This is a genomic window from Nesterenkonia aethiopica (assembly GCF_039534665.1).
Lineage (GTDB): Bacteria > Actinomycetota > Actinomycetes > Actinomycetales > Micrococcaceae > Nesterenkonia > Nesterenkonia aethiopica.
On the sequence record NZ_BAAAVT010000001.1, the window covers coordinates 253,911 to 306,752 of the forward strand.

General features: G+C 69.7%; 45 protein-coding genes, 4 tRNA genes and 1 riboswitch (1 of these 50 cut by a window edge). Of the genes, 41 read left to right on the forward strand and 8 right to left on the reverse strand.

Going from position 1 to position 52,842, the window contains the following annotated elements; genetic code table 11:
* The 16 genes from mraY to nrdR form a co-directional block, all read left to right on the forward strand.
* Positions 1–236 carry the 3' portion of a phospho-N-acetylmuramoyl-pentapeptide-transferase gene (gene mraY, locus ABD658_RS01100; protein WP_311023921.1) on the forward strand. It extends 871 nt beyond the left edge of the window, so the window shows 236 of its 1,107 coding nt (coding positions 872–1,107); its start codon lies off the left edge, out of view; the stop codon is at positions 234–236.
* 74 nt (positions 237–310) lie between these two features.
* Positions 311–1,939: a UDP-N-acetylmuramoyl-L-alanine--D-glutamate ligase gene (gene murD, locus ABD658_RS01105; protein WP_344743661.1), complete on the forward strand. Its 1,629-nt coding sequence runs from the start codon at positions 311–313 to the stop codon at positions 1,937–1,939.
* Positions 1,940–1,967: 28 nt separating this feature from the next.
* Positions 1,968–3,701, forward strand: coding sequence for a putative lipid II flippase FtsW (gene ftsW, locus ABD658_RS01110; RefSeq protein WP_344683443.1), 1,734 nt, complete (start codon positions 1,968–1,970; stop codon positions 3,699–3,701).
* Entirely contained in the window at positions 3,698–4,804 is a 1,107-nt protein-coding gene (gene murG, locus ABD658_RS01115) for an undecaprenyldiphospho-muramoylpentapeptide beta-N-acetylglucosaminyltransferase (RefSeq protein ID WP_311023924.1), read from the forward strand. The genes ftsW and murG overlap by 4 nt, the downstream gene beginning before the upstream one ends.
* The gene (gene murC, locus ABD658_RS01120) at positions 4,801–6,342 is read left to right on the forward strand and encodes a UDP-N-acetylmuramate--L-alanine ligase (protein ID WP_344683440.1); all 1,542 of its coding nucleotides are present in this window, start codon (positions 4,801–4,803) and stop codon (positions 6,340–6,342) included. Before murG ends, murC begins: the two co-directional genes overlap by 4 nt.
* Positions 6,339–7,442, forward strand: coding sequence for a cell division protein FtsQ/DivIB (locus ABD658_RS01125; RefSeq protein WP_344743628.1), 1,104 nt, complete (start codon positions 6,339–6,341; stop codon positions 7,440–7,442). The genes murC and ABD658_RS01125 overlap by 4 nt, the downstream gene beginning before the upstream one ends.
* A 407-nt stretch (positions 7,443–7,849) precedes the next feature.
* Entirely contained in the window at positions 7,850–9,121 is a 1,272-nt protein-coding gene (ftsZ, locus tag ABD658_RS01130) for a cell division protein FtsZ (protein WP_344683436.1), read from the forward strand.
* A 28-nt stretch (positions 9,122–9,149) separates the two neighbouring features.
* Complete coding sequence (locus tag ABD658_RS01135) at positions 9,150–9,902, forward strand: purine nucleoside phosphorylase YfiH/LACC1 family protein (protein WP_344683434.1); 753 nt, start codon at positions 9,150–9,152, stop codon at positions 9,900–9,902.
* Positions 9,903–9,943: 41 nt separating this feature from the next.
* A complete protein-coding gene (locus ABD658_RS01140) occupies positions 9,944–10,759 on the forward strand; it encodes a YggS family pyridoxal phosphate enzyme (RefSeq protein WP_344743630.1) in 816 nt (271 codons plus the stop codon).
* Between the two features lie 105 nt (positions 10,760–10,864).
* Positions 10,865–11,569, forward strand: a complete 705-nt coding sequence (locus ABD658_RS01145) for a cell division protein SepF (RefSeq protein ID WP_344683432.1) — start codon at positions 10,865–10,867, stop codon at positions 11,567–11,569.
* 87 nt (positions 11,570–11,656) lie between these two features.
* The gene (locus ABD658_RS01150; protein ID WP_070162384.1) at positions 11,657–11,950 is read left to right on the forward strand and encodes a YggT family protein; all 294 of its coding nucleotides are present in this window, start codon (positions 11,657–11,659) and stop codon (positions 11,948–11,950) included.
* A 178-nt stretch (positions 11,951–12,128) separates the two neighbouring features.
* Positions 12,129–13,199 (forward strand): DivIVA domain-containing protein, encoded by a 1,071-nt coding sequence (locus tag ABD658_RS01155; protein ID WP_344683430.1) that lies wholly within the window; start codon positions 12,129–12,131, stop codon positions 13,197–13,199.
* A 20-nt stretch (positions 13,200–13,219) separates the two neighbouring features.
* A complete protein-coding gene (gene lspA / locus ABD658_RS01160; RefSeq protein ID WP_083277781.1) occupies positions 13,220–13,795 on the forward strand; it encodes a signal peptidase II in 576 nt (191 codons plus the stop codon).
* Complete coding sequence (locus tag ABD658_RS01165; RefSeq protein ID WP_344683427.1) at positions 13,792–14,748, forward strand: RluA family pseudouridine synthase; 957 nt, start codon at positions 13,792–13,794, stop codon at positions 14,746–14,748. The genes lspA and ABD658_RS01165 overlap by 4 nt, the downstream gene beginning before the upstream one ends.
* Positions 14,749–14,750: 2 nt before the next feature.
* A complete protein-coding gene (dnaE, locus tag ABD658_RS01170) occupies positions 14,751–18,281 on the forward strand; it encodes a DNA polymerase III subunit alpha (protein WP_344683425.1) in 3,531 nt (1,176 codons plus the stop codon).
* A 114-nt stretch (positions 18,282–18,395) separates the two neighbouring features.
* Positions 18,396–18,899, forward strand: a complete 504-nt coding sequence (nrdR, locus tag ABD658_RS01175) for a transcriptional regulator NrdR (RefSeq protein WP_070162374.1) — start codon at positions 18,396–18,398, stop codon at positions 18,897–18,899.
* A 112-nt stretch (positions 18,900–19,011) separates the two neighbouring features.
* Here the strand turns inward: nrdR and rpe are convergent, their stop codons facing one another.
* From rpe to ABD658_RS01200, 5 genes are all read right to left on the reverse strand, one after another.
* On the reverse strand, positions 19,012–19,689 hold the full coding sequence (gene rpe, locus ABD658_RS01180) for a ribulose-phosphate 3-epimerase (protein ID WP_311024429.1): 678 nt from the start codon (positions 19,687–19,689) through the stop codon (positions 19,012–19,014).
* 71 nt (positions 19,690–19,760) lie between these two features.
* Positions 19,761–21,413 carry an RsmB/NOP family class I SAM-dependent RNA methyltransferase gene (locus ABD658_RS01185; RefSeq protein WP_344683422.1) on the reverse strand — a complete coding sequence of 551 codons (1,653 nt, stop codon included), beginning with the start codon at positions 21,411–21,413 and terminating at the stop codon, positions 19,761–19,763.
* Complete coding sequence (gene fmt, locus ABD658_RS01190; protein WP_344683420.1) at positions 21,410–22,528, reverse strand: methionyl-tRNA formyltransferase; 1,119 nt, start codon at positions 22,526–22,528, stop codon at positions 21,410–21,412. Before fmt ends, ABD658_RS01185 begins: the two co-directional genes overlap by 4 nt.
* Positions 22,529–22,542: 14 nt before the next feature.
* Positions 22,543–23,166 (reverse strand): peptide deformylase, encoded by a 624-nt coding sequence (gene def, locus ABD658_RS01195; protein WP_344683418.1) that lies wholly within the window; start codon positions 23,164–23,166, stop codon positions 22,543–22,545.
* A 50-nt stretch (positions 23,167–23,216) separates the two neighbouring features.
* A complete protein-coding gene (locus ABD658_RS01200) occupies positions 23,217–24,137 on the reverse strand; it encodes a PD-(D/E)XK nuclease family protein (RefSeq protein WP_070162193.1) in 921 nt (306 codons plus the stop codon).
* A 281-nt stretch (positions 24,138–24,418) separates the two neighbouring features.
* Between ABD658_RS01200 and ABD658_RS01205 the strand changes: the two genes are divergently transcribed.
* From ABD658_RS01205 to ABD658_RS01270, 14 genes are all read left to right on the forward strand, one after another.
* Positions 24,419–24,492 (forward strand) — tRNA-Gly (locus tag ABD658_RS01205).
* A 44-nt stretch (positions 24,493–24,536) separates the two neighbouring features.
* Positions 24,537–24,607, forward strand: a tRNA-Cys gene (locus ABD658_RS01210).
* A 35-nt stretch (positions 24,608–24,642) separates the two neighbouring features.
* Positions 24,643–24,714, forward strand: a tRNA-Val gene (locus ABD658_RS01215).
* A gap of 26 nt (positions 24,715–24,740) precedes the next feature.
* Positions 24,741–24,814: transfer RNA gene (locus ABD658_RS01220), tRNA-Gly, on the forward strand.
* 72 nt (positions 24,815–24,886) lie between these two features.
* Positions 24,887–25,018: riboswitch (FMN riboswitch) on the forward strand.
* A 114-nt stretch (positions 25,019–25,132) separates the two neighbouring features.
* Positions 25,133–25,903, forward strand: coding sequence for a nicotinamide riboside transporter PnuC (pnuC, locus tag ABD658_RS01225; RefSeq protein WP_311023946.1), 771 nt, complete (start codon positions 25,133–25,135; stop codon positions 25,901–25,903).
* Complete coding sequence (gene ribD, locus ABD658_RS01230; protein ID WP_344683415.1) at positions 25,896–27,152, forward strand: bifunctional diaminohydroxyphosphoribosylaminopyrimidine deaminase/5-amino-6-(5-phosphoribosylamino)uracil reductase RibD; 1,257 nt, start codon at positions 25,896–25,898, stop codon at positions 27,150–27,152. The genes pnuC and ribD overlap by 8 nt, the downstream gene beginning before the upstream one ends.
* The gene (gene ribB, locus ABD658_RS01235; protein ID WP_344683413.1) at positions 27,134–29,260 is read left to right on the forward strand and encodes a 3,4-dihydroxy-2-butanone-4-phosphate synthase; all 2,127 of its coding nucleotides are present in this window, start codon (positions 27,134–27,136) and stop codon (positions 29,258–29,260) included. The genes ribD and ribB overlap by 19 nt, the downstream gene beginning before the upstream one ends.
* Positions 29,257–29,757: a 6,7-dimethyl-8-ribityllumazine synthase gene (gene ribH / locus ABD658_RS01240; protein WP_070162199.1), complete on the forward strand. Its 501-nt coding sequence runs from the start codon at positions 29,257–29,259 to the stop codon at positions 29,755–29,757. The genes ribB and ribH overlap by 4 nt, the downstream gene beginning before the upstream one ends.
* 65 nt (positions 29,758–29,822) lie before the next feature.
* On the forward strand, positions 29,823–30,086 hold the full coding sequence (locus tag ABD658_RS01245; RefSeq protein WP_070162201.1) for a phosphoribosyl-ATP diphosphatase: 264 nt from the start codon (positions 29,823–29,825) through the stop codon (positions 30,084–30,086).
* A gap of 69 nt (positions 30,087–30,155) precedes the next feature.
* A complete protein-coding gene (gene hisG, locus ABD658_RS01250; RefSeq protein WP_344683409.1) occupies positions 30,156–31,007 on the forward strand; it encodes an ATP phosphoribosyltransferase in 852 nt (283 codons plus the stop codon).
* Positions 31,008–31,025: 18 nt separating this feature from the next.
* The gene (gene hisF / locus ABD658_RS01255; protein WP_311023954.1) at positions 31,026–31,796 is read left to right on the forward strand and encodes an imidazole glycerol phosphate synthase subunit HisF; all 771 of its coding nucleotides are present in this window, start codon (positions 31,026–31,028) and stop codon (positions 31,794–31,796) included.
* 49 nt (positions 31,797–31,845) lie between these two features.
* Complete coding sequence (gene hisI, locus ABD658_RS01260) at positions 31,846–32,217, forward strand: phosphoribosyl-AMP cyclohydrolase (protein ID WP_070162209.1); 372 nt, start codon at positions 31,846–31,848, stop codon at positions 32,215–32,217.
* On the forward strand, positions 32,204–33,775 hold the full coding sequence (locus ABD658_RS01265) for an anthranilate synthase component I (protein WP_344683405.1): 1,572 nt from the start codon (positions 32,204–32,206) through the stop codon (positions 33,773–33,775). The genes hisI and ABD658_RS01265 overlap by 14 nt, the downstream gene beginning before the upstream one ends.
* A complete protein-coding gene (locus ABD658_RS01270; protein WP_344683403.1) occupies positions 33,772–34,350 on the forward strand; it encodes a Trp biosynthesis-associated membrane protein in 579 nt (192 codons plus the stop codon). The genes ABD658_RS01265 and ABD658_RS01270 overlap by 4 nt, the downstream gene beginning before the upstream one ends.
* A gap of 147 nt (positions 34,351–34,497) precedes the next feature.
* On the opposite strand, the gene ABD658_RS01275 is transcribed toward ABD658_RS01270, so the two are convergent.
* The gene (locus tag ABD658_RS01275) at positions 34,498–35,379 is read right to left on the reverse strand and encodes a sulfurtransferase (RefSeq protein ID WP_344743638.1); all 882 of its coding nucleotides are present in this window, start codon (positions 35,377–35,379) and stop codon (positions 34,498–34,500) included.
* A gap of 153 nt (positions 35,380–35,532) precedes the next feature.
* Between ABD658_RS01275 and ABD658_RS01280 the strand changes: the two genes are divergently transcribed.
* The 8 genes from ABD658_RS01280 to pyk all read left to right on the forward strand — a co-directional run bounded on the left by ABD658_RS01280 (position 35,533) and on the right by pyk (position 48,380).
* On the forward strand, positions 35,533–35,922 hold the full coding sequence (locus ABD658_RS01280; RefSeq protein WP_311023962.1) for an HGxxPAAW family protein: 390 nt from the start codon (positions 35,533–35,535) through the stop codon (positions 35,920–35,922).
* 7 nt (positions 35,923–35,929) lie between these two features.
* Positions 35,930–36,766, forward strand: coding sequence for an indole-3-glycerol phosphate synthase TrpC (trpC, locus tag ABD658_RS01285; protein WP_344683396.1), 837 nt, complete (start codon positions 35,930–35,932; stop codon positions 36,764–36,766).
* A gap of 60 nt (positions 36,767–36,826) precedes the next feature.
* Positions 36,827–38,137: a tryptophan synthase subunit beta gene (trpB, locus tag ABD658_RS01290; RefSeq protein ID WP_344683394.1), complete on the forward strand. Its 1,311-nt coding sequence runs from the start codon at positions 36,827–36,829 to the stop codon at positions 38,135–38,137.
* A complete protein-coding gene (gene trpA / locus ABD658_RS01295; protein WP_344683392.1) occupies positions 38,134–38,952 on the forward strand; it encodes a tryptophan synthase subunit alpha in 819 nt (272 codons plus the stop codon). Before trpB ends, trpA begins: the two co-directional genes overlap by 4 nt.
* Positions 38,953–39,092: 140 nt before the next feature.
* A complete protein-coding gene (gene lgt, locus ABD658_RS01300) occupies positions 39,093–40,268 on the forward strand; it encodes a prolipoprotein diacylglyceryl transferase (protein ID WP_085437542.1) in 1,176 nt (391 codons plus the stop codon).
* A gap of 357 nt (positions 40,269–40,625) precedes the next feature.
* On the forward strand, positions 40,626–45,284 hold the full coding sequence (gene gltB, locus ABD658_RS01305) for a glutamate synthase large subunit (protein ID WP_344683389.1): 4,659 nt from the start codon (positions 40,626–40,628) through the stop codon (positions 45,282–45,284).
* A complete protein-coding gene (locus ABD658_RS01310; protein WP_311023972.1) occupies positions 45,277–46,743 on the forward strand; it encodes a glutamate synthase subunit beta in 1,467 nt (488 codons plus the stop codon). Before gltB ends, ABD658_RS01310 begins: the two co-directional genes overlap by 8 nt.
* Positions 46,744–46,868: 125 nt before the next feature.
* Positions 46,869–48,380 (forward strand): pyruvate kinase, encoded by a 1,512-nt coding sequence (gene pyk, locus ABD658_RS01315; RefSeq protein WP_344683385.1) that lies wholly within the window; start codon positions 46,869–46,871, stop codon positions 48,378–48,380.
* 172 nt (positions 48,381–48,552) lie between these two features.
* On the opposite strand, the gene ABD658_RS01320 is transcribed toward pyk, so the two are convergent.
* Positions 48,553–49,152 carry a phosphatase PAP2 family protein gene (locus ABD658_RS01320; RefSeq protein WP_344683383.1) on the reverse strand — a complete coding sequence of 200 codons (600 nt, stop codon included), beginning with the start codon at positions 49,150–49,152 and terminating at the stop codon, positions 48,553–48,555.
* Between the two features lie 24 nt (positions 49,153–49,176).
* Positions 49,177–49,419, reverse strand: coding sequence for a hypothetical protein (locus ABD658_RS01325; protein ID WP_344683382.1), 243 nt, complete (start codon positions 49,417–49,419; stop codon positions 49,177–49,179).
* Between the two features lie 222 nt (positions 49,420–49,641).
* Between ABD658_RS01325 and ABD658_RS01330 the strand changes: the two genes are divergently transcribed.
* From ABD658_RS01330 to ABD658_RS01340, 3 genes are all read left to right on the forward strand, one after another.
* Positions 49,642–50,049: a four-helix bundle copper-binding protein gene (locus tag ABD658_RS01330; RefSeq protein WP_344683381.1), complete on the forward strand. Its 408-nt coding sequence runs from the start codon at positions 49,642–49,644 to the stop codon at positions 50,047–50,049.
* A 710-nt stretch (positions 50,050–50,759) separates the two neighbouring features.
* Complete coding sequence (locus tag ABD658_RS01335) at positions 50,760–50,930, forward strand: hypothetical protein (RefSeq protein WP_344683380.1); 171 nt, start codon at positions 50,760–50,762, stop codon at positions 50,928–50,930.
* Positions 50,931–51,680: 750 nt separating this feature from the next.
* Positions 51,681–51,872: a hypothetical protein gene (locus tag ABD658_RS01340; protein WP_344683379.1), complete on the forward strand. Its 192-nt coding sequence runs from the start codon at positions 51,681–51,683 to the stop codon at positions 51,870–51,872.
* The last annotated feature ends 970 nt before the right edge of the window (positions 51,873–52,842 follow it).

Here is a 52,842-nt window from a genome sequence, read left to right on the forward strand (position 1 = left end):
TCTTCATCATCCTGGGCGGGCTGTTCGTGCTCATCACCCTGTCGGTGATCATCCAGGTGGGCTACTTCAAGATCTCCGGCGGGCGACGGGTGTTCCTGATGGCGCCGCTGCAGCACCACTTCGAGCTCAAGGGCTGGGCGGAGGTGACCGTGGTGGTCCGCTTCTGGATCGTCGGGGCACTGGCGGTCGGTCTGGGCCTGGCAGTGTTCTACGGAGAGTGGGTGCTCACCCAGTGAGCGTCGGGCAGGACAGCGCGCACGGCGCCCCGGACGGCGACGACCGCCGACGCCCGACGGTGCGACCGGACCTCATGGGCTGGGACGCTCCGTGGGAGGGTCTGCGGGTCGTGGTCACCGGCCTGGGCGTCTCCGGGTTCGCCGCGGCGGACACCCTCGTCGAGCTGGGCGCACAGGTCGTCGTCGTCGACGGCGGCACGGCGGAGAAGCAGCGGCGCGATGCGCAGACCCTCGAGATCGTCGGGGTCGGCGAGGTGCTGCTCGGCCCGGAGCACACCGCGGCGCTGCCGACGGTGGCCGGTGAGCCTGCCCAGCTGGTGGTGACCTCTCCGGGCTGGCGCCCTGATGCGTCGATCATCGTGGAGGCCTCCACGGCTGGGATCCCGGTCTGGTCCGAGGTCGAGCTCGCCTGGCGCCTGGGTCCGCGGCCCGGTGCGCGTACGCCGGAGTGGCTGGTCCTGACCGGCACCAACGGCAAGACCACCACTGTCGGGCTCCTCGAGTCCATGCTGCGGGCGGACGGTCGCCGGGCGGTCGCCTGTGGCAATGTGGGCATGCCGGTGCTGGATGCGATCCGCGATCCTGAGGGCTTCGACGCTCTGGCCGTGGAGCTCTCCAGCTTCCAGCTCCACTACACCGAGCTTCTGGACCCGGCGGCCTCCGCCGTGCTGAACCTCGCTCCTGACCATGTCGACTGGCATGGGGGATTCGAGGACTACCGCGCGGACAAGGCTCGGATCTACGAGAACACGCGCGTGGCGTGCGTCTACAACGTCGATGATCCAGTCACGGAGGAGATGGTCGCCGACGCGGACGTCCAGGAGGGGTGCCGCGCGGTCGGCTTCACGACGGGCACCCCGGGGCTCTCGATGCTGGGGATGGTTGAGGACGTGCTGGTGGACCGTGCCTTCCTGGTCGAACGTCGTCACCAGGCTCTGGAGATCGGCCAGCTCGCCGACTTCGGCCCGGTGGCCCCGCAGCACCTGGTGGCCAATGCGTTGGCCGCTGCGGCCTTGGCGCGTGCCGTAGGCGTCTCGCCGGATGCGGTCCGGGAGGGCATCCGGGCCTATGAGCCCGGCCAGCACCGCATCCAGCCGGTGGCGAAATCCCAGGACGTGCTGTGGATCAATGACACCAAGGCGACGAACCCGCATGCTGCGGCAGCCTCCCTGCTCAGCTTCCAGGACGTCGTCTGGATCGCTGGGGGACTGCCCAAGGGAGTCGTCTACGACGACCTCGTGGCACAGGCGGCCTCCCGCCTCCGACACGTCATCCTGGTGGGTACAGACTCCTCCCAGCTGAGGTCCAGCCTGGCACGACACGCGCCGGGCGTGCCGGTGGTCGGTGGCCGTGTGGGTGATGATGGAGGCGCACCGCTGAGCCTGCTGGAGCGCCGCCTGGCGGGTGCCGACGGCGCCGAGGCGATGCGTGCGGCGGTGGAGACGGCCGCGGACGTCGCCGAACCCGAGCAGACGGTCCTCCTCGCCCCGGCCGCGGCGTCGATGGACCAGTTCGACTCCTACGGCGACCGGGGGGATGCCTTCATCGCCGCGGTGGCCGAGCTGATGGAGCGGCGATCCGCGCAGGGGACCTCGGAGCCCGGCCACGGACCGGCCGATCCCGGGCCCGCAGACATGGAGCCCGCAGACACGGAGCCTGCAGAGGGCGAGGAGCAGCCGCTGCGGCGGGCAGAAGACCGCTGAGCACAGCACCACCGATCAGGAGGACGGAATGGACGACCGACGACCGCGTCTCCCATCCGTCAGACGGTTCGCGCCGGAGGAAGGGTCGCATGGCTCATCCTCCGCGCCGGGGGCGCCCCGTGAGGCGGACGAGAGCGGTGTCGAGGAGTCGGGAGCACAGGCCCCGGCCCTGGGCACCCCGGCACGTGATGAGGCCGATACGACGACGGGGGCGGGCGAGACGCCCAGCCCCGAGGAGCTGCGCAGTCGGCTGCGGCTCGTCGAGGCCGGCCCGCCGGATCCGGCGGGTACGGCCGACCCTGCCGACCCTGCCGACCCTGCAGGGTCTGTCGGCTCGGCAGCGTCCAGCGATGCCGCCGGCCAGGCATCCGGAGAGCCTGGCAGCTGGAAGGCCGAGCGCGCCTCCCGCTGGTCTGCTCGGATCAGTCGCTTCTGGGGCTTCATGGAGGGTGGCAGCGCCCACACCAACTTCTGGCTCGTTCTGGGATCCACGCTGGCCCTGACCGCCATCGGACTGACGATGGTGCTGTCCTCCTCGTCGGTCGACGCCTTCGGCGAGTCCGGCAGTTCGTTCACCCTGTTCACTCGGCAGGCGATGTGGGCCGTCGGTGGGCTGTTGGGAATGCTGGTGATCTCCCGGCTCCCGGACCGATCCCTCGGTCTGCTGGGATGGGTGCTGATGATCCTCTCCGGCATCCTGCTGGCGCTGGTGGTCTTCACTCCGTTGGGCCACGAGGTCAACGGGTCGCGGAACTGGATCCGCATCGGCTCGATCGGCGGTCAGCCCTCCGAGCTGGCGAAGCTGGCGCTCGTCCTGTGGGGCGCGGCCGTGCTGACCCGCAAGGGCCGACTGGTCCGCCGGTTCGTCCATTGGGCGATGCCTCTGGTGCTGCCCGGCACCCTGTCGATCCTGCTGCTCGTGCTGCTCGGCGGAGATCTCGGCACCAGCCTGATCATCCTGCTGATGGTCGGCACGCTGCTGTTCACCGTGGGCGTGTCCTGGCGCTACTTCGTCGTGACCGCGGCCTCGGCGGTCATCGCCGTGCTGCTGCTGGCCTGGACCAGCGCCAACCGACTGTTCCGCATCCAGGCGTGGTTGGGGATGAACTGCGACCATGCGTCCGACCCCTGCCATCAGTCGCAGCAGGGGATCTACGCGCTCGCCACCGGCGGCTTCTGGGGTGTGGGGCTCGGCCAGTCCCGGCAGAAGTGGCACTACATCCCCGAGGTGGAGAACGACTTCATCCTCACGGTGCTCGGCGAGGAGCTGGGACTGTTGGGCACGCTGGTCGTGCTGCTGCTCTTCGGCGCGCTGATCGTCGGGATCTTCCGCATCGCCGCCAACAGCGACGACCGTTTCGCTCGCCTGGCCTGCATGGGCATCGCTGCCTGGCTGGTGGGCCAGGCCTTCATCAACATCGGCATGGTCACGGGGCTGCTTCCCGTCATCGGTGTGCCGCTGCCGTTCATCTCCTATGGCGGGTCGGCGCTGACCTGTGCCCTGCTGGCGGTCGGCGTGGTGCTGAACTTCGCCCACCGGCGTCGGCGGCAGGAACGTGCCCAGGATCCTGCCGATCCGAGGGAGGCCGCCCCTGCGGACGTCGCGACGTCCGCGGAGGGACCCGCCCCGGCGCCTTCGGCACCGGCCCGCGCGCCCCGCGGCGCTCCCCCTTCCGTGAGTCTCCCCACCGCACACCGTCAGCGCCCGGCGAGGATCCGCCTCGGCGCCGGCGACGACAGGAAGAAGGCCGACACACCATGAGCACTCTGTCCGTGGTCCTGGCCGGCGGCGGCACCGCCGGCCACGTCTCACCGATGATCGCGATCGCCCACGCCGTCGGGCGCCTCGCTCCCGAGGCGGAGGTGTCGATGATCGGCACCGAGACCGGGCTGGAGACCCGCCTGGTCCCGGAGGCGGGCTTCTCGCTGGACACGATCGAGAAGGTCCCCATGCCGCGTCGACCGTCGCGGGACATGCTGCGCTTCCCCGGGCGCTTCCGGGCAGCGATCGACGACGCCGCAGAGATCCTCACCCGGCGCGGGGCCGACGTCGTGATCGGCGTCGGCGGCTACGTCTGCACCCCCGTCTATCTGGCCGCGCGCCGGATCGGCGTGCCGATCATCGTGCATGAGGCCAATGCCAGGCCTGGGCTGGCCAACCGCCTGGGCTCTCGGGTGGCGGCGTTCATCGGCGTGGCCTTCGAGGGCACTCCCTTGAAGGGGGCGCAGTGGGTGGGGATGCCCATGTCCCGGGGGATCTCTCAGTTGGACCGCACCGCCGCCCGCGCCTCGGCCCGTGAGGATCTGGGCTTGGAGCCGGATCGGACGACGCTGGTGGTGACCGGGGGGTCCTCCGGGGCTGCCTCGGTCAACCGGGCCGTGGCGGAGTCGCTGGATGACCTGCTGGCCACGGGAGCACAGGTGCTGCACCTGACCGGCCGGGACAAGGCTGTGCTCGGCGACGACGGTTCCCCGGTCCGCCGGGAGGGGTACCATCAGCGCGAGTACCTGGACGGCATGCAGCGGGCCTATGCCGCCGCCGACCTCATCATCGCCCGGTCCGGTGCCGCGAGCGTGTGCGAGATCGCCGCCGTGCGGCTGCCCGCTGTGTTCGTGCCGCTGCCGATCGGCAACGGGGAGCAGGAGCTCAACGCGAGGGAGCTGGTCGACGCCGGCGGCGCCCTGCTGGTCAAGGACGAGCACCTGACCAGGGAGTGGCTCGGCCGCAATGTGGTGCCTCTGCTGGAGGATCCGCGACTGCTGCGGACCATGGAGGGCCACGCCGCAGAACGCGGCATCACTGACGCCGACGATCGTATGGCGCAGGCGGCGCTCAACGCCGCCCGCCGGGAGGGACAGGCATGACCACCGCCACCGGCTCCGAGCCGAGCCCCGCCGGGGAGCCCGGCCGCGACCCGCTGACCCCGGCCCAGCTGGGGCGGGTGCATCTGCTGGGACTCGCCGGGGTGGGGGTCTCTGCCGTGGCACGCCTGCTGCAGGCGGCAGGAGTGCCCATCTCCGGCACTGACGGCAAGGAGCTGCCGGTCCTGGACGAGTTCCGTGCTGCCGGAGCGCCTGTCCGGGTCGGCTACCGGGCTGAGAACCTGTCCTCGGTGGAGGAGGAGACGGGGGAGCCGATCACCACGATCATCGCCTCCTCCATCGCGACGGCCGGAAACCCGGAACATGACGAGGCGGTGCGCCGCGGTCTGCGGGTCCTTCACCGTTCCGAGGGGCTTGCCGCCGTCATGTCGGGCCGCCGTTCCGTCGCGGTGGCGGGCACGCACGGCAAGACCACCACCTCCTCCATGACGACGGTGCTGCTCGAACAGGCCGGTCTCGAGCCCAGCTTCGCCGTGGGGGCGACGGTCGCCGGCCTCGGTGTCAACGCCGCCGCCGGCGGCGGGGAGTGGTTCGTGGCCGAAGCCGACGAATCGGACGGCTCGTTGCTGAACTATCGGCCCGAGGTGGCGGTCATCACCAATGTGGAGGCTGATCACCTCGATCACCACGGCACAGCCGAGGCGGTGCACCAGGTCTTCGTCGACTTCACCGAGCGCATCCTCGACGGCGGCGAGCTCATCATCTGCCAGGACGACGACGGGGCACGGCGCCTGCTGGCAGAGGTCTGCCCGGCACTGGCCAGGCGTGGCGTCACGGTCACCACCTACGGCTCCTCCGCGGAGGCGGACCTGCGCCTGGGGGAGCACATCGAAGCGGCCGTCGGCGCCCTGGGCCAGCGGTTCGTCGTCACGCGGGCCGGGAACGGTGAGGACTCCGGGGTGACCGCGGGCACGTCGGGGGTGCCGGAGCACCGGGAGAGCGCCGAGGTGCAGCTGGCCGTCCCAGGCCGTCACAATGCGCTGAACGCCCTCGCGGCCCTGGCCGTCGGCCTGCGGGCGGGCCTGGATCTGCACGAGGGCGCCCAGGCGCTCGAGCACTTCCAAGGGGCGGCCCGCCGTTTCGACCACCGGGGCGAGCACCGGGGTGTGCGCGTCTATGACGACTATGCCCACCATCCCACCGAGGTGGCCGCCGTGCTCGCCGCCGCCCGTTCCGCGGTGGGGGAGCACGGGCAGGTCCACGCGGTCTTCCAGCCGCACCTGTTCAGCCGGACGAGTCTCTTCGCCGAGGAGTTCGCCGAGGCCCTGGCCGCGGCCGACACGGTCGCCGTGCTGGAGATCTATCCTGCCCGGGAGGAGCCGCTGCCGGGAGTCACCTCGGGGCTCATCGCTGACCCGCTCTTCGCTCGGGACGACGCTCCACGGGGTGCCCGGATGGGCCGGGAGGACGCGGTGCGGGCGGTGGCCGACGCGGCCCGTTCCGGCGACATCGTCCTCACGCTCGGGGCGGGGGACGTGACCGCCCTGGGGCCGGACCTCGTGGAGGCTCTGCGCGGATGAGCCCCCGCCCACCGCGCCCACCGCGCCGACCTCGTCGACCGACGGGGGCCGCGGCGAGGCCCCCGTCGGTCGACGGGGACGCCGCCGCCGAGCCGCCACAGGACGACGTCTCCCAGGAGGCCCCTGCGCAGGAGACCGCCTCACGGGTCGCCGAGAGCGGCCCGGCAGGGGCCGGGCCCACCGAGGGGGACGTCGTCGTGCCTCTCGAGACCGAGATGCCGCGCCGATCACGGCGCACTGCCGAGGAGGTCTTCGAGGACCCCGGTGACGCGCCTCCGCAACGATCGAGCAGTCGCCCGGTCGCGGGGCCTCCCTCCGAGTCACAGGACTGGCACCTGGACGAGGACGACGACGCCGAGCCGCTGCCCTTCCCCGAGCCCGAGGTGGTCAGCACCCGTCGTCGCCGACGTCGTCGCCTCGGGTTGACGATAGGACTGGTCGGGGTCCTCGTCGCCGTGGTCGGGGTGCTGTACTTCTCGCCGCTGCTGACGATCCATCACATCCAGGTGGAGCGCAACGATCTGCTCACCGAGTCCCGCGCCCAGGACCTTCTCCAGCCGCTGTACGGCAGACCGCTGCCACAGGTGGGCAACGCCCAGGTCCAGGAGCTGCTCGCCGAGGAACCGGTGGTGGACGACGTCGTGGTCCAAGGGGAGCTCCCGGACACGCTGACGGTGGAGATCATCGAGCATCCGCCGGTGGCGGAGGTCCTCGACGGCGACGAGCTGCAGTTCTACAACGAGCACGGCGAGGTGATCCGCACCTTCGCGGATCCGGAGGACCCCGAGGCGGACGACCACGCGACGCCGCGGATCAGCGAGGAGGCCGCCCTGCGGGACGACGCCGTGTTCAGCACCATCGTGGCCGTGCTGGGGGAGCTGCCGGCCAGCGCGCGCGAGGCCATGGACTCCGCGACGGCGGACTCGATCGACTCGGTCCGGCTGATCCTGGACGACGGCAGGACCGTCGTCTGGGGAGGAGCCGAGCGCGGCGCTGAGAAGGCCGTCGTCCTGGAAGCCATCCTGGCCTCCGAGGCCGAGGACTTCACGGAGGTCGACACGATCGACATCTCCACTCCGGACACGCCCGTGACGCGGTGAACTCGCCCGTCAGGGCTCCGTGGCGCGCCGCCGCGCCGGATGGTCGGGCGGTGTCCAGGCGGCGCCGGTAGAGTGGCGGGCAGAACAACCTTCGAGCCAGGTCGAACGTTCGCGGGAGACCTAAGGTTCAAGTGCAACTTGAACGTTGCCGAGGGTTGTGGACCAGCAGAAGAATGTCATGAGCACGGAGGCTCCCGTCTGCTCGACGAGCGCAGCGACGTCAGGGCTTCCCGAGCACCGGCCCGGTGTGACCGCGAACCATACCGGTCCGGCCGGGAAGTCCGACGGGTCAGCCGGAACAGCCCAGGCGGTTTCGGTGGATGGACAGTGAGGAGTCGCGCAGCGACTCAGCGGGCGACGGGGGTCTCCGTGCCCATGACGTGAGAGACGAGCAAGGGACACACAACGTGGCAACACCGAACAACTACCTGGCCGTGATCAAGGTCGTCGGCATCGGTGGAGGCGGAGTCAACGCCGTCAACCGGATGATCGAGGTGGGCCTGCGGGGCGTCGAGTTCATCGCCATCAACACCGACGCCCAGGCACTGCTGATGAGCGACGCCGATGTGAAGCTCGACGTCGGCCGCGAGCTGACGCGAGGTCTCGGCGCCGGCGCCAACCCGGAGGTCGGCCGACAGGCCGCCGAGGACCACGCCCAGGAGATCGAAGAGGTGCTCACGGGTGCTGACATGGTCTTCGTGACCGCCGGCGAGGGCGGTGGGACCGGCACCGGCGGTGCGCCCGTCGTCGCGCGCATCGCGCGCTCCCTGGGTGCGCTGACCATCGGTGTGGTGACCCGTCCGTTCACGTTCGAAGGCCGCCGCCGGGCGTCCTCGGCCGAGACCGGCATCGAGGCGCTGCGCGACGAGGTCGACACCCTCATCGTCATCCCCAACGATCGTCTCCTCTCGATCTCCGACAAGAACGTCTCGGTCCTCGACGCCTTCCGCTCGGCGGACCAGGTGCTGCTCTCCGGTGTCCAGGGCATCACCGACCTGATCACCACCCCGGGTCTGATCAACCTCGACTTCGCCGACGTCAAGTCCGTGATGCAGGGCGCCGGATCGGCACTGATGGGCATCGGCTCGGCCAACGGCGAGGACCGTGCGGTCAAGGCCGCTGAGCTGGCGATTGCCTCGCCGCTGCTCGAGGCCTCCATCGACGGCGCCCACGGCGTGCTCCTGTCCATCCAGGGCGGCAGCGACCTGGGTCTGTTCGAGATCAACGAGGCCGCCCGTCTCGTGCAGGAGGTCGCCCATCCCGAGGCGAACATCATCTTCGGCGCGGTCATCGACGATGCGCTCGGCGACGAGGCTCGCGTCACGGTGATCGCCGCAGGCTTCGACCAGGTCGACGCCACCTCGGCTCCTGCTCAGGCGGCGCCGCAGGCGTCCGCTCCGCAGGCGCCGCGGGCCGCGTCCCCGGCACCCGCGCAGCGTCCCGCCCCGGCGACCGTTCCGGGGACGGTCCCCGTCTCCGGAAACTCCGTGCCCGGGACCGTGCCCGTCCAGCAGCCCTCCCACGCCGCTCCGCAGCACCACGGCGGCGAGCACGACACCGCGCCGGTCCAGCGCCAGGCGCATCAGGGCCAGGAGGAGCAGGACATCCCGGACATCGTGGAGTCGGACTACACCGGCAGCCGCAGCGATGACCTGGACGTGCCCGACTTCCTGAAGTGACGACCCGTCGATGACGGAGGCTGGCGGCGTGGACTCGCTGTACTGGTGGCATGACACAGCCGCCGGAGGCGACGTCCACGTCGCCTTCACGTCTGTCAGGGCCGGCAATCTGGCCCGACACGTGGGCGATGAGGACGTCGAACAGATCGAGGTCCGCCGTCGCGCGCTGCAGCAGCGCATGGGTGTGGAGCCGGGGACCCTCCGGTTCCTGGATCAGGTGCACTCGGCCACGGTGCTCGACGCCGCGGCACATCCTGCCTCTCCGGGCGCCGCACCGACCGGCGACGCCTGGTTCTCCCGGGCCGGCGCCGAGCCCCTGGCCATCATGGTCGCCGACTGCCTGCCGGTGCTGATGGTCGGCCGCACGGCGTCGGGCGGGACGTCCAGGGCCCCTGGCGGCGAGGCCCTGGTGACGGCCGCGGCGCATGCGGGCCGTGCCGGGCTCCTGGACGGAGTGCTGGAGAACACGGTGGCGGCGCTGCACGAGTATGGCGCCGAACGGATCCAGGCCTGGATCGGTCCGGGAGCCTGCGGCTCCTGCTACGAGGTGCCTGCCGCCATGCGGGACGAGCTGGCCGTGCGCAGGCCCGCGATCGCCTCCGAGACGACCTGGGGGACACCTGCTCTGGATCTTCGCTCCGAGGCGGAGGAAGTGCTGCGCGGCCGCGGCGTGGAGGTCCGCCAGCTGGCCGGCTGCACCATCGAGGACGACACGCTGTTCTCCCATCGGCGTGCACCGGGCGAGGGTCGGTTCGCGGGCCTCGTCTGGCGCGCACGCTGAGCCACCGGGCATCCGCACCGTCCCTGACCTAGAGTGGAGGGGTGGAACTGCACAGCACCTCATCGCCCGAGCTGGAGGACGACCGCACCGAGGAGCTCCGGGAACGGCTCGACGCCGTCCGGGCGCGCATCGATCGGGCCGTGGCGCTGGTCGGCCGGCGTGAACGCCCGGAGCTGATCGTGGTCACCAAGTTCTTCCCCGCCGAGGATGTCCTGCGGCTGCTGCATCTGGGCGTCACGGATGTGGGGGAGAACCGGGACCAGGAGGCCTCGGCCAAGGCGGACGCGGTGGATCGGCTCATCGCCGCCCACACCGCGGCCCATCCAGACCTGCCGCTCGCCCCACCGCGCTGGCACTTCATCGGGCAGCTGCAGTCCAACAAGGCCCGATCGGTCCTGCGCTACGCCTCCAGCGTCCACTCTGTGGATCGCTCCTCGCTGCTCAAGGCGCTGCGACGTGCCGCGGCCGGCAGTGCCGAGTCTCAGGAGGCGGGGGCGCCCGCAGCAGGGCGGGCCCGTGAGGTCGACTGTCTCATCCAGGTGGATCTGCGCACCGAGATCCCCTCGGACGCTCGAGGCGGAGCACGGCCGGAGCAGATCGCGCAGCTCGCCGATTCGGTGCAGGCGGCGGAGGGCCTGCGGCTGGCGGGGCTCATGGCCGTGGCGCCGCTGGACGAGCCGCCCGGCCCGGCGTTCGCCAGACTCGCCGAACTGTCCGCGGAGCTGCGCACGGTGCATCCGGAGGCAGTCATGGTCTCAGCGGGGATGAGCAATGACCTGGAGGAGGCCGTGGCGCACGGCGCGACACACCTGCGCATCGGACGGGATGTCCTCGGGAACCGCCCGGCGCCGCGATAGTGTCGGAGACGCGCAGTGACAACCCCAGGACCTCCCGCCCTGCGTGCGATTCCTGCTCGAATCCAGCGGGGCGACGGAGGTCCCGACCTTCCCAGGAGTGACCTCATGGCCGGTGCATTCAAGAAGACCATGATCTACCTCGGCCTGGCCGACGGAGACGAGTACGAAGACGAGCGCGCACGCGCCGAGGAGCGTCCCGCGGCGCGTGCTGAGGCCCCCGCTCCGCGCCAGGGATCCGCCGCGTCGCGGGCTCCCGAGCCCAGTGCCTCATCGCTCCGCACCGGGCCTGTGGCGGCCGTCCCGGCCTCGAGCACCTCGCGCGGGTCCGAGGTCGTCTCGATCGATGCGGCGGCACACGGTGCAGGTGCGGCGAGCAGCGCACGGAACGTCGAGGCGTGGGGAGCCGCCGATCAGGGGGACTCCTCCGCCTACAACAGCTCCAGCCTCGCGGTGGATCCCGAGTACCGTGCTCCGGTGACCCCCATCAAGCGTGCCCCCTCCTCCCGGGATGAGAGTTCCGCCATGCGTCGAATCACCACCGTCCACCCGCGCTCCTACAACGATGCTAAGGTCATCGGTGAGTCCTTCCGCGACAGCATCCCGGTGATCATGAACGTCACCGATATGGGGGAGGCGGAGGCCAAGCGACTGGTCGACTTCTCTGCAGGCCTCGTCTTCGGCCTGGGCGGGTCGATCGAGCGTGTGACGAACAAGGTCTTTCTGCTGACCCCCAAGAACGTGGAGGTCCTCGCCGAGGAGCGCGCGGCCGGCGATTCGCCGTCGTCCGCGCAGTTCTTCAACCAGAGCTGAGCCTCCGGGGCTGACACGAGGTCCTGCGGGGCATCTGCCCGAGCCCTGACATGACACCAACACTGATCAGAGGAACGACGCCGAACCGTGGACCTCATCGCCGCTCCGATCTATCTGCTGCTGACCGTCTACCAGCTGGCCCTGGTGATTCGGATCATCTTCGACATCACCCAGCAGTATGCGCGCCAGTGGCGCCCCAAGGGCCTGGCACTGGCAGTGGCCATGGCGGTCTATGCGGTCACCGACCCGCCGATCCGCTGGCTCCAGAAGCGCATCCCGCCGCTGAATCTCGGCGGAATCGCCCTGGACATGGGATTCATCATCGTCTTCCTGGGGGTCGTCATCGCCAAGATGGTGGTGCGCGGCATCGGCATGGCCTGATCAGGTCCTTCTGCGGTCCAGCTCCAAGCCTCGCTTGAAGGTTGAGGTCGAACCCCAGGCCGCGGACCGGGTATTCTGTCCGGTGACCGCTCGACATCCCCAGGACGCTGTAGGTCTGCGGGCCGACGATGGGCACCGCGCCTTCACGCTGAACCGCTTCTCGACGAGGTGACACTGCATGGCCCTGACTCCCGACGACCTCCTGAACAAGGAGTTCCCGGAGACCAAGTTCCGTCCCGGCTACGAAAAGGACGCTGTCGACGACTTCCTCGATGACGTGGTCGTCGAGTTCCGTCGCCTGATCCAGGAGAACGAGGATCTCAAGGCCCAGGTCGCGGCCCTCGAGGAGCAGCTCGAGGAGCACCCCGCGAACCTCGAGCCCGACGAGCTCAAGGACGCCGGCCTGTCCGGCTACGCCGGCACCGCCGCCGAGGTCACCGGGACGTTCGCACCGATCACCGAGGACTCTGAGGCGGAGGCGGAGGTCGAGCCGGAGGCATCCGAGGAGACCGACGCGCCGGAGTCGGAGGAGCAGCCTGAGGCTCCGTCCGCCCAGGACAGCGCCGTCACGGCGTACCCGGAGTACCCGCTGGGCACCCGGCCGGCCCAGCCGGCGCCTGAGGTGCAGACCGTCGACGAGTCCGGCGCTGACGCCGACGGTGTGGCCTCCACCGCCACCGGCGTGCTCGCGATGGCTCAGAAGCTGCACGATCAGTACGTCGCTGAGGGTGAGCAGACCCGCGCGGCCTACATCGCGGAGGGTGAGCAGACCCGGGCGGCCTACATCGCCGAGGGCGAACAGACTCGCGCGGCGTACATCTCTGAGGGCGAGGAGACCCGGGCGGCGTACATCTCCGAGGGAGAGACCACCCGCGAGCAGTACATCACTGAGGGTGAGCAGACGCGGGCGGCGTACATCGCCGAGGGTGAGACCACCCGGGACCAGTACATCGCCGAGGGTGAGAAGACCCGGGCCGAGTACATCGCCGAGGCTGAGCGCAAGCGTGCGGAGATCGTGACCGAGGCGGAGACCCGCGCGGAGAACATGATCGAAGAGGCGGAGCTCACCTCATCCCGGACCCTGGCTGTTCTGGAGCGCAAGAAGGCCGACCTGGAGACCAAGGTCAGCGAGCTCACCAGCTTCGAGCGCGACTACCGAGCACGTCTGAAGGACTACATCGAGGGCCAGCTCGCGGATCTCAACAGCCGCGGCTCCATCGAGAAGGAAGCCACCGGCGCCGAGCTGTGAGCACCGGTCAGCTCCCTCCTGTGTCGACGCCCTCCTCGGCAGAAGGCCCGTCCCGCCGGGCGGCGGTCCTGACGGCCGCCGCCGTGGCCGTCCTGGCCTGGTCCACCGATCAGCTCACCAAATGGTGGGTCGAGTCGACCATGACACTGGGCGAGCAGATCGACGTGCTTCCGCCGGTGCTCTACTGGCGGTACCATCTCAATCCCGGCGCCGCCTTCTCCCTGGGCACCGACCACACCTGGTTCTTCACCCTGGTGATGTCCGGCGTGCTGCTGTTCGTCCTCTGGCACTCCCGCAGGCTTGGGGGATCGTGGCTGTGGGCGCTCGGCCTGGGAGGCCTCGCCGGAGGAGTGGCGGGGAACCTCACGGACCGACTCTTCCGGCCGCCCGGCTTCGGACACGGTGAGGTCGTCGACTTCATCGCGGTGCCGAACTTCGCGATCTTCAACGTCGCGGATTCGTTCATCGTCTGCTCCATGATCGGCATCTGCGCGATGCTGGTCTTCGGCCTCGACATCGACGGGACGCGCGAGGGGAAGGCCCGCGACGCTGAGGAGCAGGCCGACGGCGGCGAGCCGGAGGAGGATCCCCGATGACCGGCCTCGAGGAGGCGTCGACGGTGCTCGTCGAGGTCTCTTCGGACCGTGACGGATCCCGTGCGGACGCCGTGCTCGCCGAACGTTTCGGCATCTCCCGCACGGAGGCGGCCGGCTGGCTCGCGTCCGGGGCGGCGGTCCACGCGGACGGGCGGCGCATGGGCCGTCCGGTGAAGAAGTCCGAGAAGCTCCCGGCGGGCACGTCGCTCCAGGTGACGGTGCCCGTGCGGAACGACCCCCTGGAGGTGGTGGAGGACGTCGTGGAGGATCTTCACGTGCTGCACCAGGACGATGACATCGTCGTCGTCGACAAGCCCGTGGGCGTGGCTGCTCACCCGTCGCCCGGCTGGACCGGACCCACCGTGATCGGCGGCCTGCTCGCCCTGGGGGTCGAGATCTCCACCTCAGGCGCCCAGGAGCGCCGGGGCATCGTGCACCGGCTCGACGTCGGGACCTCCGGGATCATGGTCGTGGCGAAGACCGAACGGGCCTACAGCATGCTCAAGGAGGCCTTCCGCACCCGGACCCCCAGCAAGACCTATCACGCCCTCGTGCAGGGGCTGCCCGACCCGGTCGACGGCACCATCGACGCGCCCATCGGTCGGCATCCCGGGCACGAGTGGCGCTTCGCCGTCATCGAGGACGGGCGAGACTCCCGCACGCACTACCGGCTGCTCGAGGCCTATGGCCGGGCCAGCCTGGTGGAGGTCTCACTGGAGACGGGGAGGACGCATCAGATCCGTGTGCACTTCTCCGCCCTGGGGCACCCCTGCGCGGGTGACCTGACCTATGGCGCGGATCCGACCCTGGCGGCCCGACTGGGGCTGACCCGTCAGTGGCTGCACGCCTATGAGCTCGGCTTCACCCATCCCGCGTCGGGCGACTGGGTGAGCTTCCGCTCCGAGTATCCGCAGGACCTCGTGGAGGCCCTGCGCATCATCGAGGAGGTCTGACGATGTCCGGAGATTTCGTCCATCTGCACAACCACACCGAGTACTCGATGCTCGACGGCGCCGCGAAGATCGGAGAGCTCTTCGAGGAGACCCAGCGTCTGGGCATGCCGGCGGTGGCCACCACGGACCATGGGTTCCTCTTCGGGGCCTATGAGTTCTGGAAGACCGCGCAGCAGTACGATGTCAAACCCATCATCGGTCTGGAGGCGTATCTGACGCCGGGTACGCACCGGTCCGAGCGTCGTCGGGTGAAGTGGGGCGACGGTGTGGCAGGGGAGAAGGACGTCTCCGGCGGCGGTGCCTATACCCACATGACCATGTGGGCCGAGGACACCCGGGGAATGCACAACCTCTTCCGGATGGGCTCCCTGGCCTCCATCGAGGGCTACTACTTCAAGCCGCGCATGGACCGGGAGATCCTCGAGACCTACGGCAAGGGCATCATCGCCACCACCGGCTGTCCGTCCGGGGAGATCCAGACCCGTCTGCACCTGGGGCAGTACGAGGAGGCCAAGCGGGCCGCCGGTGACTTCCAGGACATCTTCGGCAAGGAGAACTTCTACTGCGAGCTGATGGACCACGGGCTCGAGATCGAGCGAAGGGTCAAGGCGGATCTGCTCAAGCTGGCCAAGGAGATGAACCTCCCGCTGGTGGCCACCAACGACCTCCACTACACCCACCAGCATGACCACAAGGCCCACGGCGCGCTGCTGTGCGTGCAGTCGAACTCGACCCTGGACGATCCGAACCGGTTCAAGTTCGACTCCGAGGAGTTCTACCTGAAATCGGCGGCGGAGATGCGGCATCTCTTCCGCGACTTCCCGGAGGCCTGCGACAACACGTTGGCGATCGCGGAGCGTTGCCAGGTGGAGTTCAACGAGTCGGCCTCCTACATGCCCCGCTTCCCCGTCCCGGAGGGTGAGACCGAGGAGTCCTGGTTCATCCAAGAGGTCGAGCGGGGGCTGGCCTACCGGTACCCCTCCGGGGTGCCCGACGACGTCAGGAAGCAGGCCGAGTATGAGATCGGCGTCATCACCCAGATGGGCTTCCCGGGCTACTTCCTGGTGGTCGCCGACTTCATCAAGTGGGCCAAGGACAACGGCATCCGCGTGGGGCCGGGCCGCGGCTCCGGCGCGGGATCGATGGTCGCCTACGCGATGCGCATCACCGACCTGGACCCGCTGCAGCACGGACTGATCTTCGAGCGCTTCCTCAACCCGGACCGTGTGTCCATGCCTGACTTCGACGTCGACTTCGACGACCGTCGTCGAGGCGAAGTCATCGACTACGTGGTGCGCAAGTACGGCGACGAGCGCGTCGCTATGATCGTCACCTACGGCACCATCAAGTCCAAGCAGGCGCTGAAGGACTCGGCCCGCGTGATGGGTGAGCCGTTCTCCACCGGCGACCAGCTCACGAAGAAGATGCCGCCGGACGCCATGGGCAAGCCCATGCCGCTGTCGCAGATCTATGACGAGAACTCGCCCCGCTACTCCGAGGCTGTGGAGATGCGGGAGTTCCTGGATTCCGATCCGCGGATGAAGGAGATCTTCGACCTCGCGTCGGGCCTGGAGGGTCTGAAGCGCCAGTGGGGCGTCCACGCGGCCGGGGTGATCATGTCCTCGGATCCGCTGATCGACATCATCCCGCTGATGAAGCGTGAGCAGGACGGCGCGATCATCACCCAGTTCGACTATCCGATCTGCGAGTCGCTGGGTCTGATCAAGATGGACTTCCTGGGTCTGCGGAACCTGACGATCATCTCTGACGCCCTGGAGAACATCAGGAACAACAAGGGCGTGGACGTCGACCTGGAGACCCTCGACCTGGACGACCGGCCGGCCTATGACCTGCTGGCCCGGGGGGACACGCTGGGCGTGTTCCAGCTCGACGGCGGAGGCATGCGCTCCCTGCTGCGGCTGATGCGGCCGGACAACTTTGAGGACATCTCCGCGGCGCTGGCGCTGTATCGTCCGGGGCCCATGGGCGCGAACTCGCATACGAACTACGCGCTGCGCAAGAACGGCCAGCAGGAGGTCAGCCCGATCCATGCGGAGCTCGAGGAGCCGCTGGAGGACATCCTCGACACCACCTACGGCCTGATCATCTACCAGGAGCAGGTCATGGCCATCGCCCAGCGGGTGGCGGGCTATTCGCTGGGACAGGCCGACATCCTGCGTCGCGTGATGGGCAAGAAGAAGAAGGCCGAGCTGGACAAGCAGCAGGTCGGCTTCTTCGAAGGGATGAAGGAGAGCGGCTATTCGGAGGCGGCGGCCCAGGCCCTGTGGGACATCCTGCTGCCCTTCTCCGACTATGCGTTCAACAAGGCGCACACCGCCGCCTATGGGCTGGTCGCGTACTGGACCGCCTATCTGAAGGCCAACTATCCGGCAGAGTATCTGGCGGCCCTGCTCACCTCGGTGGGGGAGAACCGGGACAAGCTGGCCCTGTACCTGGCCGAGTGCCGCCGCATGGGCATCACGGTGACGCCGCCCAGCGTGAACGAGTCGGCGCTGACGTTCACCCCGGTCGGGGATGACATGATCCGCTTCGGCATGGGTGCGGTCCGCAATGTGGGCGCCAACGTCGTCGCCGGTCTGGTGGACGCCCGCCAGGAGAAGGGCGCCTACGAATCGTTCGCAGACTTCCTGCAGAAGGTTCCGCTGCACGTGTGCAACAAACGCACGGTGGAGTCCATGATCAAGGCTGGAGCGTTCGACGAGCTCGGGGACACGAGGCGGGCTCTGGTCTCGGTGCATGAGCAGGCCATCGACCAGTCCATCGGGCAGAAGAAGAAGGAGGCCGAGAACCAGTTCGACCTCTTCGCCGACGCCGATGTGGACCTGGGCGACTCGGTGAAGGTCACGGTGCCCGACCTGCCCGAGTGGGACAAGAAGGACAAGCTGGCCTTCGAACGGGAGATGCTGGGACTCTATGTCTCCGACCACCCGCTGCAGGGCCTGGAGCGGGTCCTGGCCCAGCATGCGGACCGCTCGATCTCCTCGCTGCTGAGCGAGGAGGGTCCCCCGGACGGGGCGACGGTGACGATCGCGGGCATGATCACCACGTTGCAGCGACGCATCGCGAAGTCGTCGGGGAACCCCTATGCGAAGGTCGAGGTGGAGGACCTGGCCGGGTCGATCGAGGTCATGTTCTTCGGCAAGGCGTATCAGCCGATCTCGACGGTGCTCGCCGAGGACCTGGTGGTCGCCATCAAGGGTCGGCTGCAGCGGCGCGACGACGGCTCGGTGTCGATCTCCGCCCAGGAGATGATCGTCCCGGAGCTCGACGGCGAGGCCAACAGCGGACCGGTGGTGCTCACCGTGCCCAGCCAGCGAGCCAACGAGAAGGTCGTCACCCAGCTCGGCGAGGTGCTGCAGCGGCATCGCGGCGGCAACGAGGTGCATGTCCAGCTGCTCTCAGGCGACAAGGTGGAGGTCATGCGTCTGGGTCCGCAGTACCAGGTGACGCCGTCGCCGTCGCTGTACGGGGACCTGAAAGTCCTGCTGGGACCGAGCTGCCTGAACGGCTGAGGCACTACATCTTGTGGTGAATGATTTTGTCCGCTCTACATGTTGTGGATACAATCATGGCATCACAGGTCGTGGTCCGGTGCCCCACGATGAGGACGAGAGGAGGGTGCCGAGATGTTCTGTCCGTACTGTCGGCATGACTCCTCGCGAGTCGTGGACTCGCGCATGCTCGAGGACGGCTCCGGCATCCGCCGTCGGCGGCAGTGTCCCCAGTGCTCCAAGCGGTTCACCACCATGGAGACGACCTCCCTCAACGTGATCAAGCGCTCTGGCGCCGCTGAGCCGTTCGACCGCTCGAAGGTCATCAATGGTGTGCGCAAGGCATGCCAGGGCCGCCCGGTCTCCAGCGATGACCTGGCCGTCCTCGCCCAGGAGGTGGAGGAGGCGGTCCGCGCCTCGGGCAATGCCGAGGTGGACGCCAACGACGTCGGCCTGGCGATTCTGGGACCGCTGCGCAAGCTCGACGTGGTCGCCTATCTGCGTTTCGCCTCCGTCTACCGGGGCTTCGACAACCTCGATGACTTCGAGGAGGCCATCGGGGAGCTGCGCCGCGAGGAGCTGCACCCGGTAGGAGGCGACCACACCACGGTGGTGCAGCCGCGCTTCGGTTTCCGCTAGACTTCCAGATGTACCGGCGGTGCTCTCTTCAGGGGAAGGTTGAGAGCACCGCCGGTTCTGTCATCTCCGGGCCTGTTCCGGGCCGTGAGGCCCGACTGTGTGTTGGCCCCTCTCAACGGGCCAGCAGCGCCCGCAGGTCGGCGATCGCGGCGTCGGGATCCTCAGCGGAATAGACCGCCGAGCCGGCCACGAAGGTGTCGGCGCCCGCGTCCGCGGCACGCAGGATGGTCTCGGCGTTGATGCCGCCGTCGACCTGGATGGCGATCTCCCCGCCGAGGTCGTCGACCGCACGGCGGGCCCGTCGGATCTTGGGCAGCACCAGATCCAGGAACGCCTGGCCCCCGAAGCCGGGTTCCACCGTCATCATCAACAGCATGTCCAGCTCGCCGAGCATGTCCAGGTAGGGTTCGATCCCGGTGGCCGGCTTGAGCGCCATCGCCGCCTGGGCCTGCTGGGCGTGCAGCTCCCGGGCCAGGCGGACCGGGGCCTTCGCCGCCTCCGCGTGGAAGGTCACCGACTCGCAGCCCAGCTCCGCGTACTGCGGAGCCCAGATGTCGGGGTCCTCGATCATCAGGTGGATGTCCAGGGGCAGGTCGGTGGTCTTCCGGATCGACTCCACCACCGGCAGCCCGAGGGTGAGGTTCGGGACGAAGTGGTTGTCCATGACGTCCACATGCACGGCGTCTGCAGTGCTGATCCGGGAGATCTCCCGTGCGAGGTTCGCGAAGTCCGCGTTGAGGATGCTCGGGTGGATGCAGGGGGAGCGTCGGTGCTGGGCGTCGGCCGCCAGGTCGGAAGCAGGGTCGGCAGCAGGGCTGGCAGCAGGGTCGGCAGGAGTGTTCACGGGTCTGATCCTATGCGTCAGTCGGACTGGGTGGGGCGGAGCAGGAGGGCGAAGAACATCGCATCGGTGCCGTGGACATGGGGCCACAGCTGCACCGTTCGGCTGTTCGTGCTGGTCTCGCCGCCTGCTTCGCGCGGGGGCCCGGAGCGGAGGAGCTCGGCCCCCTGCGGAGAGCTGACGGCCGTCATGGCGTCATGGGCGTCCAGCAGCCGCAGGTCCGGGCGACGCCGCAGCAGATCCTCGACCTGCACCACTGTCTCGGCCACATGCGGTGAACAGGTCACGTAGGCCAGCAGCCCGCCGGGCGCGAGCACATCGGCGGCGGCGTCGAGCAGCTCCTCCTGCAGCACCGTCAGCTCCGCGAGGTCTGCGGGGCGGCGACGCCAGCGTGCCTCGGGGCGCCGCCGCAGGGCTCCCAGCCCGGTGCAGGGGGCGTCCACCAGGATCCGGTCGAACCCGCCATGGGTGGAGACCAGATCAGCCACGGCCGGATCCTCGCCGATGGTGCGGCCGTCGCCTTCGCGCACCGTCCAGGCGTCGGTCCGGATCGGAGCCAGGGCCTGGCGCACCAGCTCGGCGCGATGCGCGGAGGGCTCGTTGGCCACCAGCGCGGCGTCCTGCTCAGCGGCCAGCGCGGCCAGCAGGGCCGCCTTGCCGCCGGGGCCTGCGCACAGGTCCAACCAGTGTTCACCGGCGACGTCGGGGTCCACGGTCTCAGGGGTGAAGGAACCCGCCACGGCGCGGGCGATCCATTGCGAGCCGATGTCCTGGACGCGCAGCTCACCCTCGCGGACGCCGGGCAGGCGTCCGACGTCCCCTCCGCGGAACACCGCCGCCCCCTCGAGCAGGTCGCTGGGCTCCGCGCCTGCCGCCAAGGCGCCGGCGAGACGCGGCTCCCCAGCGGCGGGGAGGTCGACCAGATGCACCACCGGGGCGGCATTGTCAGCGGCGAGGGCGGCCTCCAGCTCGCCGGAGCGACCGTCGAGTCGCAGCGCCTGCTTCATGGCCCGCACCACCCAGGAGGGGTGCGCGTGCCGGAGGCCGAGGTCCTCGTCGGAGCCCGGCTCCAGCGACTTCTCCTCGGCAAGCCGCGTCATCCACGTCTCACGGTCCTCGGCGCTCAGGCGCCGCAGCACGGCGTTGACGAAGCCTCCCGGTCCGGCCCCGATCTCGGCGCGCACCAAGGCCACGGTCTCCGAGACGGCGGCATGGGGGTCCACTCGCATCCCCAGGAGCTGGTGGGCGCCGAGGCGCAGGGCATCGAGCACCGGCGCGTCGAGCGCGTCCAAGGGCCGGTCCACGCAGGCCGCAATGATCGCGTCGTAGGTCCCCTGGGCGCGCAGGGCGCCGTAGGCGAGTTCGGTGGCGAAACCTGCGTCCCGACGGTCCAGCCGGGCGCGACGGATCTCTCCGGGGAGTGTGAGGTTCGCGTAGGCGTCGTCGCGACTCACCGCCCGCAGGACTCGGAAGGCCACCAGTCGGGCGGGGTCGGCCTTCCTCCGTCTCCCGCTCGGCGCCTGGGCGCTGCGGCTGCGCGGCCGGGACCCGTCGGGGCCTCCGCGGTTCCGCTGTCGGCCGGTGGCGTCCCGGCGGTCCTCCCGGTGGTCTTCCCGGCGGCGACCGCCGTCGGCTCCGGGGGTGCCGCCTCGGCGTGGGCGCTGTCCGCTCATCGGTCCTCCCGGGACGTGTCGGTGGGGCGTGTGCTGGTGGTGGGGCCGTCGGGGGTGGGGGCGGCCGCCCCCAGCGTCACGCGGCCACGCAGCCCGCGGAGCCAGTCCGCGGCGGCGATCATCCGCTTGCCCGCAGGCTGGACCGCGCTGAGCACCACGCCCCCGTCGACGGCGCGGAGCACGACCTCGGGGTGCTGGGGCGTGCGATCCGCCGGGGCGAGCGAGACCTCGCCGGGGCGGGACCGAGCCAGCGGCTCCGGCAGCTCCGCCTCGTACACCCTCGCGGTGCCCAGCTTGAGCCGCTGGTCGTCGTGGAGGGTCCAGGCCCCCGGCTCCGGGATCGTCGCGTTGATGCGTCGGACCACGGCCTCAGCCTCCTGGTGAGGATCCACGTAGGCGTCCTCCCGGGTGAGCTTGCGGGCATGGCTCGGGGCGCCCTCCTGCGGGACCGGCACGGAGGCTCCGGTGAGGAGTTCGGGCAGCAGCGTGGCGAGCAGAGCGCCGCCGAGGCGTGTGAGGTCCTGCAGGACGACGCCGGCGCTGTGCTCGGGCGAGAGAGGGACTTCGCACATGGCATGGATCGGACCGGTGTCCATGCCGGTCTCCAGCTGGAAGACCGTGGCCGCAGCGGTGGCGTCCCCGGCGAGGATCGCATGCTGTACGGGTGCGGCTCCGCGGTGACGCGGCAGCGCAGAGTAATGCAGGTTCACCCAGCCGCGCGGGAGGGCCTCGAGCGCGGGGGCGGGCAGAAGGGCCCCGTAGGCCACGACCACCCCCAGTTCGGCGTCGAGGGCGGTCAGCTCCTCCAGGGTCGCCGCGTCGACTCGGTCAGCCTTGACCACGGGGATGTCGGCGTCTTCGGCGGCCTGCGCGACAGGGGAGGGGGTCAGCCGGCGGCGGCGTCCCACGGGGGCGTCGGGGCGGGTCAGCACGCCCGCCACCTGGACGCCGTCGTCCAGCAGGGAGCGCAGACAGTCGGCAGCGATGGGTGGGGTGCCGGCGAAGATGATGCGACCCTGACGGGCTCCGGCGCGCAGGTCGGCGGGGTCCACGGCGCCATGGGCCTCGTGGAGGTCGTCCTCGGACAGGATCCGTGGTCTCGGTGCGGGGGTCATGATGTCCTCTCGCCTCAGGTGCGGGGTCCGGCGAAGAAGCTGCTTCCGGAGCCTGCGTCGGGGCGGGACTCCGGCCCGGCCCCGGCGGCTCGGCGCTGTGGCCCCGTCCCGCCCGCGGAGGGCTCACGCAGTGCGCGCATGGCGTGCCGGCGGTCCTCTCCGGTGAGCCTGTCGATGAACAGGCGGCCGTCGAGATGGTCGACCTCGTGCTGGAAGCAGGCCGCGAGGAGTCCGGCGGCCTCGACGTGCACTGCGGCGCCCTCGGGCGTCGTCCCGGTGAGGACGACGGTCTGCGACCGGTCGACGGGGGAGTAGACGCCGTCGACCGACAGGCACCCTTCGCGCAGCAGGTTCTCGCCCTCCGCCGGTCGGCTCGGCTCGCGGGGGGTGGGACCGATCGGACCGGTCAGGGAGAGCTCCGGGTTGATGACGGCGCCGCGGGAGCCGGCGGCGTCGAAGGTGAAGATCCTCAGCCCGACTCCGATCTGCGGGGCGGCCAGCCCGATGCCGCCGGCGGCGTCCATCGTCTGGTACATGTCCTCGACGAGCTGGACGATGCGTGCATCCAGCGCGGGGACCTCCTGAGCCGGGGTGCGCAGGACGGGATCGCCGAGGGTGCGGAGCGGAAGAACTGCCATGTCCTCGATCCTACTGCCGCACGGTGCTGGTCGCTCGACGCTCGGCGTGGTCAGGCCGCCGGAGTGACAGGCGGCACCCCGTCGCCTCCGGGGGCTTTCGCCGTCGACGTCGTCGCACCTGCCGACGCCGCTGCGGGCGGGGGTGCGAGCGGGCGCAGCGAGGGCCCGGCCTCAGCAGTCCGGCGTCCGTGCTCCCAGACCTGCCGCAGCGCCCAGAACTTGTGCCAGTGCGCCTTCAGCGCCGCGGGGGTCGCCTGGACGGGGACGACCTCCGTCTCCGAGACGGCCACCGCCATCAGAAGGCAGTCCTGTCCGTGGGGCCAGGGCTCCCAGATGCCGGCCTGCGCGTCGACCAGCCGCTCCTCGGCCTGCATGCCGGCCACCAGCTGCATGACGACGGATTCGCTCAGCGGCTTGGCGCGGCCCCTGCGGTCGAGGCCCTTGGTCTTGAAGTCGATCACGCAGGTCCGCCCGGCGATCTCGGCGATCAGGTCCAGGGTTCCGGCGTAGCCGATCGTGTGGTTCCAGACCGTGACCTCCGCGGCCAGGGGGCGCACCCCGTAGAGGTCCCACCATTCGTCGAAGCGGTCGGCGAAGGCGGTCTCGCCATGCTGGACCAGCGTCGCCCGCGCGGTGTCGACCTCGTGGTCGGTGCCCAGAGCACGCAGCGCGACCTGCTCCGCGTAGTGGTGGACGCGATCACCGCGTTGCGCCGCCGCGTCGCGGAACCGCTCGGCGGCCGAGGCAGCGTGACGGGCCAGGGTCTTCAGCTGGGAGGCGGAGCCGACGGCGGCGGCGAGGCGATCGTCCTGGATCAGTTCCTGGGTGGCCAGGTGGCCTGCCCATCCGGTGAGGTCCTTGTGCTCCTGGCCGATCACCGTGGTGATGGAGGGGACCTCGGGCGCGGAGGTGAGCGAGCGGGAGTACATCCGACCGAACTCGGTGGCGTGGGCGAGAGTGGGCTGTGTCATCGGGTCCAGTCTGCCACGCAGGCGTCTCGGGTCCGCAGGGAGGCCCGGACGCGTGTCCGGCGCTGCCCGCGCGTCGCCACGGAGCGCGATGCGGCTCACCGGTGAAGCCCGGAACCCCCGGAATGACAGGGATCCGCCAGGTCACAGGCGGGTGTGTGGGGGTGGTCACAGGGGTTCGATTGGACGAGGGGCCGAGGGCTGAGCTAGAGTTTCATGTCGTCGGAAAGCGGACAGCACGGACGGTCGAAAGGCCTTCCGGAAAGCCGCGGAGAAGCCGATGTGCGGATGTAGCTCAGCTGGCTAGAGCATCACCTTGCCATGGTGAGGGTCGCGAGTTCGAATCTCGTCATCCGCTCGATGGGCTCGAAGGAGTCGATCCCGAATCCCGGAGACGGGGACGGTGGGGTGGCCGAGTGGCGAGGCAGCGGCCTGCAAAGCCGTATACGCGGGTTCGATTCCCGTCCCCACCTCGCTCGGGCCGCCTGCGGTCCGAACAGTTGAATAGGCGCGATTGGCGCAGCGGTAGCGCGCTTCCCTGACACGGAAGAGGTCACTGGTTCGATCCCAGTATCGCGCACTGAGTGGTCTATACTGATCACTCGTGCGGATGTAGCTCAGCTGGCTAGAGCATCACCTTGCCATGGTGAGGGTCGCGAGTTCGAATCTCGTCATCCGCTCAGCAGAAGGCCCGGAATCCCTCGTGGATTCCGGGCCTTCGTCGTCGGTGTGGCAGACTTGTCCCCGACACACTTCGTGCTCCGGGGTCGGTGAAAGTCCGAACCGGCGGTGAAAGTCCGCGACCCGAGCCGCCTCGGCGGCCTCGGTTGAACCGGTGGAACTCCGGTACCGACAGTCACAGTCTGGATGGGAGAAGCACGAAGGCCGGTCGACGGCGGTGCCTCTGGCGCACCCTCGACGTCTTTCCGGCCGCCGCGCAGGCATCGTCATCCCCGGAGCCGACTCCACCGTCGGGTCTGGGAAGGACGAGCTGCTGAATGGACGCCCTGCGCTGGCTTCTCGAGGCCGAAGTCCTGGTCTTCGGCAGTCCTCTGCTGCTCCGTGAGGTCCTCGGCAATGTCTTCGGCCTGGCCTGCGCCCTCGGCGGCATGCTGCGCCGTGTCTGGGCCTGGCCGGTGGGCATCGCCGGCAACCTGCTTCTGCTGACCGTCTTCCTGGGATCCTTCTTGGGTCTCAGCGATGACCCCGCGCTGCTTGGGCAGGCTGGGCGGCAGGTCATGTTCCTCATCGTCTCGGTCTACGGCTGGCACCAGTGGAGGTCGGCGCGTCGGGCGCAGCAGTCCGGCGGCGGAGTCGCCGCCGTCGCCCCCCGCTGGGCGCCCCCGCGTGCCCGGCTCGCCCTGATCCTGGCCCTGGTGCTCGGCACCGCCGCGCTGACGCCCGTGCTGCGTGCCCTCGGCTCCTATGAGCCGGTGTGGGCCGATGCGTGGACCTTTGTGGGATCGCTGCTGGCCACCTACGGCATGGCCCGCCGCTGGGTCGAGTTCTGGCTGCTGTGGATCGCGGTCGACGTCGTCGGAGTGCCGCTGCTGTGGTCGGCCGGCTACTACGCCTCCGCCGGAATGTACGCCGTCTACGGCGTGTTCACGCTGATCGGATTCATCGTCTGGAGCCGAGTCCAGCGACGTCAGACCGCAGACGTCGCGACGACTGGCGTCCGCCACGACGTCGCCGCAGACACCGGGGAGACCCCCGGCGCCCCGGGGGCGTCCCGATCACGGCCTCGGGAGGTGTCCCTCGATGGATGAACCGGTCGACGTCGTCTGCCCACCGGATCCCGCCGGTGCGCATGAGCAGACCATGCGGCTCGCGATCGAGGCCGCGCACCGTGGGCCGCGCGGCGCGAACCCCCTGGTCGGCGCGGTGCTGGTCTCCCCGGAGGGAGAGGTCCTGGCAGTGGGACACCACCGGGGGGCCGGACACCTCCATGCCGAGCGTGACGCGCTGCGTCAGGTCGCGGCGGGCGGTGACCACGGAGCTGTGGATCTCCACGGGGCCACGCTCTACTGCACGCTGGAGCCCTGCCGCCACCACGGCCGTCAGCCCCCGTGCACCGAGGCGATCCTCGAGGCCGGCGTGGGACGTGTCGTCTATGGGGCCGACGACCCGACGCCTGACGCCTCCGGAGGAGCGGCGGTGCTTCGCGCAGCTGGCGTCGAGGTGGTCTCCGGCGTGCTCTCCGGCCCTGCGCTCGCGGTCAACAACCGCTGGGCCCGGGCGCGCCGGGAGGGTCGGCCCTTCGTCACCGTGCACCTCGCCCAGAGCCTCGACGGGCGCATCGCCGCCGCTGACGGCACCAGTCAATGGATCACCTCATCGGCCTCCCGGCTGCACACGCACCGCATCCGGCGTCGCATCGACGCGATCCTGGTGGGCAGCAACACCGCCGAGGTGGACGATCCCCGGCTCACCGCCCGCCTGCCGGACGGGACCCTGGCCGACCGGCAGCCGCTGCGCTGCGTGATGGGGCGGCGACCGCTGGCGGAACGTGCCCGGCTGCGACAGGGGCGGCCGGAGGGAGACGGCTGGGTGCAGCTGCGCACCCACGACCCCCTCGAGGCGCTGCAGCGGCTGGGGGCGATCGAGCATGACGGGCATCCGGTCCGTCATGTGCTGGTCGAAGGCGGCTCCCGGGTGCTCGCCGCGTTCTTCGCCCAGGATCTGGTCGACGAGATCTTCGCGTACCAGGCGCCGCTTATCCTCGGCGCCGGGGCGTCCAGCGTGGGGGACATCGGCGTCACCACGCTGGCGCAGGCGAGGCGCTACACCCGCGATCAGGCGGAGGGCGGAGCAGTCCGGATCCTCGACGACGACGTCTGCGTCCATCTCCAGCCGGCAGAGGGCGCTCTGACCTGGCCGGAGCACAGCACGGACCCGCTCAGCATCGGGCCGCGCGGCGCATCCGCGCCGACCCATCACGCATCGGACGCGGCGGCCGACCTGGCCGGCGCCGGAGAAGACAGGAGCTGCACAGACCCATGTTCACCGGAATCGTGACAGGCGTCGGTCGGGTGCTCGAACGGCACCCCGACCCGGCCCGCGGGGTGGAACGGCTGACCTTCGAGGCGCCGGGACACGTGGAGGGACTGGCCCTGGGAGGCTCGATCGCCGTCAACGGCGTGTGCGTGAGCGCCACGGCCATCGACGATGAGAACGTCACCGTGGACCTCATCACCGAGACGCTCAAACGCACCACGATGGGACAGCTCGGCGTCGGCGACGCCGTCAACCTCGAACGGTGCCTCCCCTCGGGAGCCCGGCTCGACGGTCACGTCGTCCAGGGCCATGTCGACGGGATGGGCACCCTGGTGGAGCGTGACCTCCACGACGGGCGCCACCGCTTCGCCGTGCCGCGGGATCTGGCGCCCTTCCTGGCGGAGAAGGGCTCCATCGCCGTCGACGGCGTCTCGCTGACTGTCACCGCGGTCTCCGCACCCGGTGCGCTCGAGGCATGGTTCGAGGTGGGCCTGATCCCCACCACGCTCGCCGAGACGACGCTCGGCGGACTCGCAGACGGCGGCCAGGTCAACCTCGAGGTGGACGTGCTGGCCAAGTACACCCGCAGGATGCTCGACCTCGACGCCGAGGCGGGCAGCAGCGCACTCGAGCGCGGCGCGGAGGGGCCCGCGCTCGTAGAGCCCGCGCCGGCGGCCTCCGCACCCGGTGCGGCCGTCACGCCGGCGGTGCGCCGTCCCGACACTCCCGCGCCCGTGCTCGACCCTGTGGAGGTCGCCCTGAACCAGCTGGCGAAGGGCCGCCCCGTCGTCGTCGTCGACGATGCCGACCGGGAGAATGAAGGCGACCTCATCTTCCCCGCGACGGCGGCCACCGAGGAGCTCATGGCCTTCACGGTGCGGCACTCCTCCGGGGTGATCTGCGTGCCGATGAGCCGGGAGCGGGCCGACCATCTGCGCCTGCCTCCCATGGTCACCGACAACCAGGACCCCAAGGGCACCGCCTACACCATCAGCTGCGACGCCGCCTCCGGCATCACCACCGGCATCAGCGCGGCCGACCGCGCCCGCACGGCGGCGCTGCTGGCCGACGCCGCCTCAGGGCCCGAGGACCTCACGCGGCCCGGACATCTGTTCCCGCTCATCGCCGACGACGCCGGCGTGCTGGGTCGGGACGGCCACACCGAAGCCGCCGTCGATCTCTGCCGGCTCTCCGGGCACCCGGAGGTCGGGGTCATCGCCGAGCTGGTCCACGACGACGGGCGCATGATGCGACTGCCGGCGCTGCGCGAGTTCGCCGACGATCACCGGTTGGCGCTGATCTCCATCGCGGACCTCATCGCCTACCGCGGCGGCGAGCCCAGTCCGGAGGCCGTCATGGACGCCGTGCAGGCGTCCTGGGAGCACCCCGAGGAGGAGTCCAGCGCCCTGGTGACCCCTGGCCCCGTGGTGACCCTGCCCACCGACCATGGGATCTTCGCCGCCCAGGTATGGACCGAGCACTCGACCGGCCATGAGCACCTGCTGATCTCCGCCCGGTCCCGCCCGGCCTCCGAGGCCGGCGCCCAGGAGCACCGCCCCCTGATCCGGATGCACTCGGAGTGTGTCACCGGTGATGTGCTGGGCTCCCACCGCTGCGACTGCGGCACCCAGCTGGCCTCCGCCCTGGAGTCGATCCAGCGCGACGGCGGCCACCTGCTGTACCTGCGCGGCCACGAAGGCCGGGGGATCGGACTGGCCAACAAACTGCGTGCCTACAAGCTCCAGGAGGAGGGCGCGGACACGGTCGAGGCCAATGAGATGCTGGGCCTGGCCGCGGAGCTGCGGAACTACACCGGCGCGGCGGCGATCCTGCACAGCTGCGGCATCACCCGCCTGAGGCTGCTGACCAACAACCCGGACAAGGTCGAATCCCTGCAGAAGGCCGGACTGGACGTCGAGCAGGTGCCGGCCGACGGTGTCGTCCATGACGAGAACCGCCGGTACCTGCGCACCAAGCGGGACCGGATGCGCCACCTGCTGGACCACTTGGGCCTGGAGGATCGTGAGGCCCGTGGCGCAGGGCATGACCTGCCGCCGGAGGAGCTGGTGGCCGACCATGAGGAGCCTGCGGAGCGCACGCGTCCGCTTGACGAACAAGGAGAGAGATGAGCAGCACCGGAACCCCTGAGATCGACGCCACCGAGCTGGAGCAGCTGCGCACCGCGGCCGCCGAGAAGCCCCTCCGTGTGGCCGTGGTGGCCTCCCGCTGGCACACCCCGGTCATGGACGGCCTGATCGCCGGCGCCCGTCGCTTCCTGGACGGCATCGGCATCCATGACGTGACCCTGGTCCGCGCCCCGGGCAGCTTCGAGCTGCCGGTTCTCAGCGCGGCCGCCGCGACGCGCCACGACGTCGTCATCGCCCTCGGCGTGGTCATCCGTGGCGGCACCCCGCACTTCGACTACGTATGCCAGGCGGCCACGGACGGGCTGGGCCGGGTGGCCCTGGACTCCGGCGTCCCGGTCGGCTTCGGCCTGCTGACCTGCGATGACGAGCAGCAGGCCCTGGATCGCGCAGGTCTGGACGGCTCGAAGGAGGACAAGGGCTTCGAGGCGGCGCATGCCGCCGTCTCCGCCGCCGTCGAGGTGGCACGGCTCACGTCATGACGTCCCAGGTGACGCATCCGCGCTGGAAATCGTCCTCGACCCACGGAAAGGCATACCCTGGGACGGTGAAGAACTTCGACCAGCTCTACGCCGAACTCGCCGAGAAGGCCGTCGCCCGCCCCGAGGGGTCCGGCACGGTGGCTGCCCTCGACGCCGGCGTCCACAGCATCGGCAAGAAGATCGTCGAGGAGGCCGCTGAGGTCTGGATGGCCTGCGAGCATGAGACCGACGAGGCCGCCGCCGAGGAGATCTCCCAGCTGCTGTACCACCTGCAGGTGATGATGCTGGCCAAGGGGCTCAGCCTCGAAGACGTCTATCGACATCTCTGAGGGTCGGCCGCAGGCCGACGGCTCCGTGCACCACACCCGAACGACATCCGAACAGGGAACGACACCTCCATGCTGCGTGTAGCTGTACCGAACAAGGGCGCCCTCTCCGAGGCCGCCATGGCCATGCTCTCCGAGGCCGGATACGTCCAGCGCCGTGACAAGCGCGAGCTGGTCATGGTCGACGAGGAGAACGGCGTCGAGTTCTTCTACCTCAGGCCCCGGGACATCGCCGTCTATGTCGGCTCCGGGACCCTCGACGTCGGGATCACCGGACGCGACCTCTTCCAGGACGCGCGGGTGGACCATGGCGCCGAGGAGATCATGGGACTGGGCTTCGGCGGGTCCACGTTCCGGCTGGCCGGACCGGCTGGGCGGTTCCGCTCGGCCGAGGACCTGGCCGGCAAGCGGATCGCCACCAGCTATGACGGTCTGCTCAGTCGGTGGCTCGAGGACCAGCGGCTGGACGACGTGGAGGTCGTCCACCTCGACGGCGCGGTCGAGACCGCGGTGCGTCTGGGAGTGGCCGATGCGATCGCCGACGTCGTGGAGACCGGGAACACGCTCAAGGCCGCCGGCATGGAGACCTTCGGGGAGGCGATCATGCGCTCTGAGGCGATCATGATCTCCCGCCACGGGGAGCGTCCCGCCGGGACCGACCGGGTGACCCGCCGACTGCAGGGCGTGCTCGTGGCTCGGCAGTACGTGATGATGGACTACGACATCCGTCGTGAGCACCTTCAGGCCGCCAGCGCGATCACCCCCGGACTGGAGTCGCCGACCATCTCTCCGCTGGCCGACGAGAACTGGGTGGCCGTGCGCTCCATGGTTCCGGCGAAGAAGACCAACCAGCTGATGGATGAGCTCTACGAGCTCGGGGCTCGGGCGATCCTGGTCACCTCCATCCACGCCTGCCGGGTCTGAGCAGGGAGGGCACACCACATGTCACTGGCCGTCAGAGTCATCCCGTGCCTCGACGTGGACGCCGGCCGCGTCGTCAAAGGCGTGAACTTCGAGAATCTGCGCGATGCGGGAGATCCGGTGGAGCTGGCGCACCGGTACAACGACGCCGGTGCCGACGAGCTGACGTTCCTGGACGTCACCGCCTCGTCCTCCGACCGGGAGACCACCTATGACGTGGTCACCCGCACCGCGGAGGAGGTCTTCATCCCGCTGACCGTCGGCGGCGGGGTGCGCACCCAGGAGGATGTGGCCACACTGCTGCGCAGCGGGGCGGACAAGGCTTCCATCAATACGGCCGCGGTGAACCGACCGGAGGTCATCGACGAGATCACCGACCGCTTCGGCTCCCAGGTCCTGGTGCTGTCCCTGGACGCCCGCCGCACCGATGACCCGCAGATCGCCTCCGGCTTCGAGGTCACCACCCATGGAGGTCGCCGCGGCACCGGCATCGACGCGATCTCCTGGTGCCGCGAGGCCTCCGCGCGCGGAGTGGGGGAGATCCTGCTGAACTCCATCGACGCCGACGGCACCCAGGCCGGATTCGATGTGGAGATGATCCGTGCGGTCCGCCAGGTGACCTCAGTGCCGCTCATCGCCTCCGGTGGCGCCGGCCGCCCCGAGCACTTCCCGGCCGCCATCGATGCCGGCGCCGACGCGGTGCTCGCCGCCTCCATGTTCCACTTCGGCCCGGTGGACATGATCGCCCGCGTCAAGGAGGCCATCCGCGCCGCCGGCCATCCCGTGCGCTGACGCGGCCCCCAGCACACCTCCCGCCCGCCCACCAGCCGAGGACCTCCCCATGACCACGACCCCGCTTCCCGCCGAGATCCGCCAGAAGGTCAGCTTCGACGACGCCGGCCTCGTCCCGGCCATCGCACAGGACGCCGTCAGCGGCGAGGTGCTGATGATGGCCTGGATGGATGAGGAGGCTCTCGCGGCGACGCTGTCCACCGGCCGGGCGACCTACTGGTCCCGGTCCCGCGGTCAGCTCTGGCGCAAGGGGGAGACCTCCGGACATGTGCAGCAGGTCCGCCGTGTGGCCCTCGACTGCGACGGGGACACCGTCCTGCTGACCGTGGACCAGACGGGCCCGGCCTGCCACACCGGCACCCGCACCTGCTTCACCTCGCGGGAGATCACCCTGGAGGGAGGTCGCGATGACCAGGTCTGATCGGCGCTTCGGAGTGGTGTCCCCGAGTGCGGAGGAGTTCTCCGAGCTCGCCTGCGACCACCGGGTCATCCCGGTGACCATGCGCCTGCTGGCCGACGGCCACACGCCGCTGAGCATCTACCGGACGCTGGCTGACGGGCGGCCCGGCAGCTTCCTCATGGAATCCGCCGCTCCCGGCGCTGCGTGGTCCCGGCACTCCTTCATCGGCGTGCGCTCGCAGGCCACCCTCTCCGAGGGTGACGGCCGGGCGGTCTGGCTGGGAGACCCTCCTGCCGGTACCCCGCAGCATGGCAACACTGCTGAGGTGCTGCGGGCCAGTCTCGACTTCCTGGGCGGCGACAACGGCCGAGCACGCACGGTGGCCCTGCCGCATCTGACCTCCGGGCTGGTCGGGTACATCGGCTGGGAGGTCGTGCGTCACTGGGAGCGGCTGCCGCACCCGCCCGCTGACGACCTGCATGTGCCCGAGATGGCCATGAACCTCGTGAGCGACCTCGTCGTGCACGATAACCGGGACGGCACCGTCACCCTGGTGGCGAACGCCTTCAACCAGGACGGACGCGACTCCGGCGTCGAGCGGGCCTACGCCGATGCGGTGGCCCGGCTGGAGCGGATGCGTGCCGCGCTCGCCGAACCGGTCCGCCCCGGGGTCGCGGTGGCCCCGGCGGACTGGCAGGAGACGGTCGAACGAGATCTCGAGGACCGCGTCGAGCATGCCTGGGACCAGGACGAGTACCTGGCCACGTTGGGCAGGGCCAAGCAGGCGATCATCGACGGCGAAGTCTTCCAGATCGTGGTCTCCCGACGCTTCCAGGTCGCTACGGAGGTGGACGCGCTGGCGGTCTACCGCATGCTCCGGCTGCTGAACCCCAGCCCCTACATGTACCTGCTGCACTTCGAGACTCCCGATGGGGAGCCCTACCAGGTGGTGGGCGCTTCCCCGGAGGCGCTGGTCACCGTGGAGGATGACACCGTGGTGACACATCCGATCGCTGGCACACGTCCGCGAGGTGACACCCCCGCGGAGGACGAGGCGCTCGCCGATGACCTGCTCGCTGATGAGAAGGAGCGTGCCGAGCACATCATGCTGGTCGACCTGGCCCGCAACGATCTCGCCAAGGTGTGCGTGCCGGGCTCGGTGCAGGTCACGCGGTTCATGGCGGTGGAGCACTTCAGCCATGTGATGCACCTGACCTCGCATGTGCAGGGAGAGCTGGCGCCGGAGGCCTCGTCCTATGACGTCCTGGCGGCGACTTTCCCGGCCGGCACCCTCTCCGGAGCGCCGAAGCCCAGGGCCCTCCAGCTGCTCGACGCCTGGGAGCCGGCTCGACGGGGGGTCTACGGGGGAGTGGTCGGCTATTTTGACCTCTCTGGGCGGATGGATGCGGCCATCGCGATCCGCAGCGCACTGCTGAAGGACGGCCGGGCCTACGTGCAGGCCGGCGGCGGCATCGTCGCGGACAGCGACGACGACGCCGAACGTCAGGAGACGGTGAACAAGGCCGCCGCGCCCCTGCGTGCGGTGCTGGCCGCCGATCGGCTCCAGGAGCAGCCATGAGCCGCCGCGCGGTGGTGCTGGTGGGCCTGGCTGCAGGCGTGCTGCTGCTGGCCTCGGCCACACAGACGTGGGTGACCGCCGTCGGGCTGGGGGACACCTCCGCGGCGGGCCAGGTGGAGATCCCCGGCACCGATGTCTCAGACACGGTGACCGCCATGGCCCTGGTCGGGCTGGCCTCCTCCGTGGCTGTGACGATCGCCCGACGCATCGCTCGACTCATCATCGGCGTCGTGATGCTCGCCGCGGGCGTCTCGGCCGTTGTGACGGTGGCCCGGGTGATCGCTGCGCCCGGGGAGGCCTCGGGGCCCGCCCTGGGCGAGGTCACCGGCACCACGGAGCTCGCCGGTGAGTATGTCCTCGGTCCGGCAGTGTGGGCTGGTCTGGCCGGTGCTGTGCTGCTGGCGCTGGCGGCGCTGGCGCTGCTGATCTTCTCCCCGCGCTGGCGGGATCGGTCCTCGCGGCGATACGCCACAGCCCGCGAGGCAGGCGCGGCGCCGCAGGAGGACCCCGATGAGTTCGACCTGTGGGACGGACTCAGCGCCGGGGACGACCCGACATCCGAGCGTCGAGGCTGAGCCCGGCGAACTCTGTCACCGCCCCCAGCCTCCTCCTCTGCGCCGAGGGTCGGCAGACACGGCCTCTCCCGGTGCGCTCGTCACGCGCTGTCCCGGCGGCGGAGTCTGCCGAACCTCGAGAAAGAGGCGCAGATCATGCGGTGGGTCTCATTCGCCGACGGCGACCTCCAGCTCGGCATGCTGAGACCACTGGCTGAAGCTGCCCGGGTACAGCACGGCGTCGAAGCCGGCCAGGTGGGCCGCCAGGGTGGCGTGGGCTGCGTTGACGCCGGAGCCGCAGTAGCTCACCACCGGCCGGTGGTCGTCCGCGCCGGCCGCGAGCAGCCGCTCACGCAGCGCCTGGGGCGTCAGGAACCGGCCGGCGGCGTCGACGTTGCCGGCCGTGGGGAGGTTCCGCGCCCCGGGGATGTGGCCGGCCCGCGGATCGATCGGCTCGTGCTCTCCGCGGAACCTCTCCGGTGCGCGGACGTCCAGCAGCACGGCGTCGGCAGGGAGCCCCTGGCTCAGCCGGGAGGAGAGGTCTCGCACGGACTCCAGATCGACGGCCGCCGCGGCAGCCGTGTCGGTGACGTCCCGCTGCGGGTCCTGAAGCCGGATCGTCGACGGCTCCGGGCGCACATCGCCTTCCTCCAGCGGCAGTCCTGCCCGCCGCCAGGCCTCCAACGCCCCGTCGAGCACCCGGACGTCATGGACTCCGGCGCGGCGCAGCAGCCACCAGGCGCGGGCCGCGGCGAGGTTCTGCAGGTCGTCGTGGACCACCACGGTGCGTCCCGGCAGGAGCCCCCACCGTCGCGCGGCCTGCTGTAGCGTCTCATGCCGCGGGAGCGGGTGACGTCCTGCGACGGCGGGACGCCCATGGTCGCTGAGCTCATGGTCCAGGTCCACGTAGACCGCACCGGGGATGTGGCCGGCGCGGTGGTCGGCGGAGCCGTCCGGCTGGTCGAGCCTCCATCTGACGTCGAGCACATGTGGCGGCTCGGCGGAGCCCAGCAGGCTGTGGAGCTCGTCGGCGGTGATGAGTGTCTGCATGACCACCACCCTGCTCCGAGACCCCTCCGCTGTCCAGCCCGCCGCCACAGCAGGGGAGACCACCTGGTCTGCACGGGAGGAAATCTGGTCGGGCCGCGGGGAGCAGGCATGGCAGAATGGATGCTGAGCTGAAGTGACCGAGAGAGGACTCTGATGACCACCACGCAGCAGCGGACCGTGCGCGATGTCGAGCAGCAGCCGGCCGTCGGCGAGCAGCCGGATGACGCCTTCATCCACTATGACCACATCGGTCACGGGTCGACCCCTGCCGCCTGGACGCTGAGCCTGACGCTGATCGTCGGCTCGATCATCGCCGGCATCGGCTTCGTCGCCGAGATCTGGGTCTTGGCCTACATCGGTGCGGCCTGTGTTCCGCTCGCCCTGATCCTGGGCTACGCCCTGAAGAAGGCGGGTCTCGGCGTCGAGATGGACAGCTCGTCGGTGCTGAAGCACGGCGAGGACCCTCGGCGCCACCAGGGGCCCGCCGTGCCGGACAACACCTCCGGCAAGGGCGAGCGCATCCCCGACGCCTCCACCAACTGAGCCGCCGGTGAACACCGAGACACCCGCCTCCGCCGCCGGAACCGGCACGGTGCTGGACGGCATCATCGCCGGCGTCCGTGAGGATCTGCAGGCCCGTCGCGCCGAGGTTCCGCTGGCCGAGCTCCGCGCCCGCGTCGCTGACGTCCCGCTGGCCCTCGACGGGCTGGCCGCGCTGCGCGGCGGCCGTGACGACGCCGCAGGAGTCCGCATCATCTCCGAGGTGAAGCGGTCCTCGCCGTCGAAGGGCTCCCTGGCCGAGATCCCCGATCCCGCGGAGTTGGCCCGGGCCTACCAGGCCGGCGGAGCCTCCGCCGTGAGCGTTCTGACGGAGCGTCGCCGATTCGCCGGATCGCTAGCGGATCTGGACGCCGTCCGTGCCGCCGTCGACCTTCCCGTCCTGCGCAAGGACTTCATGGTCGACGAGTATCAGTTCCTCGAGGCCCGCGCCCATGGCGCGGACCTGGTCCTGCTCATCGTGGCCGCCCTCGACGACACTCGGCTCCGGGACTTCCTCGCGCTGACCCATGAGCTGGGGATGGAGGCGCTCGTAGAGGCCCATACGGAGGAGGAGATCTCCCGCGCCGTCGACGTGGGCGCCCGCATCGTTGGTGTCAACGTGCGCAATCTGAAGACCCTCGACGTCGACGTGGCGCACTACGGCACCATGGCCCGCCATCTTCCCGATGACGTCGTCCGTATCGCGGAGTCCGGCGTGGACGGTCCGGACGTGGTCGCCGACTACGCCTCTCGGGGTGCGGATGCGGTGCTCGTGGGGGAGGCGCTGGTCCGCGACGGGGACCCTGCCGCCGCCCTGGGCCGCTTCCGAGCAGCCAGCCGCTCCTGACTCCGGCTCCCGGCACGGCGTCGCCGAGCGGCACGCACCATCACCTGAACAGGAGAACCCATGACTGCAGAGTCCGACTCCGCGAGCTACCGCGACGCCGCCGGCCCCTATTTCGGCCCCTACGGCGGCCGATGGATGCCCGAGTCCCTGGTCGCTGCGCTCGACGAGGTGGAGAGGACCTTCCTCGAGGCACGCGAGGATGAGGAGTTCATCGCGGAGTTCGAGCGGCTCTGCCGGGACTACACCGGTCGTCCCTCGCTGCTGGCCGAGGTCCCGCGGTTCGCCGCCGAGCAGGGTGCGGCCCGTGTGTTCCTCAAGCGGGAGGACCTCAATCACACCGGCTCCCACAAGATCAACAACGTCCTCGGGCAGGCGCTGCTGGCGCGCCGGATGGGCAAGACCCGGCTGATCGCCGAGACCGGGGCAGGCCAGCACGGGGTCGCCACGGCGACGGCGGCGGCGCTGATGGGCATGGAGTGCGTGGTCTACATGGGTGCCGAGGACACTCGGCGTCAGGCGTTGAACGTGGCCCGCATGCGGCTGCTGGGTGCCGAGGTCGTCCCCGTCGAACATGGCGCTCAGACCCTCAAGGACGCGATCAACGAGGCGCTGCGCGACTGGGTCGCCACGGTGGAGAACACCCACTACCTGTTGGGCACCGTGGCCGGTCCGCACCCGTTCCCGGCCATGGTCCGCTGGTTCCATCAGGTCATCGGCGAGGAGGCCCGGCAGCAGATCCTGCAGCAGACGGGGCGTCTGCCTGACGCCGTCTGCGCCTGCGTCGGGGGAGGGTCCAACGCGATGGGCATCTTCCACGGCTTCCTCGACGACGCCGATGTCGCCCTGTACGGCTTCGAAGCCGGGGGCGACGGTGTGGACACGGGTCGGCACGCGGCGGCCATCACGCTGGGCCGTTCCGGAGTGCTCCACGGTGCACGCTCCTACCTCATGCAGGACGAGGATGGGCAGACCGTGGACTCGCACTCCATCTCCGCAGGACTGGACTACCCGTCCGTGGGCCCGGAGCACGCCCACCTGGCCGACGTGGGCCGGGCCGTCTACGAGCCGGTCACCGACGCCGAGTGCATGACCGCCTTCGAGGCGCTCTGTCGCACCGAGGGGATCATCCCGGCCATCGAGTCGGCCCACGCCCTGGCGGGGGCGGCCCGGCTCTCGGCGCGTTGGACGGAGGATGACGCCGAGGCCGCGGCGCACCGCATCATCATCGTCAACCTCTCCGGGCGCGGCGACAAGGACGTGGCCACCGCCGCCGAATGGTTCCGCCTGCTGCCGGGCCAGGAGGCCGAGGGTGCTGACGGGGAGACCGACGACCATGCCGGCCGCGCGCCGGAGACGGGAGTGCAGGCATGAGCGTGCAGACCAGCCGCGGGGCAGCTGCTCCGTCGAAGACGGCGACGGCCATCGAGGCCGCCCGTGCCGCAGGACGTTCGGCCTTCGTGGGCTACCTGCCGGCCGGCTACCCGGACCGTGAGACCTCGATCACCGCGGCGATCGAGCTGGCCCGTAACGGGGCCGAGGTCATCGAGATCGGCATCCCGTACTCGGACCCGGTCATGGACGGGCCCGTGATCCAGCAGGCCACCACCCAGGTGCTCCGGCGCGGGTTCCGCATCGACGAGGTCTTCGAGATCGTCCGAGCAGTCACCGAAGCCACCGACGCCGCCGTGCTGGTGATGACCTACTACAACCTCATCGATCGCATGGGAGCCGAGGAGTTCGCCCGCCGTCTGGCCGAGGCCGGGGGAGCAGGGGCCATCACGCCGGATCTGATCCCGGACGAGGCCGAGGACTGGATCGCCGCGACCGACGCGTACGGTCTGGACCGCGTGTTCCTCTCCGCGCCCACCTCATCTGCGGAGCGTGTCGCCAAGATCGTGGAGGCCTCCCGCGGATTCGTCTACGGCGTGTCCTTGATGGGTGTCACCGGAGCTCGCTCGGAGGTCTCGGACGCCGCGGAACGAGTCGTCCGAGCCGCCCATGAGGCCGGGGCGGAGCGGGTCTGCGTCGGACTCGGCGTCTCCACCCGGGCACATGTGGAGGAGATCGGTCGCTACGCCGACGGAGTCATCGTCGGCACTGCGCTGGTGGCCGCTCTGCGCGACGGTGGCCCAGCGGCGGTCGGCCGGCTCGCCGGCGAGCTCTCCGGCCGCCCAGCACCGGCCTGAGGCGGGCGCCTCGCCCGTCTGCGGGGCGCGCCCGACGAGTCAGCCTGGTCGCCATGATCAGCCTGACCGCTTAGACTGCACCCGGCTGTCCCGCCACCTCAGGGGCGGTCCAGCCCCACCACCGAGAGGACGACGCGTCAATGACTTCCACTGCAGCGGCGGCCGCGACCGACGGCGACCTGCTGGCGGGATTCCCCGCACCGCCCTCCAGCGGACTCGACCTGGGTCCGCTGACCCTGAACTTCTACGCGCTGTGTATCGTCGCAGGCATCGTCGTGGCGATCCTGCTGACCTCCAAGCTGTGGAAGTCGAGGGGCGGCAGCTCCGAGAACGTCATGGACGCCACCCTGTGGGCGGTGCTGCTGGGCATCGTCGGTGGACGGCTCTACCACGTCTTCTCCTCTCCTGACGCCTACTTCGGTCCGAACTTCGACGGCTCCGGCGATCTCTCGCTGATCCCGCAGATCTGGCGCGGAGGACTCGGCATCTGGGGCGCCATCCTGCTGGGCGCGGTGGGCGTCTGGTTCGCCTGCCGTCGCTACGGCATGAAGTTCGGCGCCTTCGCCGACGCCGTGGTGCCGGGGGTGCTGCTGGCCCAGGCCATCGGGCGCTGGGGCAACTGGTTCAACCAGGAGCTCTACGGCGGACCCACGAACCTGCCCTGGGGGCTCACCGTCGAGCTGGAGCACCGGGTGCCGCAGGTCTCGCACATGAGCGAGTCCACCCTGTTCCACCCGACGTTCCTCTACGAGAGCGTCTGGAACCTGCTGGGTGTGGCCCTCCTGCTGGTCCTCTACCGGCGCTTCCAGGTCAAACAGGGGCTGCTCGCCTGGACCTATGTGGCCTACTACACCTTGGGCCGCTTCTGGATCGAGAGCCTGCGCATCGACGAGCTCGACAAGTCCACCCAGTTCATCAACATCTTCGGGCTGGACTGGCGTCTGAACATGTGGGCCTCCGTGCTCACCTTCCTCGTCGCCGTCGTGATGCTCTACGTGCTGTGGTCCAAGCGGCCTCGCACCGCAGAGCAGCTGGCTGAGGAGCAGGAGGTCTTCCGCGCGGGGCATGGTCCTCGCGCTGAGGGGACCGACGCGGGCGAGGCGGAGCTGGATGAAGCAGAGACTGCGCTGGACGAGGTCGAAGCCGACGAGTCTGAGCTGGACGAAGCCGAAGCCGACGAGTCTGACGAGTCTGACGAGCAGGATGCTGCCGAGCCGGCCGACGCGGAGGACGAGTCCTCCGTGATTCCGGATGCTGAGACACCTGTGGCGGAGGACGGGCCCGATCCTCGGGAGGACTCTCGCAGAGAGAGCTGAACCACTCGGAGGGCCGCCGGCAAGGTCCAGATCTTGAGATGCGATTTGCTTCCGGGGTGCCTGCACGCGGAAGATTGATCTGATCAGCCTGAGACTCAGGCAACACTGGTGTGCCCGTCGACTCGCACCCGTTGGCGACGGGCACCCGATGCTGGCGTCGGCCCATGCCGGAGCGCGCACCCCGCGCTCGGCCTGCGCGCCGCGACGCATGAGACGCATATCGAGGGCCCCCGACCGTCCACCACGCACGACGGCGGCGGTGCGGTCCGTCGGGTCGACCTGCGTCACTCCAGCTCATAAGGGGTCGATGATGTCCCCTCCCATGGAACGTCCGTATGCGGAGGAAGGAACACCGTCATGTCCACAAAGGGATTGTCGGCTACGCACAGCTCGGCTCCCGCCGACGTCGCGCCGGGTGCCGACGACGGCGTCGTCAGCCCGTTCGTGCGGTTCTCCGCGTACCCGGAGAAGGCGGGGCTCTACAGCCCCGAGAACGAGCACGAGAACTGCGGGATGGCCGCCATCGCCACGCTGCGCGGTGAGCCCGGTCACGACATCGTCGACCACGCCCTGGTCGCTCTGCGCAACCTCGAGCACCGCGGTGCCGTCGGCAGTGACGTGGGTACCGGCGACGGTGCAGGCCTGCTCACTCAGGTGCCGGACGAATTCTTCCGGGCGGTGGTCGACTTCGAGCTCCCCTCCGCGGGCGAGTACGCAGTCGGCACGGCCTTCCTGCCCCAGTCCGAGTCCGAGCGGGAGCAGATGTGCGCCTCGTTGGAAGATCTGGCGGCGGAGCAGGGGCTGACGGTCATCGGCTGGCGTGAGGTCCCCATCGACGATTCGATGATCGGGACCCTGGCCCGGGAATCGATGCCGCACTTCCGGCAGCTGTTCGTCGCGCTGGCCGAGGAGGACTCTGAGGAGTTCCGCTTCTCCGCCTCCGGAACCCTGGACCAGCGCGCCTGGCGGCTGCGCAAGCGCGGCCAGAACCGGCTGGGCGTCTACTTCCCGTCGCTGTCGTCGAAGACGATCACCTACAAGGGCATGCTCACCACGGCGCAGCTCGAGCCCTTCTTCCCGGACCTCTCCGACGAGCGCTTCAAGACCACCTTGGGCATCGTTCACTCGCGGTTCTCCACCAACACCTTCCCCTCGTGGCCCCTCGCGCAGCCGCTGCGCAATATCGCCCACAACGGGGAGATCAACACCGTCAAGGGCAACCGGAACTGGATGCGTGCCCGCCAGTCCATGATGGCCGGAGAGCTGCTCGGCGAGGACCCCGAGTACCTCTTCCCGATCTGCACGCCGGGGGCCTCCGACTCCACGTCCTTCGACGAGGCCGCTGAGCTGCTGATGCTCTCGGGCCGTCCGCTGGCCCAGGCCATGCGCATGATGGTTCCTGAGGCGTGGGAGAACCACGAGTCCATGGACCCGGACCTGCGGGCCTTCTACCGGTACCACTCCATGCTGATGGAGGCCTGGGACGGTCCGGCGGCCATCGCCTTCACCGACGGTCAGCAGGTCGGCGCGGTCCTGGACCGCAACGGACTGCGCCCGGCGCGCTACTGGGTGACCGACGACGGGCTCGTGGTGATGTCTTCGGAGGTCGGCGTCGTCGACCTCGATCCTTCCACGATCGTGCGCAAGGGGCGTGTGGCTCCCGGCATGATGTTCCTCCTCGACACGGTCGAGGGGCGCATCATCGAGGACGAGGAGATCAAGTCCGGCTTCGCCTCCTCCCAGCCCTGGCAGGAATGGGTCGAGGAGAACCTCATCGAGTTGGAGGACCTCCCGGAGCGGCTGCACGTGCGCCACCCCACCGAGTCGGTCCGCCTGCGTCAACAGACCTTCGGGTACACGCATGAGGAGCTGCGCATCCTGGTCGGTCCCATGGCCTCAACCGGCGCGGAGCCTATCGGTGCCATGGGTACGGACACGCCGATCGCCGTCCTCGCGGACCGACCTCGGCTGCTGTTCGACTACTTCGTGCAGAACTTCGCCCAGGTGACCAACCCGCCGCTGGACGCGATCCGCGAGGAGCTGGTGACCTCCTTGGGGCTGCACATCGGCCCCAACGGCAACGTGCTGACCACGGAGAAGGTCACGGCCAAGCAGGTCGCCCTGGACTTCCCCGTCATCGACAACGACCAGCTCGCCAAGATCGCGAACATCCGCAGCGACGAGGGTCAGAAGATCGCCATGAAGGTGCGCGGTCTCTACCGGGTGGGCAGCTCGGAGGAGGAGTTCCGCCAGCGCATCCGTGACCTGTGCGAGCAGGTCTCCGCGGCGGTCAACCGCGGAGTGGGCTACATCGTGGTCTCCGACCGCGACTCCAATGCCCAGTGGGCCCCGATCCCCTCGCTGCTGCTGCTCTCGGCGATCCACCATCACCTGCTCAAGTCCGCCAACCGGACCCGTGCCTCGCTCATCGTGGAGGCCGGCGACGTCCGCGAGGTCCACCATGTGGCCTGCCTGATCGGCTACGGTGCGGCCGCGGTCAACCCGTATCTCGCCATGGAGTCCGCCGAGGACATGGTCCGGCGCGGGGAGATCACCGGGGTCACCGAGTCCCAGGCGGTGCACAACCTGCTCACCGCCCTCGGCAAGGGCGTGCTGAAGATCATGTCCAAGATGGGCATCTCCACGGTCGCCTCCTACTGCGGGGCGCAGACCTTCGAAGCGATCGGTCTGGCGCAGAACGTCGTGGACCAGTACTTCTCCGGCACCCACTCGCCGATGGGCGGGGTCGGTCTGGACGTCATCTCTGCGGAGGCCCTGGCCCGTCACGCCAAGGCCTACCCGCAGGACGGCAACGACCTCGGGCGCGGTGACGAGCTGGAGATCGGGGGAGAGTACCAGTGGCGGCGCGAAGGTCCGCCGCACCTGTTCAACCCCGAGACGGTCTTCAAGCTGCAGCATTCCACGAAGTCGCGTCGCTATGACATCTTCAAGCAGTACACCAAGGCGGTGGACGACCAGTCCCAGGCGCTGATGACCCTGCGCGGTCTCATCCGCTTCACCAGCGGCCGCGCCCCGATCCCGGTCTCCGAGGTCGAGCCGGTCAGTGAGATCGTCAAGCGGTTCAACACCGGGGCGATGAGCTACGGCTCCATCTCCCAGGAGGCTCACGAGACGCTGGCGATCGCCATGAACCGTCTCAAGGCACGGTCCAACACCGGTGAGGGCGGCGAGCACCCGGCCCGCCTGGTGGATCCGGAGCGGCGCAGCGCGATCAAGCAGATCGCCTCCGGCCGGTTCGGCGTCACCAGCCAGTACCTGACCCACGCTGATGACCTGCAGATCAAGATGGCCCAGGGCGCGAAGCCCGGTGAGGGCGGCCAGCTCATGGGGAAGAAGGTCTACCCGTGGGTCGCCGAGACCCGGCACTCCACCCCGGGGGTCTCGCTGGTCTCGCCGCCGCCGCACCATGACATCTACTCGATCGAGGACCTCGCCCAGCTGATCTACGACCTCAAGCGCTCGAACACGGGTGCGCGGGTCCATGTGAAGCTCGTGGCGCTCAACGGTGTAGGCACTGTGGCAGCCGGCGTGACCAAGGCCAAGGCCGACGTCGTGCTGATCTCCGGTCACGACGGCGGCACCGGTGCCTCTCCGCTGAACTCGCTCAAGCACGCCGGGGCGCCCTGGGAGCTCGGCCTGGCCGAGGCTCAGCAGACGCTGATGCTCAACGGTCTGCGCGAGCGCGTCACCGTGCAGGTGGACGGACAGCTCAAGACCGGGCGCGACGTCGTGATCGCCGCGCTGCTGGGTGCCGAGGAGTATGGCTTCGCGACCGCCCCGCTGGTGGTCTCCGGCTGCATCATGATGCGTGTCTGCCACCTGGACACCTGCCCGGTGGGTGTGGCCACGCAGAACCCGGTGCTGCGTGAGCGGTACACGGGCAAGGCGGACCACGTGGTGAACTTCTTCGAGTTCGTGGCTCAGGAGGTGCGTGAGTATCTCGCCGAGCTGGGCTTCCGGAGCCTCGACGAGGCGATCGGGCACATCGACGCCCTGGACCTCGACGACGCCAAGCGCCACTGGAAGACGGAAGGGCTGAACCTCGACGCAGTGCTGGGCGGCTACGACCCCGAGGACCCGGCCGTGCAGGCCATGCTGCGCCGCACCGGCGGGCAGGACCACGAGCTGGAGAAGCACTTCGACGTCGCGCTGATCGAGCAGGCTCAGCCGGCGATCCGCCATGGCCAGCATGTGCGCCTGGAGCGCAAGATCATCAACACCGACCGCTCGGTGGGCACCATGCTGGGACACGAGGTCACCAAGGCGTTGGGGCTGAGGACCCTGGACCAGGACACCATCGAGGTGGACCTCGTGGGCGAGGCCGGCCAGTCCCTGGGAGCGTTCCTGCCGCACGGCATCACGCTGCGGCTCTCGGGTGACGCCAACGACTACGTCGGCAAGGGGCTGTCGGGCGGGCGCGTCGTCGTCCACCCGGACCCCTCGGCGCCGCTCCAGGCGGAGACCAACGTCATCGCCGGCAATGTGATCGGCTACGGCGCCACCTCCGGCGAACTGTTCCTCCGCGGGCAGGTCGGGGAACGGTTCCTGGTGCGCAACTCGGGGGCGACGGCCGTCGTGGAAGGCATCGGTGATCACGGCTGCGAGTACATGACCGGCGGTCAGGCACTGATCCTGGGCCCGACCGGACGCAACTTCGGCGCCGGCATGTCCGGAGGCACGGCCTTCGTGCTCGACTTCGACGAGCACCGCATGAACACCCAGGCCCGCTCCGCCGGCGACCTGCTGCTCCTGCCGCCGGACGAGGAGGACCAGCAGATCATCCTCGACCTGCTCCGCCGACACCTGGAGGAGACCGGGTCGACCGTCGCCGAACGGCTCCTGGCCGACCCGGCGGGCGCCTTCGGCCGTATCACGAAGGTGCTGCCCCGCAACTACGACGCCGTGCTTCGTGCCCGTTCCACCGCCCTGGACGAGGGGCTGGATCCGAACGGGGACGAGACCTGGCAGAAGATCCTGGAGGTGACCCGTGGCTGACCCGCGCGGATTCCTGAAGCACCGTGAGCGGCAGGACCGGCCCTCACGCCCCGTGCCCGTGCGCATCATGGACTTCAAGGAGGTCTACGAGCGTCAGCAGAAGGGTGCGGTGCAGACGCAGGCGAGCCGCTGCATGGACTGCGGCATCCCGTTCTGCCACACCGGTTGCCCGTTGGGGAACCTGATCCCGGAGTGGAACGACCTCATCTGGCGGGACCAGATGGAGGAGGCCTCCTCGCGGCTGCACATGACGAACAACTTCCCGGAGTTCACCGGTCGCATCTGCCCGGCTCCGTGTGAGACGTCCTGTGTGCTGGGGATCAACCAGCCCGCGGTGACCATCAAACAGTCCGAGGTCTCCATCGCCGATGAGGCGATCGCCAACGGCTGGGTGGAGCCGGTGCTGCCGCAGCGGCTGACCGGCAAGACCGTGGCCGTGGTGGGCTCAGGACCGGCCGGTCTGGCGGCGGCCCAGCAGCTGACCCGAGCCGGTCACACCGTCGCCGTCTATGAGCGGGACGACCGTCTCGGTGGCCTGCTGCGCTATGGCATTCCGGACTTCAAGATGGAGAAGCACCACATCGACTTCCGCATCGACCAGATGGAGGCCGAGGGGACCCGCTTCTACACCTCCACCGCGATCGGTGAGGACATCACCTGGGACTCGCTGCGCGAGAGCTATGACGCCGTGGTGGTGGCCACCGGCGCCATGGTGCCTCGCGATCTGCCCATCCCGGGCCGTGGTCTGGACGGGGTGCACTTCGCGATGGAGTATCTGGTCCAGTCCAACAAGGCTCTTGCCGGAGACGACGTCCCCGAGCAGATCCACGCCGAGGGCAAGCACGTGATCGTGCTCGGCGGCGGCGACACCGGCGCCGACTGCATCGGCACCGCGCATCGCCACGGTGCGGCCTCGGTGACCACGCTGGCGATCGGCACGCAGCCGCCCGAGTCGAGGGCCGCCCACGAGCCGTGGCCCATGGACCCGAAGGTCTTCGAGGTCACCTCGGCCGACGAGGAGGGCGGGGAGCGTCGCTACTTGGCCTCCACCGTGGAGTTCCTCGGGGACGAGAACGGCCACGTGCGTGCGCTGCGCGTCGCAGAGACCCAGTACAACGACGACGGCTCCCGTACGCCGATGCCCGGTACCGAGCGCGAGATCCCCGCGGATCTGGTGCTGCTGGCCCTGGGCTTCACCGGGGCGGAGCAGGAGACGCTGTCCGGTCAGGGATCGGTGGAGTTCGACCGGCGCGGCAATGTCCAGCGTTCGGAGGACTACATGACCTCGGCCGAGGGCGTCTTCGCGGTCGGCGACGCCGGCCGCGGGGCCTCTCTGGTGGTCTGGGCCATCGCGGAGGGCCGGGCGGCCGCCAAGGAGGTGGACGAGTACCTCGAAGGGTCCTCCCGCCTCCCGGCGCCGGTGAAGCCGTCGGATCGGGCGATCTCGCTGAGCGGGTGAGCCCCGAGCCTGAGTGAGATAGGCTCTGTCATGTCGGCGCCCGGAATTCGGTGCGCCCTCCAGCTGGCCCAACGTCGTGCCAGGGGATCAGAAGATCGAACCGTCCTATACGACAAGGGTGAGGCATGAGACACGCGAAGATCGTCGCCACCTTCGGCCCGGCGACCGCCGGCTATGAGAAGACGCGCCAGCTCATCGAGGCAGGTGTCGACGTCGCACGGGTGAACATGAGCCACGGCGACTACACCGTCCATGAGGAGACGTACCGGACCGTCCGCGAGGTGTCCAAAGACCTGCGCCAGGCGGTGGCCATCTTCGCGGACCTCCAGGGCCCCAAGATCCGACTGGGTCGCTTCGTCGAGGGCGAGCATGAGCTTGCTGAGGGTGACAGATTCACGATCACGATCGACGACGTCGAGGGCATCAAGGAGCGCTGCTCCACCACGTTCAAGGGACTGCCCGGCGACGTCAACGTCGGCGACACGCTGCTCATCGACGACGGCAAGGTCGCCCTGCGAGCAGTCGAGGTGACGGACACCGATGTGGTGACCGAGGTCGTCGTGCCCGGCAAGGTGTCCAACAACAAGGGCATCAACCTGCCCGGTGTGGCCGTCTCCGTCCCCGCCTTGAGCGAGAAGGACGAGGAGGATCTGCGGTGGGCCCTGCGCATGGGCTTCGACATGATCGCGCTGTCCTTCGTCCGGGATGCGGCCGACATCGAGTCCGTGCACCGCATCATGGACGAGGAGGGCCGGCGTGTGCCGGTCATCGCCAAAGTCGAGAAGCCGCAGGCGGTGGACGCCCTCCAGGACGTCGTCGACGCCTTCGACGCGATCATGGTGGCCCGCGGGGACCTCGGCGTGGAACTTCCGCTGGAGGAGGTCCCGGTGGTGCAGAAGCGCGCCATCGAGCTGGCTCGGCGCTGGGCCAAGCCGGTCATCGTGGCCACCCAGGTCCTGGAGTCCATGATCGACAACCCCCGCCCCACCCGGGCGGAGGCCTCCGACTGCGCCAACGCGGTGCTCGACGGCGCCGACGCGGTCATGCTCTCCGGTGAGACTTCCGTGGGCAAGTACCCGGTCAAGACGGTGGAGACCATGGCCGCGATCATCGAGGCGACCGAGAGCAAGGGCCTGGGACGCATCCCCCCGCTGGGCTCGACTCCGCGGACCCGCGGCGGGGCAGTGACCCGCGCGGCGGCCGAGATGGCCGAGCAGCTGGGAGTGAAGTACCTCGCCACGTTCACACGGTCCGGCGACTCTGCTCGCCGGCTCTCACGTCTGCGCCGGGAGCAGCCGATCTTCGCCTTCACGCATGTGGAGCACACGCACAACATCATGTGCCTCAGCTGGGGCGTGCAGCCCCGGTGGGTGGAGTTCGCGTCCCACACGGACAAGATGACCGCCCAGGTGGACAAGCTCCTGTTGGAAGAGGGCATCGCCCAGCCGGACGAGCTGGTCATCATCGCGGCCGGTTCGCCCCCCGGGCAGGCCGGGACCACCAACATGGTCAAGGTGCACCGCATCGGCGACATCCCGGAGGCCGCGGACATCGATTCCTTGCGCCGCGGCGACGCGCCGCCGAACCGCGAGCCGGTCGGCCCGTGGCCGGCCCGGAGCGCAGACAGCGCGCTCTGAGCCGAGCATGTCGGGGCCGCTGGGCCTGAGCCGCGCCGGTGATCCCGCTGGGGTTGATCCTGCTGGACCCCGATGAACGGAGCCCCGTGACGTCACGATGTCACGGGGCTCCGTCATGTCTGCGACGTCGCCGACGTCGTCCGGATGCGGCAGGCGGCGGGCAGAGGGAGGGTCAGCCGGGGTACTGCGGGGCCATGGCGAGGAATGCCCACCCCGCGACGCCTCCGAGCAGGCTGCCGGAGATCACCTCCAGGGCGCTGTGCCGCCTGAGGGTGAGACGGGACCAGCACACCAGCAGCCAACCGGCTGCGCCCAGCACCCACCAGCCCGCCCCGGGCAGCCCCGCGGGGATGACGAGTCCGGCCAGAGCCGCGAGCACGGCATGGACGCTGATCTTCAGCCTGGTGTTCACGGCCATGACGATCAGCAGCGTGAGGATCCCGACCGCGGCCGCGAGACGCACGTCGGAGGTGGTCGGCAGGAACAGGAGCAGGGCCATGCCGAGGAGCATGGAGCCCAGCGCCAGGGCGTAGACCAGGTGCCGCTGGTCCCGGTGCCGCACGTGGAGGTCGGTAGCGGCCCCCCGCCGCACCAGCATCAGGGTGATCGTCCAGGGCAGGACGGCCAGGAACGCCACCGAGATCGAAGAGGACCACCACCAGGTGGGATCGGTGGCCACCGCGACGTGGACCAGCAGCACGGCGATGAGGGGAGACGGGCTCAGGAGCTCGGTCAGGACCTGAGCGAGACGGAGTCGGGCTCGGCGTCGCATGGGGCACGATTCTACGGTGCGGGATCACCTGGTGGTGTCTTCGGACGGCGGCAGGGCTGTGGCCCACGAGATCCACCCGTCCCGGGCCAGATGGCGTTCAGCCGCCCGGCGGCCCTCGTCACGGGAGGCCTGCACGATCTCGGCCAGCCAGGAGTCGAAGGCCGCGGCGTAGGCGCGGCGTACGGACGCGACATCTTGGCCGGGTCGCGGTCTGTGGTGCTGGAGGCAGCCCTCCGTGAACAGGGTGCGGACCTCCTCGGTCGGCATGGGTCGGGACGGTCGCACAGGTCTCACCCCCCTCAGCCCTCCGCCGCGGTGCCGGGCGGACTCTGAGACTAGGGCGGACCGCTGACAATCGTTCGCGGCGCTCCGCGCACTGTGCCGCTGGGGAGAGCGGCGGGCCGGGGGCCCTTGAGACGAGCGGCGGACGGTGACTAGCGTCGGTGCCGGGGCGAAGACGGCAGCAGAACCGACCAGGAGGTCTCACCCATGTCACGGATCACGGAGCTCATCCAGAGCCATCCGAACACCACCGACGGAGTGGACGTGCAGGCGCTCTCGGAGTGCATCGTCGCCTGCCTGGAATGTGCACAGGCCTGCACGGCCTGCGCCGACGCCTGTCTCGGGGAGGAGGACGTGGCACACCTGGCCGGGTGCATCCGCACCGACCTGGACTGCGCCGACATCTGCGCGGCGACCGCGTCGATCCTCAGTCGGCGCACCGGGGGAGGGCTGACCATGGTCCGGGCCGTGCTGGAAGCGTGCCGGACGGCCTGCGCCCAGTGTGCGGCGGACTGCGAGGCCCATGCTCAGATGCATGAGCACTGCCGCCTCTGTGCGGAGGCGTGCCGGCGTTGTGAGCAGGCGTGCGCTGATCTCCTGGCGGTCATCGGGTGAGCCCATCGGGCCGGCGCGGAGCAGGGACACCGGTGGCGGACCAGTGCCGGACGCGTGCCAGGGACGAGCCGTCGCGGGGTGCGGCAGCCGCCATCGTGACGGCAGGACCCCGAGAAGCATGCGGAGGCCGCCGGCATCTGGGAGCCTGAGAGGGTGATCGCACAGGTTCTGCCTGCGCCGCGGAGGTGCATCCAGCCGACGGTCAGTGCGGCACCGGGCTTCGCTCAGGAGCGGGCCGTAGGCTGGTTCTGCCTCATCAAGGTGCGAGTGATTCGGACCCCCGGGCCTGGCCGTCGCAGCGTCCCCCTCACGCTGGCCAGACCCGGGGGTCTTCTCACGTCCTGAGGCCACGGGGTCCGCAGGGAGCGGGTCGGCATGTCACGTCAGGACGTTGCCGATGGTCAGGTGCCGGACTGTCTCAGCAGCCTCGCCGGCCACGACTGCTCCGCTGGGGCGGTGGAGGTGGTGACCGCCGGTCGGCCTGCGGTGCGCACTCTCGTGCGGGGAGACGGATGCAGCGACCATGCAGACGACGGCTCCCAGGGCGCTGAACGGTGCGTCGCCATCAGCCGAGGCCACCAGCGCCGATACCGTCGGTTCAGCCGGGGGAACCCTCTGTCGGCCCGGGGCGCTCCGAGGGGATGGTCACGGTTCGGCATCCGCGATCACCGCACCTGTTCGCCGAGCATGGAGAAGCGTACATTCGAAGCATGTGGACACTCATCGTGGTATTGCTGATCGCTTGGGCGGTGTTGGCCATCGTGGGGTTCGTGTTTGAGGGCCTCATGTGGCTGGCAGCCGTCGGCATCGTTCTCTTCGTCGGCACGTTGGTCGTCGGTTTCATCCGCCAGCGGGCTGGACGGGCGAACCCAGCCGTCTGAACTGGACCCGCGCGAGTCGTGGGGCCGACGTTCACCGCCTCGGTGTCGTTGCGCCCTGTTCCGTCTGCGGCCCAGGGCCTCTCGCCCACCATGGGCGGTCGGTCCGCGTCATTCCGGTGCTCGAAGGGGTGCGGGAATGACGTGTGAGAGGTCTGTGACGCCTGCATCCCCGGAACCATGCTGATTCTGTCCGTGTCTGTGGGTGAATGAGACCGCCGTCCGAGGGGGTCCGTCCGTGACGCGGACAAGCATCTAGCCTTCAGCCAGCGGGGCGCAGGGTTCTTCTCAGGGGTGGATCATAGACTGGCTCTGCCTCATCAAGGTGCGAGTGATTCGGACCCCCGGGCCTGGCCGATTCAGCGTCCCCCTCACGCCGGCCAGCTCCGGGGGTCTTCTCATGTCCGGCCGGATCACTCGGCGGACAGGGCATCCAGGTGGGCGTGGACGTCGTGGTGGACGACCAGGTGCCGCTCCTCGACCAGGACACCGCACGCGGGGCACTGTTGGGCGTGCCATCTCATGGGTCGGTCGCAACCCACTCGCCGAGCTGGTCCGGAAACCGTGGTTGCTGGTGGGCGTCTCGAGCTCGGGGTCGATGGTGGAGTGCCAGGTGAGGTGATCGAGCCGGCGTTACCAGCCGATGAGCGCACCGCAGCACCGGCAGGGGCGGAGATCGGGCATGGCCCCAGGGTAGTGGCCGGTACTGTCTCGGGGCCGGGATAGCCTCAATGGGTTGGAAGGAAGGTACCCATGAGCACCACGTACGAAGTCGACGCCCGCCGCTGGTCAGGCGGCTGGGAGCTCCACATCGTCGATGTGGGCGTCACTCAGTGCCGCACCCTCGACCAGGCCGAGGACCAGGTCCGTGACTACCTCGAGACCCTCACTGACGAGGACTGCTCCGACGCGGTGGTGGAGATCGTGGCCAGGGACGAGCGCTGACCGGGCTGGCTCCCGGTGGGGTGGGTTACTATCCGATCATGATCATCCGATACCTCATCATGAAGGTCGGCCGCTTCCTCCTGCGGCTCGTGCGCCGACGCTTCGGCAAGCAGCCCACAGCTTCGCAGCCCGGGCACCGCCGAAGGCGGCGGAGGTGACCCAAGAGACAGTCGCAGGAGCGCCCACTGTCACGTCGTCCAGGCACGAGTTGCTGACCTTGCCCAGGGCTTCCCATGCGGTGTTCACCTTCTCGCTGACGCTGTGGGTCGGAAGGTCTTGGAGATGGGGCAGGGTCACCTTCACCCACCGCTCGACAGCCTCGGGGGAGAGGTAGACCGGATCCTTCTCCGGGGTGGTGATCTTCGGTGTCAGACCCTTGGCCGGGTGGATGCCGATGGCGCCGACGTCGACCTGCCGTGCCAGGGCAGCGGACAGCAGACAGCAGACTGGGGAGGTTCTTCTGCGTCTTGTCAGCCATCGGCTGGGTGCCTCTGACGGGCGTGAGCGAGTCGAGCCAGGCGGTGACCGCGCCCTCGGTGCTCCTGTCCACCGGCATGGCGTCCAGGGCGCACCGGGTGACGTGGTGCCGATGGCGCGCCGGTAGTCCGCACGGGCGGCGCCGTCGATGTCGCGCAGCCGGTCCACGTGGTGCTCACGCGCTTCGGTGACCGTACTCCACCGTGGAGGAGGGGCGGCCGTTCTTCTTGTGCCGGGTGCGGATCGGCCATAGGGTGGCGCGTACGGCGCAGCACTGACTCTTCGCCCACAAATCGGGGCCTCTCGCCCACAATGGGCGCTCGACCCGCGTCGTTCCGATGCCCGAAGCGGTGTCCAGTCTCAGAACATAGTTGACACTCTCTGGCGCGGGGTCCCGGTAGTGATAGTTGACACCTGTCTCGCGACATCGTTGACACCAGTGCAGGCCTCGACGCCGAGGGCAGCGGCGTTGCCACGAGCATGGGCAAGCACA

Coding starts and splice junctions, on each gene's coding strand:
- ribH (WP_070162199.1), top strand. CDS start 29,257: ATGAGCAGCACCGGAACCCCTGAGATCGACGCCACCGAGCTGGAGCAG.
- ABD658_RS01185 (WP_344683422.1), bottom strand. CDS start 21,413: ATGAGCGGACAGCGCCCACGCCGAGGCGGCACCCCCGGAGCCGACGGC.
- ribD (WP_344683415.1), top strand. CDS start 25,896: ATGGATGAACCGGTCGACGTCGTCTGCCCACCGGATCCCGCCGGTGCG.
- ABD658_RS01335 (WP_344683380.1), top strand. CDS start 50,760: ATGTGGACACTCATCGTGGTATTGCTGATCGCTTGGGCGGTGTTGGCC.
- dnaE (WP_344683425.1), top strand. CDS start 14,751: ATGTCCGGAGATTTCGTCCATCTGCACAACCACACCGAGTACTCGATG.
- ABD658_RS01325 (WP_344683382.1), bottom strand. CDS start 49,419: ATGCCGACCGAGGAGGTCCGCACCCTGTTCACGGAGGGCTGCCTCCAG.
- hisI (WP_070162209.1), top strand. CDS start 31,846: ATGACCACGACCCCGCTTCCCGCCGAGATCCGCCAGAAGGTCAGCTTC.
- gltB (WP_344683389.1), top strand. CDS start 40,626: ATGTCCACAAAGGGATTGTCGGCTACGCACAGCTCGGCTCCCGCCGAC.
- ftsW (WP_344683443.1), top strand. CDS start 1,968: ATGGACGACCGACGACCGCGTCTCCCATCCGTCAGACGGTTCGCGCCG.
- murD (WP_344743661.1), top strand. CDS start 311: ATGGGCTGGGACGCTCCGTGGGAGGGTCTGCGGGTCGTGGTCACCGGC.
- hisF (WP_311023954.1), top strand. CDS start 31,026: ATGTCACTGGCCGTCAGAGTCATCCCGTGCCTCGACGTGGACGCCGGC.
- ABD658_RS01340 (WP_344683379.1), top strand. CDS start 51,681: ATGAGCACCACGTACGAAGTCGACGCCCGCCGCTGGTCAGGCGGCTGG.
- ribB (WP_344683413.1), top strand. CDS start 27,134: ATGTTCACCGGAATCGTGACAGGCGTCGGTCGGGTGCTCGAACGGCAC.
- ABD658_RS01165 (WP_344683427.1), top strand. CDS start 13,792: ATGACCGGCCTCGAGGAGGCGTCGACGGTGCTCGTCGAGGTCTCTTCG.
- ABD658_RS01125 (WP_344743628.1), top strand. CDS start 6,339: ATGAGCCCCCGCCCACCGCGCCCACCGCGCCGACCTCGTCGACCGACG.
- ABD658_RS01330 (WP_344683381.1), top strand. CDS start 49,642: ATGTCACGGATCACGGAGCTCATCCAGAGCCATCCGAACACCACCGAC.
- ABD658_RS01155 (WP_344683430.1), top strand. CDS start 12,129: ATGGCCCTGACTCCCGACGACCTCCTGAACAAGGAGTTCCCGGAGACC.
- def (WP_344683418.1), bottom strand. CDS start 23,166: ATGGCAGTTCTTCCGCTCCGCACCCTCGGCGATCCCGTCCTGCGCACC.
- ABD658_RS01200 (WP_070162193.1), bottom strand. CDS start 24,137: ATGACACAGCCCACTCTCGCCCACGCCACCGAGTTCGGTCGGATGTAC.
- lgt (WP_085437542.1), top strand. CDS start 39,093: ATGACTTCCACTGCAGCGGCGGCCGCGACCGACGGCGACCTGCTGGCG.
- ABD658_RS01275 (WP_344743638.1), bottom strand. CDS start 35,379: ATGCAGACACTCATCACCGCCGACGAGCTCCACAGCCTGCTGGGCTCC.
- ABD658_RS01320 (WP_344683383.1), bottom strand. CDS start 49,152: ATGCGACGCCGAGCCCGACTCCGTCTCGCTCAGGTCCTGACCGAGCTC.
- murG (WP_311023924.1), top strand. CDS start 3,698: ATGAGCACTCTGTCCGTGGTCCTGGCCGGCGGCGGCACCGCCGGCCAC.
- murC (WP_344683440.1), top strand. CDS start 4,801: ATGACCACCGCCACCGGCTCCGAGCCGAGCCCCGCCGGGGAGCCCGGC.
- pnuC (WP_311023946.1), top strand. CDS start 25,133: ATGGACGCCCTGCGCTGGCTTCTCGAGGCCGAAGTCCTGGTCTTCGGC.
- trpB (WP_344683394.1), top strand. CDS start 36,827: ATGACTGCAGAGTCCGACTCCGCGAGCTACCGCGACGCCGCCGGCCCC.
- ABD658_RS01270 (WP_344683403.1), top strand. CDS start 33,772: ATGAGCCGCCGCGCGGTGGTGCTGGTGGGCCTGGCTGCAGGCGTGCTG.
- ABD658_RS01280 (WP_311023962.1), top strand. CDS start 35,533: ATGACCACCACGCAGCAGCGGACCGTGCGCGATGTCGAGCAGCAGCCG.
- nrdR (WP_070162374.1), top strand. CDS start 18,396: ATGTTCTGTCCGTACTGTCGGCATGACTCCTCGCGAGTCGTGGACTCG.
- trpA (WP_344683392.1), top strand. CDS start 38,134: ATGAGCGTGCAGACCAGCCGCGGGGCAGCTGCTCCGTCGAAGACGGCG.
- pyk (WP_344683385.1), top strand. CDS start 46,869: ATGAGACACGCGAAGATCGTCGCCACCTTCGGCCCGGCGACCGCCGGC.
- hisG (WP_344683409.1), top strand. CDS start 30,156: ATGCTGCGTGTAGCTGTACCGAACAAGGGCGCCCTCTCCGAGGCCGCC.
- ABD658_RS01145 (WP_344683432.1), top strand. CDS start 10,865: ATGGCCGGTGCATTCAAGAAGACCATGATCTACCTCGGCCTGGCCGAC.
- ABD658_RS01265 (WP_344683405.1), top strand. CDS start 32,204: ATGACCAGGTCTGATCGGCGCTTCGGAGTGGTGTCCCCGAGTGCGGAG.
- fmt (WP_344683420.1), bottom strand. CDS start 22,528: ATGACCCCCGCACCGAGACCACGGATCCTGTCCGAGGACGACCTCCAC.